The organism is Curtobacterium sp. VKM Ac-1376, from assembly GCF_015351025.1.
GTDB lineage: Bacteria > Actinomycetota > Actinomycetes > Actinomycetales > Microbacteriaceae > Curtobacterium.
Genome location: NZ_JADKRV010000003.1, coordinates 1 through 55,926 on the forward strand (window position 1 = coordinate 1; position 55,926 = coordinate 55,926).

58 protein-coding genes are annotated in these 55,926 nt (G+C 71.0%); 45 read left to right on the plus strand and 13 right to left on the minus strand.

Going from position 1 to position 55,926, the window contains the following annotated elements; all coding sequences use genetic code 11:
* Positions 1-127 precede the first annotated feature (127 nt).
* The 8 genes from ITJ56_RS04815 (at position 128) to ITJ56_RS04850 (ending at position 6,705) form a co-directional block, all read left to right on the plus strand.
* Positions 128-1,225 (plus strand): type I restriction endonuclease, encoded by a 1,098-nt coding sequence (locus ITJ56_RS04815; protein ID WP_194628211.1) that lies wholly within the window; start codon positions 128-130, stop codon positions 1,223-1,225.
* Positions 1,226-1,345: 120 nt separating this feature from the next.
* On the plus strand, positions 1,346-2,149 hold the full coding sequence (locus ITJ56_RS04820) for a sulfite exporter TauE/SafE family protein (protein ID WP_194628213.1): 804 nt from the start codon (positions 1,346-1,348) through the stop codon (positions 2,147-2,149).
* Positions 2,146-2,781: a DNA alkylation repair protein gene (locus tag ITJ56_RS04825; protein ID WP_194628215.1), complete on the plus strand. Its 636-nt coding sequence runs from the start codon at positions 2,146-2,148 to the stop codon at positions 2,779-2,781. The genes ITJ56_RS04820 and ITJ56_RS04825 overlap by 4 nt, the downstream gene beginning before the upstream one ends.
* Before the next feature lie 140 nt (positions 2,782-2,921).
* On the plus strand, positions 2,922-4,115 hold the full coding sequence (locus tag ITJ56_RS04830; RefSeq protein WP_194628217.1) for a zinc-dependent alcohol dehydrogenase: 1,194 nt from the start codon (positions 2,922-2,924) through the stop codon (positions 4,113-4,115).
* Positions 4,115-5,221 carry an NAD-dependent epimerase/dehydratase family protein gene (locus ITJ56_RS04835; RefSeq protein WP_194628220.1) on the plus strand — a complete coding sequence of 369 codons (1,107 nt, stop codon included), beginning with the start codon at positions 4,115-4,117 and terminating at the stop codon, positions 5,219-5,221. The genes ITJ56_RS04830 and ITJ56_RS04835 overlap by 1 nt, the downstream gene beginning before the upstream one ends.
* A gap of 184 nt (positions 5,222-5,405) precedes the next feature.
* Positions 5,406-5,564, plus strand: coding sequence for an SHOCT domain-containing protein (locus ITJ56_RS04840; protein WP_194628222.1), 159 nt, complete (start codon positions 5,406-5,408; stop codon positions 5,562-5,564).
* A 9-nt stretch (positions 5,565-5,573) separates the two neighbouring features.
* Complete coding sequence (locus ITJ56_RS04845; protein ID WP_194628224.1) at positions 5,574-6,005, plus strand: DUF6314 family protein; 432 nt, start codon at positions 5,574-5,576, stop codon at positions 6,003-6,005.
* 34 nt (positions 6,006-6,039) lie between these two features.
* Positions 6,040-6,705 carry a pentapeptide repeat-containing protein gene (locus ITJ56_RS04850; RefSeq protein WP_194628226.1) on the plus strand — a complete coding sequence of 222 codons (666 nt, stop codon included), beginning with the start codon at positions 6,040-6,042 and terminating at the stop codon, positions 6,703-6,705.
* A gap of 143 nt (positions 6,706-6,848) precedes the next feature.
* On the opposite strand, the gene ITJ56_RS04855 is transcribed toward ITJ56_RS04850, so the two are convergent.
* Complete coding sequence (locus ITJ56_RS04855) at positions 6,849-7,826, minus strand: NAD(P)/FAD-dependent oxidoreductase (RefSeq protein ID WP_194628228.1); 978 nt, start codon at positions 7,824-7,826, stop codon at positions 6,849-6,851.
* 67 nt (positions 7,827-7,893) lie between these two features.
* Here ITJ56_RS04855 and ITJ56_RS04860 point away from each other — a divergent pair, with 67 nt between their 5' ends.
* The gene (locus ITJ56_RS04860) at positions 7,894-8,502 is read left to right on the plus strand and encodes a helix-turn-helix domain-containing protein (protein ID WP_194628230.1); all 609 of its coding nucleotides are present in this window, start codon (positions 7,894-7,896) and stop codon (positions 8,500-8,502) included.
* 20 nt (positions 8,503-8,522) lie between these two features.
* On the opposite strand, the gene ITJ56_RS04865 is transcribed toward ITJ56_RS04860, so the two are convergent.
* On the minus strand, positions 8,523-9,278 hold the full coding sequence (locus tag ITJ56_RS04865; RefSeq protein WP_194628232.1) for a glycosyltransferase family 2 protein: 756 nt from the start codon (positions 9,276-9,278) through the stop codon (positions 8,523-8,525).
* A gap of 146 nt (positions 9,279-9,424) precedes the next feature.
* Here ITJ56_RS04865 and ITJ56_RS04870 point away from each other — a divergent pair, with 146 nt between their 5' ends.
* The 9 genes from ITJ56_RS04870 to ITJ56_RS04910 all read left to right on the plus strand — a co-directional run bounded on the left by ITJ56_RS04870 (position 9,425) and on the right by ITJ56_RS04910 (position 16,152).
* Positions 9,425-10,255 carry a hypothetical protein gene (locus tag ITJ56_RS04870; protein WP_194628234.1) on the plus strand — a complete coding sequence of 277 codons (831 nt, stop codon included), beginning with the start codon at positions 9,425-9,427 and terminating at the stop codon, positions 10,253-10,255.
* On the plus strand, positions 10,252-10,695 hold the full coding sequence (locus ITJ56_RS04875; protein WP_051597109.1) for a phage holin family protein: 444 nt from the start codon (positions 10,252-10,254) through the stop codon (positions 10,693-10,695). The genes ITJ56_RS04870 and ITJ56_RS04875 overlap by 4 nt, the downstream gene beginning before the upstream one ends.
* The gene (locus ITJ56_RS04880; RefSeq protein WP_194628236.1) at positions 10,692-11,264 is read left to right on the plus strand and encodes a DUF3618 domain-containing protein; all 573 of its coding nucleotides are present in this window, start codon (positions 10,692-10,694) and stop codon (positions 11,262-11,264) included. Before ITJ56_RS04875 ends, ITJ56_RS04880 begins: the two co-directional genes overlap by 4 nt.
* Positions 11,265-11,342: 78 nt before the next feature.
* A complete protein-coding gene (locus ITJ56_RS04885) occupies positions 11,343-11,768 on the plus strand; it encodes a MarR family winged helix-turn-helix transcriptional regulator (RefSeq protein WP_194628238.1) in 426 nt (141 codons plus the stop codon).
* Positions 11,769-11,825: 57 nt separating this feature from the next.
* Complete coding sequence (locus ITJ56_RS04890; RefSeq protein WP_194628241.1) at positions 11,826-12,467, plus strand: MBL fold metallo-hydrolase; 642 nt, start codon at positions 11,826-11,828, stop codon at positions 12,465-12,467.
* Positions 12,468-12,522: 55 nt separating this feature from the next.
* Entirely contained in the window at positions 12,523-13,209 is a 687-nt protein-coding gene (locus ITJ56_RS04895) for an HAD family hydrolase (protein WP_194628243.1), read from the plus strand.
* Positions 13,210-13,329: 120 nt separating this feature from the next.
* Positions 13,330-13,812, plus strand: a complete 483-nt coding sequence (locus ITJ56_RS04900; RefSeq protein ID WP_323749722.1) for a GNAT family N-acetyltransferase — start codon at positions 13,330-13,332, stop codon at positions 13,810-13,812.
* Positions 13,813-13,861: 49 nt separating this feature from the next.
* On the plus strand, positions 13,862-14,482 hold the full coding sequence (locus ITJ56_RS04905) for a TetR/AcrR family transcriptional regulator (RefSeq protein ID WP_323749723.1): 621 nt from the start codon (positions 13,862-13,864) through the stop codon (positions 14,480-14,482).
* Entirely contained in the window at positions 14,479-16,152 is a 1,674-nt protein-coding gene (locus tag ITJ56_RS04910; RefSeq protein ID WP_194628245.1) for an MDR family MFS transporter, read from the plus strand. The genes ITJ56_RS04905 and ITJ56_RS04910 overlap by 4 nt, the downstream gene beginning before the upstream one ends.
* Before the next feature lie 30 nt (positions 16,153-16,182).
* On the opposite strand, the gene ITJ56_RS04915 is transcribed toward ITJ56_RS04910, so the two are convergent.
* On the minus strand, positions 16,183-17,181 hold the full coding sequence (locus tag ITJ56_RS04915; protein ID WP_323749724.1) for a LacI family DNA-binding transcriptional regulator: 999 nt from the start codon (positions 17,179-17,181) through the stop codon (positions 16,183-16,185).
* A 233-nt stretch (positions 17,182-17,414) separates the two neighbouring features.
* Between ITJ56_RS04915 and ITJ56_RS04920 the strand changes: the two genes are divergently transcribed.
* The 17 genes from ITJ56_RS04920 (at position 17,415) to ITJ56_RS05000 (ending at position 35,722) form a co-directional block, all read left to right on the plus strand.
* Positions 17,415-18,374, plus strand: a complete 960-nt coding sequence (locus ITJ56_RS04920; RefSeq protein WP_416354751.1) for a nucleoside hydrolase — start codon at positions 17,415-17,417, stop codon at positions 18,372-18,374.
* A gap of 5 nt (positions 18,375-18,379) precedes the next feature.
* Positions 18,380-19,810 (plus strand): MFS transporter, encoded by a 1,431-nt coding sequence (locus tag ITJ56_RS04925; protein ID WP_194628249.1) that lies wholly within the window; start codon positions 18,380-18,382, stop codon positions 19,808-19,810.
* Positions 19,807-20,688 (plus strand): ribokinase, encoded by an 882-nt coding sequence (locus tag ITJ56_RS04930; RefSeq protein ID WP_194628251.1) that lies wholly within the window; start codon positions 19,807-19,809, stop codon positions 20,686-20,688. Before ITJ56_RS04925 ends, ITJ56_RS04930 begins: the two co-directional genes overlap by 4 nt.
* A gap of 10 nt (positions 20,689-20,698) precedes the next feature.
* Complete coding sequence (locus tag ITJ56_RS04935) at positions 20,699-21,634, plus strand: Ppx/GppA phosphatase family protein (protein WP_194628253.1); 936 nt, start codon at positions 20,699-20,701, stop codon at positions 21,632-21,634.
* 173 nt (positions 21,635-21,807) lie between these two features.
* Positions 21,808-21,984, plus strand: coding sequence for a thiazolylpeptide-type bacteriocin (locus tag ITJ56_RS19100; RefSeq protein WP_123701219.1), 177 nt, complete (start codon positions 21,808-21,810; stop codon positions 21,982-21,984).
* Positions 21,985-22,067: 83 nt separating this feature from the next.
* Positions 22,068-22,973 carry an ABC transporter ATP-binding protein gene (locus tag ITJ56_RS04945; protein WP_194628255.1) on the plus strand — a complete coding sequence of 302 codons (906 nt, stop codon included), beginning with the start codon at positions 22,068-22,070 and terminating at the stop codon, positions 22,971-22,973.
* Positions 22,974-23,023: 50 nt separating this feature from the next.
* Positions 23,024-23,809, plus strand: coding sequence for an ABC transporter permease (locus ITJ56_RS04950; protein ID WP_228517217.1), 786 nt, complete (start codon positions 23,024-23,026; stop codon positions 23,807-23,809).
* 159 nt (positions 23,810-23,968) lie between these two features.
* A complete protein-coding gene (locus ITJ56_RS04955) occupies positions 23,969-26,326 on the plus strand; it encodes a lantibiotic dehydratase (protein WP_194628259.1) in 2,358 nt (785 codons plus the stop codon).
* Positions 26,323-27,453: a hypothetical protein gene (locus tag ITJ56_RS04960; protein ID WP_194628261.1), complete on the plus strand. Its 1,131-nt coding sequence runs from the start codon at positions 26,323-26,325 to the stop codon at positions 27,451-27,453. The genes ITJ56_RS04955 and ITJ56_RS04960 overlap by 4 nt, the downstream gene beginning before the upstream one ends.
* A 25-nt stretch (positions 27,454-27,478) precedes the next feature.
* Entirely contained in the window at positions 27,479-29,050 is a 1,572-nt protein-coding gene (locus ITJ56_RS04965) for a hypothetical protein (RefSeq protein ID WP_194628263.1), read from the plus strand.
* A 404-nt stretch (positions 29,051-29,454) separates the two neighbouring features.
* The gene (locus tag ITJ56_RS04970) at positions 29,455-30,756 is read left to right on the plus strand and encodes a YcaO-like family protein (protein ID WP_194628265.1); all 1,302 of its coding nucleotides are present in this window, start codon (positions 29,455-29,457) and stop codon (positions 30,754-30,756) included.
* A 146-nt stretch (positions 30,757-30,902) separates the two neighbouring features.
* Entirely contained in the window at positions 30,903-31,991 is a 1,089-nt protein-coding gene (locus ITJ56_RS18860; RefSeq protein WP_323749725.1) for a hypothetical protein, read from the plus strand.
* Positions 31,988-33,694, plus strand: a complete 1,707-nt coding sequence (locus tag ITJ56_RS04980; RefSeq protein ID WP_194628269.1) for a thiopeptide-type bacteriocin biosynthesis protein — start codon at positions 31,988-31,990, stop codon at positions 33,692-33,694. Before ITJ56_RS18860 ends, ITJ56_RS04980 begins: the two co-directional genes overlap by 4 nt.
* Positions 33,687-33,866 (plus strand): hypothetical protein, encoded by a 180-nt coding sequence (locus ITJ56_RS04985; protein WP_194628271.1) that lies wholly within the window; start codon positions 33,687-33,689, stop codon positions 33,864-33,866. The genes ITJ56_RS04980 and ITJ56_RS04985 overlap by 8 nt, the downstream gene beginning before the upstream one ends.
* Positions 33,863-35,089: a M20/M25/M40 family metallo-hydrolase gene (locus tag ITJ56_RS04990; RefSeq protein ID WP_194628273.1), complete on the plus strand. Its 1,227-nt coding sequence runs from the start codon at positions 33,863-33,865 to the stop codon at positions 35,087-35,089. Before ITJ56_RS04985 ends, ITJ56_RS04990 begins: the two co-directional genes overlap by 4 nt.
* Positions 35,090-35,097: 8 nt before the next feature.
* Complete coding sequence (locus ITJ56_RS19105) at positions 35,098-35,259, plus strand: thiazolylpeptide-type bacteriocin (RefSeq protein WP_416354752.1); 162 nt, start codon at positions 35,098-35,100, stop codon at positions 35,257-35,259.
* Positions 35,260-35,497: 238 nt separating this feature from the next.
* Positions 35,498-35,722: a hypothetical protein gene (locus tag ITJ56_RS05000; RefSeq protein WP_228517218.1), complete on the plus strand. Its 225-nt coding sequence runs from the start codon at positions 35,498-35,500 to the stop codon at positions 35,720-35,722.
* 8 nt (positions 35,723-35,730) lie between these two features.
* Here the strand turns inward: ITJ56_RS05000 and ITJ56_RS05005 are convergent, their stop codons facing one another.
* Entirely contained in the window at positions 35,731-36,372 is a 642-nt protein-coding gene (locus tag ITJ56_RS05005; protein WP_194628279.1) for an antibiotic biosynthesis monooxygenase, read from the minus strand.
* 81 nt (positions 36,373-36,453) lie between these two features.
* On the opposite strand from ITJ56_RS05005, the gene ITJ56_RS05010 reads away from it, so the two are divergent.
* Positions 36,454-36,963, plus strand: coding sequence for a DUF6328 family protein (locus tag ITJ56_RS05010; RefSeq protein ID WP_194628281.1), 510 nt, complete (start codon positions 36,454-36,456; stop codon positions 36,961-36,963).
* Between the two features lie 57 nt (positions 36,964-37,020).
* Entirely contained in the window at positions 37,021-37,506 is a 486-nt protein-coding gene (locus tag ITJ56_RS05015) for a hypothetical protein (RefSeq protein ID WP_194628283.1), read from the plus strand.
* A 14-nt stretch (positions 37,507-37,520) separates the two neighbouring features.
* Here ITJ56_RS05015 and ITJ56_RS05020 read toward each other — a convergent pair whose 3' ends face one another.
* Positions 37,521-38,531, minus strand: coding sequence for a Ku protein (locus ITJ56_RS05020; protein WP_194628291.1), 1,011 nt, complete (start codon positions 38,529-38,531; stop codon positions 37,521-37,523).
* 135 nt (positions 38,532-38,666) lie between these two features.
* Between ITJ56_RS05020 and ITJ56_RS05025 the strand changes: the two genes are divergently transcribed.
* The 3 genes from ITJ56_RS05025 to ITJ56_RS05035 all read left to right on the plus strand — a co-directional run bounded on the left by ITJ56_RS05025 (position 38,667) and on the right by ITJ56_RS05035 (position 42,408).
* A complete protein-coding gene (locus tag ITJ56_RS05025) occupies positions 38,667-39,557 on the plus strand; it encodes an SDR family oxidoreductase (protein ID WP_194628293.1) in 891 nt (296 codons plus the stop codon).
* Positions 39,554-42,079 carry an ATP-dependent DNA ligase gene (locus tag ITJ56_RS05030; RefSeq protein WP_194628295.1) on the plus strand — a complete coding sequence of 842 codons (2,526 nt, stop codon included), beginning with the start codon at positions 39,554-39,556 and terminating at the stop codon, positions 42,077-42,079. Before ITJ56_RS05025 ends, ITJ56_RS05030 begins: the two co-directional genes overlap by 4 nt.
* A gap of 149 nt (positions 42,080-42,228) precedes the next feature.
* Positions 42,229-42,408, plus strand: a complete 180-nt coding sequence (locus tag ITJ56_RS05035) for a hypothetical protein (RefSeq protein ID WP_194628297.1) — start codon at positions 42,229-42,231, stop codon at positions 42,406-42,408.
* Between the two features lie 248 nt (positions 42,409-42,656).
* Here ITJ56_RS05035 and ITJ56_RS05040 read toward each other — a convergent pair whose 3' ends face one another.
* From ITJ56_RS05040 to ITJ56_RS05065, 6 genes are all read right to left on the minus strand, one after another.
* Positions 42,657-42,833, minus strand: coding sequence for a hypothetical protein (locus tag ITJ56_RS05040; RefSeq protein ID WP_194628299.1), 177 nt, complete (start codon positions 42,831-42,833; stop codon positions 42,657-42,659).
* Positions 42,834-42,843: 10 nt separating this feature from the next.
* Positions 42,844-43,794 (minus strand): sugar phosphate isomerase/epimerase family protein, encoded by a 951-nt coding sequence (locus ITJ56_RS05045; RefSeq protein ID WP_194628302.1) that lies wholly within the window; start codon positions 43,792-43,794, stop codon positions 42,844-42,846.
* A gap of 149 nt (positions 43,795-43,943) precedes the next feature.
* Positions 43,944-44,627 (minus strand): fumarylacetoacetate hydrolase family protein, encoded by a 684-nt coding sequence (locus ITJ56_RS05050; RefSeq protein ID WP_194628304.1) that lies wholly within the window; start codon positions 44,625-44,627, stop codon positions 43,944-43,946.
* Positions 44,628-44,660: 33 nt separating this feature from the next.
* Complete coding sequence (locus ITJ56_RS05055; protein ID WP_194628306.1) at positions 44,661-44,876, minus strand: hypothetical protein; 216 nt, start codon at positions 44,874-44,876, stop codon at positions 44,661-44,663.
* On the minus strand, positions 44,876-45,205 hold the full coding sequence (locus tag ITJ56_RS05060; protein ID WP_194628308.1) for a hypothetical protein: 330 nt from the start codon (positions 45,203-45,205) through the stop codon (positions 44,876-44,878). The genes ITJ56_RS05055 and ITJ56_RS05060 overlap by 1 nt, the downstream gene beginning before the upstream one ends.
* Positions 45,206-45,298: 93 nt before the next feature.
* Positions 45,299-47,755 (minus strand): phosphoketolase, encoded by a 2,457-nt coding sequence (locus ITJ56_RS05065; RefSeq protein ID WP_194628310.1) that lies wholly within the window; start codon positions 47,753-47,755, stop codon positions 45,299-45,301.
* Between the two features lie 212 nt (positions 47,756-47,967).
* Here ITJ56_RS05065 and ITJ56_RS05070 point away from each other — a divergent pair, with 212 nt between their 5' ends.
* Positions 47,968-48,645, plus strand: a complete 678-nt coding sequence (locus ITJ56_RS05070; protein ID WP_194628312.1) for a hypothetical protein — start codon at positions 47,968-47,970, stop codon at positions 48,643-48,645.
* Positions 48,646-48,702: 57 nt separating this feature from the next.
* On the opposite strand, the gene ITJ56_RS05075 is transcribed toward ITJ56_RS05070, so the two are convergent.
* Both ITJ56_RS05075 and ITJ56_RS05080 read right to left on the minus strand, forming a co-directional pair.
* Positions 48,703-49,302 carry a DUF1992 domain-containing protein gene (locus ITJ56_RS05075; protein ID WP_194628314.1) on the minus strand — a complete coding sequence of 200 codons (600 nt, stop codon included), beginning with the start codon at positions 49,300-49,302 and terminating at the stop codon, positions 48,703-48,705.
* Between the two features lie 74 nt (positions 49,303-49,376).
* The gene (locus ITJ56_RS05080; RefSeq protein WP_194628316.1) at positions 49,377-51,197 is read right to left on the minus strand and encodes a glycoside hydrolase family 15 protein; all 1,821 of its coding nucleotides are present in this window, start codon (positions 51,195-51,197) and stop codon (positions 49,377-49,379) included.
* A 441-nt stretch (positions 51,198-51,638) separates the two neighbouring features.
* On the opposite strand from ITJ56_RS05080, the gene ITJ56_RS05085 reads away from it, so the two are divergent.
* The 4 genes from ITJ56_RS05085 (at position 51,639) to ITJ56_RS05100 (ending at position 55,836) form a co-directional block, all read left to right on the plus strand.
* On the plus strand, positions 51,639-52,805 hold the full coding sequence (locus ITJ56_RS05085; RefSeq protein WP_194628318.1) for an RtcB family protein: 1,167 nt from the start codon (positions 51,639-51,641) through the stop codon (positions 52,803-52,805).
* Positions 52,806-52,932: 127 nt separating this feature from the next.
* The gene (locus ITJ56_RS05090) at positions 52,933-53,766 is read left to right on the plus strand and encodes a DUF1206 domain-containing protein (RefSeq protein ID WP_194628320.1); all 834 of its coding nucleotides are present in this window, start codon (positions 52,933-52,935) and stop codon (positions 53,764-53,766) included.
* Between the two features lie 41 nt (positions 53,767-53,807).
* Positions 53,808-54,695, plus strand: coding sequence for an SMP-30/gluconolactonase/LRE family protein (locus ITJ56_RS05095; RefSeq protein WP_194628322.1), 888 nt, complete (start codon positions 53,808-53,810; stop codon positions 54,693-54,695).
* 70 nt (positions 54,696-54,765) lie between these two features.
* Positions 54,766-55,836 (plus strand): alpha/beta fold hydrolase, encoded by a 1,071-nt coding sequence (locus ITJ56_RS05100; RefSeq protein ID WP_194628323.1) that lies wholly within the window; start codon positions 54,766-54,768, stop codon positions 55,834-55,836.
* Positions 55,837-55,926 lie beyond the last annotated feature (90 nt).

A 55,926-nucleotide genomic window follows, 5' to 3' on the forward strand; every position in this document is an offset into this window, starting at 1 on the left:
AACTAAGCAGCTCCACTCCACCGCAGGAGGTCCTTCTCACATCCCAACGACTACAGCGAGTCGTCGCAGCTCAACCAACGTCCCTGGGCAGTACAACTAGCGTTGCAGCGATCACAGGGGAGGAACAATGGAGTTCGAAGAGCGTCTCGCTGCGTTGGCGACGAAGGTGCAGAACCAGCGCGAGGCCATCCAGACCGAAGAAGCGACGAAGAACGCGTTCGTCATGCCGTTCATCTCGACGATCCTCGGCTACGACGTGTTCAACCCGCTGGAGGTCGTACCCGAGTTCACGGCCGACGTGGGCGTGAAGCGCGGCGAAAAGGTCGACTACGCGATCATGCGCGACGGCGAGGTGCAGATCCTCATCGAGTGCAAGAAGTCGACTGAACCGCTGAAGATCGAGCACGCGTCGCAGCTGTTCCGGTACTTCTCCGTCACGAACGCCCGCATCGCGGTGCTCACGAACGGCGAGGTCTACAACTTCTACACGGACCTCGACGCGCCGAACAAGATGGACGACCGCCCCTTCCTCGTCCTCGACCTCGCCGACATCGACGAGACCCTGCTGCCGGAGCTCAGCAAGCTGACGAAGGACGTCTTCGACCTGGACTCGGTCATCAGCGCCGCTGAGGAGCTGAAGTACGTCGGGTCCATCAAGCGAGCCATCGCTGCACAGTTCCGGGAGCCGGAAGAAGACTTCGTCCGCCTCTTCACGACTCGCGTCTACGACGGTCGCTTCACCCAGGAGGCCCGCACCCAGTTCACGACGCTGGTCGCGAAGGCGTCGAAGCAGTTCCTGAACGAGCAGGTGAACGATCGCCTGAAGACCGCGCTCGGCGCGTCGTACAGCGCCCCCGTCGCAGCCGACGCCGCGGCGGAGACAGTGACGAGTGCAGCCGTGGCCGAGGACGACCTCGACCGCGACACTCAGATCGAGACGACGCTCGAGGAACTCGAGGGCTACCAGATCGTGAAGGCGATCGCCTGCAGCGAGGTCAAGCCTGACCGGATCGCCCACCGTGACCAGAAGTCGTACTTCGCAGTCCTGCTCGACGACAACAACCGCAAGCCGATCGCGCGCCTCTGGTTCAACGGCAAGAAGCAGAAGTACGTGGGTCTGTTCGACGAGAACAAGGTCGAGACGAAGCACCCGATCGAGAACCTGGATGACATCTACCTGCACGCGGCAGCGATCCGCGAGGCCACTCAGCGATTCGCGAGCTGACGTTCGCTTCGTGAGCAGGAATGGTCGGGTCGCCTGCGGGCACTCGACCATTTCTGCACTCCAAGTGCGGGCGACCTCGCACCGTGCGAGAGCGCGCAACCCGCGGCTAGCCTTGCGGAGATGAGGAAGCGCGGCGGAACGGTGCTCGTGTTGGTGGCGATCGGGGGCCTGGCGGGCGTCCTGTCCGGGCTGTTCGGCGTCGGCGGTGGGGTCATCGTGGTGCCGGCGCTCATGGCCTTCGTGCACATGGACCAGCGTCGGGCCTCGGCCACCTCGCTCGTGGCGATCGCCCCCGCGGCCGTCGTCGGTGCGGTCACGTACGCGGTGCAGGGCGAGGTGCACTGGCTCGCGGCACTGACCCTGGCGGTGGGCAGCGTCGTCGGCGCCCCACTCGGTGCCCGGCTGCTCCGTGCCCTGCCGCTCCGGGTGCTGCCGTGGATCTTCGTCGGGTTCATCGCCGTCGTGCTCGTCTCGCTGTTCACCACGGTGCCGACGCGCGGCGGCGAGGTGCACCTCGGAGTCGTCGAGGTGATCGTCCTGCTGCTGCTCGGACTGCTGTCGGGCGTGCTCTCCGGACTCGTGGGGGTCGGCGGCGGGGTCGTGATCGTGCCGGGGCTCGAGGTCGTCCTCGGCGCCGGGGACCTGCTCGCGAAGGGCACGTCGCTGCTCACCATGGTGCCGACGTCGGTGTCGGGCACGGTCGCGAACCTCCGTCGCCGAGCGGCCGACCTGCGCGTCGGCCTGACGGTCGGCATCACCGCTGCAGTGTGCTCGCCGGGTGGCGCGGCGCTCGCCCGGCTCGTCGACCCACAGGTGGGCACGTGGATGTTCGCGGCGTTCCTGGTGGTCGTCGCGGTCATCGTGCTCGGCCGCGGTCGTCGGACCGCACCCAGGAACGACGCGAGCGACGGGGAGGTCGCGTGACGGGCCTCCAGGCAGGGCATGACGCCGAAGCCGTGCTCGCGGCCTTCGCCCGCACCAGCGGCGACGTCCCGGCGGCCCGTCGGATCGCTCGGCAGTTCCACGACCTCGACGAGGGGGAGCGATCGGCGCTGCTCTGGAGCGAGGACGACGGTGCGAAGCTCATCGCCGTGCTGCTGCTCGTGCAGGCGATGCGCGCGCACCCCGACCCGGAGCTGACCGACGAGTACCTGTCGGCGGCGAAGGCCGAGCGGTTCGAGGACCCGGTGCTCGTCGACCTGGCGGCCGAGGAGCTCGTCGGTGCCCCGCTCGTGGGCGGGTCGACGGGGCCGCTGTTCGCGCTCGTGAAGTCCGACGTGGCGATGGTCCGGCGGATCGCGATCGTGGCGACCCTGGCGTTCGTGAAGCAGGGCGACGCCGAGGTGCCGCTCGGGATCGCGGGACGCCTGGTGCGGGAGCGGAGCGGGACGGTGCAGTCGGCGCTCGGGTGGGTGCTGCGCGAGACGGGGAAGCGGGCGTCCGAGGGGGCGCTCGTGGCGTTCCTCGAGAAGAGCGGGCGCTACCTGACACCGGCGGCTCGGCGGACGGCGACCGAGCACCTGCCAGCGGGCGAGCGCGACCGCCTGCGGGGCTGACCGGCCTCGGCAGCGCAGCGCGCCCGACGCGCTGAGGGGGACGCGGGGCTGGGAGCGTCCACGGGGCGGGCGCGTACCGAGGAGGGGAACGCGAGTCGTGCCTCCAGGCCGGCTCGAAGCGACCACGAGAGGAACGCGACGTGCGCGCACTGACCTGGCAGGGCACCGAGAAGGTGTCCGTCGAGACCGTCCCCGACCCGACCATCCAGGAGCCGACCGACGCGATCGTGCGGATCACCTCCACGGCGATCTGCGGCTCCGACCTGCACCTGTACCGCGTACTCGGCCCGTACATCGACCGCGGCGACGTCCTCGGCCACGAGCCGATGGGCATCGTGGAGGAGGTCGGGTCCGGCGTCACGAACCTGAAGGTCGGCGACCGGGTCGTCATCCCGTTCAACATCTCCTGCGGGCACTGCTGGATGTGCCAGCACGGCCTGCAGTCGCAGTGCGAGACCACCCAGGTGACCGAGTACGGCACCGGTGCGTCCCTGTTCGGCTACACCAAGATGTACGGCCAGGTCCCCGGCGGCCAGGCCGAGTACCTGCGCGTGCCGCACGCCGACTACGGCCCCATCGTCGTGCCGGACGACGGCACCCCCGACGACCGCTGGCTGTTCCTGAGCGACATCCTGCCGACCGCGTGGCAGGCCGTGCAGTACGCCCAGGTGCCCGAGGGCGGCACCCTGGCGGTGCTCGGTCTCGGCCCCGTCGGCCAGTTCGCCGCCCGGATCGGCAAGCACCTCGGGTACCGCGTGCTCGCCGTCGACCCGGAGCAGGTGCGCCGTGACCTCGGCGCGAAGCACGGCGTCGAGGTGTTCGACCTGACGAAGGACCTGGTGCCCGAGCTCGTCGACCTGACCGACGGCCGCGGACCGGACGGAGTCGTCGACGCCGTCGGCATGGAGGCCCACGGCAACCCGATGGCGGGCTTCGCCCAGCGCGCGGCCGGCCTTCTGCCCGACAAGCTCGCGCAGAAGGCGATCGAGACCGCGGGTGTCGACCGGCTCGCCGCCGTGCACGGGGCGATCGACCTGGTCCGCCGCGGTGGCACCGTCTCGCTGAGCGGCGTCTACGGCGGGATGGCCGACCCGATGCCGATGATGACGCTGTTCGACAAGCAGATCACCATCCGCGAGGGCCAGTGCAACGTGAAGCGCTGGATCGACGACATCATGCCGCTCGTCACCGACCCGTCGGACCCGCTCGGCACGCTCGATCTGACGACGCACCGGGTGTCGCTCGAGGACGCCCCGCACATGTACGAGGTGTTCCAGAAGAAGCAGGACGGCTGCGTCAAGGTCGTGCTCGACCCCGCGATGGCCTCGGCCTGATGCGCGTCGTCGTCGTCGGTGCGACCGGCAACGTCGGGACGGCGGTGCTCCGCCGCCTCGTGGCTGCGGCCGGTGGCGGCGGCGAGCACGTCGCGCCGCGTGCTGGCGGCGACGGCGAGCACGTGGGGGTTGCGGCTGCCGGTGCTCGCGGCACGGTCGAGATCGTCGGCGTTGCCCGCCGGCTGCCGGATCTGCGTGCGGAGCCGTACGCAGCCGCCGTCTGGCACGCCGTCGACGTCGGGGACGCCGACGCCGTCGAGCAGCTCACCGCCGTGTTCCAGGGCGCTGACGCCGTCATCCACCTGGCGTGGGCGCTGCAGCCGACGCACGACATCCCCGCGCAGCACCGGACGAACGTGACGGGGACGGCGAACGTGCTGGAGGCCGTCGCGCGCGCGTCGGTACCGCAGGTCGTGGTGGCGTCCTCGGTGGGGGCGTACCGCGGTGTGGACGTCGACGGCAAGCACACCCCCGTGGACGAGAGTTGGCCGGCCGACGGCATCCCGACGGCGACGTACTCGGTCCACAAGGCCGCGAACGAGGCGGCGATGGACGACTTCGTGGCGCAGCACCCCGGCGTCGTCGTGACCCGGCTGCGCCCCGGGCTGATCTTCCAGCGAGACGCCGCCGCCGAGATCCGTGCCCTGTTCCTCGGCCACCTCGTGCCGATGTCGATCGTGCGGTGGATCCGCTGGCTCGTGCTGCCGCTGCCGTACCCGTTCGTGTTCCAGGCCGTGCACGCCGACGACGTCGCCGACGCCTACTGGCGCGCGGTCGACCGGCGGGCCGGCGGCGCGTTCAACATCGCTGCATCGCCGGTCCTCAACCCGCCGCGACTGGCGCGGGCCTTCGGCATGCTCGGTGCGGTGCGCATCCCCCTGCGGTTGCTCCGGGGCATCGTGACGCTGACGTGGCGGCTGCGGTTGCAGCCGACGGACGCCGGGTGGATCGACATCGCGGCCGGGGTGCCGATCATGCGGACCGACCGTGCCCGGTCGGTGCTCGGATGGGAGGCCCGGCACACCTCCGAAGACGCGTTGCGCGCCCTGGTGGCCGGGTTCGCAGACGGTGCGAACGTGCCAGCGTCGGGGCCGCTCCGCGGCTGAGCGGGCGGGCTGGCTGGGGGCGGACTCGTTGCTGCCTGGTCGTCTCGGGCGTACAGGGTGCTTTCGGGCGTACCGGGTCGGAAGTTCCGACCGGGTACGCCCGAATCCGCTTTCCATCGCGGGCGTTCTGGGAAGGAACGCGCCGGGGAAGCGGACGGACGACCGCGGTCAGAACCCGCTCACCATGCAGGAGGACATCGCGCACCGGGCGCTGCAGAGCCGGACGCTCGCGCCGGACAGGCCGCTCGAACAGCGGCTCGCCGAACTCGACGACCTGCACGCCCGCGGGGTGATCTCCGACGAGGAGCACCGCGCCGCCCGAGCCGCGGCCCTGGGCGGCTAGCCTGGGCGGGTGCTGCTGCCGACGGACCTGCTCGGGGCGTGGGACCTGCACCGCACCGTGCACGACCACCGCGCCGGGGTCGAGGGCGTCGTCACCGGGACCACCACGCTGACCGAGGTGACCCAGGACGAGGTGCGCTGGGACGAGTCCGGCGTGATGACCTTCGACGGGCGCACGACCACGGTGTCACGGACCCTCGTCCTGCGGCGGACGAGCATCGGCGCCGAGGACCGCGCCGGCGGCGGCTGGACCGTGCACTTCTCCGACGGGCGGGTGTTCCACGACTGGGTGTGGGGCACGAGCGTCGCCCACGCCTGCGCGCCGGACGACTACACCGGTGCCTTCGACGGCGACCAGGACCGCTGGACGGTGCGGTGGAAGGCCCGTGGCCCGGCCAAGGACTACCGGCTCGACAGCGTCCTCACCCGACCCCGGCCGTGACCGGAGGGTCGGCGGTCGCCGCCAGACTGGGGGTATGGCACGCTCCTCCGGCACAGACGCCCCGCGCATCACCCTGACCGAACCCCGGGACCTCGAGGACTGGGAACCCGCCCCCGGCGACGTCCTGACCGGGGACCGGATCGAGGGCAAGCGCATCGACGTCCTCGACCTGGCCGGCCAGCGGCTGCCCGACCTCGAGATCGAGGAGTCCGTGATCGACACACTCCGGGGCGGTGCTGCGGACTTCCGCGGGCTCCGGGTCCGCGACTCGCTCATCGACGCGCTCGACGCCCCGGTGTTGCGGGCGTCGAGCAGCTCGTGGCGCGAGGTCCGGATCTCCGGCGGTCGGGTCGGCTCCGCAGAGCTGTACGACTCCGGGCTGAACGGGGTCGAGTTCATCGGGATGAAGTTCGGCTTCGTGAACCTGCGCGGGTCGACGATCACCGACGTGGTGTTCCGCGACTGCGTGATCGACGAGCTCGACATCGCCGACGCGAAGCTGCTGCGGGTGTCGTTCGACGGCAGCAGCATCCGCGCCGCCGAGGGCTCGAACACCCGCATCGACCACGTGGACCTGCGGGGCGCCGACCTCGATCGGGTCGAGCGGCTCGAGGGGTTCCGCGGTGCGACGATCGGCGCCGACCAGCTGTACACGCTCGCGCCGCTGCTGGCGGCTCAGGCGGGCTACCGCGTCGACTGACCGATGCCCCCCCGCACGGTGCGAGGGGCGCTTCCGAGTCGTGCGAGGTTCCGTACTCGGTGCGACCCCGCGGCCCTCCCACGGAGTACGGAACCTCGCACCGGACGGCAGGCGTCCCGACGACAAGCACCGGACGGCAGGCGTCAGGCGACGCCCGCGCCCACCCCGGTCAGCGCCGCCGCCAAGTCGGCCTGCACCAGGTCGCCGTGCACGGCCGCGCCCGTCTGGGTACCGGCGGCCGCCGACGCGATCACCGTCGCCATCGGGGCGGCCACGTTGCCGGCCGCGTACACGCCGCGCACCGCGGTCTGCCCGCTGGCGTCGACGGTCAACGCCGTCGCGTACCGGTGGTCGCCCATGAGCTGGTCGGTCGCAGCGAGGCCCAGCCTGGACAGGAAGTCCACGCGCGCCTCGGGTCGGCTGGCCGTGGCCAGGGCGTCGAGCTCGACGAACGAACCGGATCCGAGTCGCACCCCGGTCAGGCGGTCGCCCTCCGAGAGGACGGCGGCGACGGGACCCGTCACGACGGCGATGCCGCGTGCCGCCAGACCGGCCAGTTCGGTGTCGTCCATCAGTGCCGTGTCGGTGACGAACGCAGTCACCCGGTCGCTCAGCGCCCGGAACATCATCGCGTGGTGCGCCCCGTTCGGCGTCGTCACGAGCACCCCGATGCGCTGGTCGCGGATCTCCCACCCGTGGCAGAACGGGCAGTGCACGACACCGCGTCCCCACTGCTCGGCGAGCCCGGGGACCTCCGGCAGGACGTCGACGGCGCCGGAGGCGACGACCACCCTGCGGGCCGAGACGACCGCGCCGGAGTCCAGCGTGACCGCGAACCCGATCGGATCGATGCCGTCACCGGACGTGGCGGACGCGGCCACGACCCTCCCGGCCGTCACCTCGACGCCGTAGGCGGCGACCTCGTCGCGACCGATGCGCGACAACTCGGCAGGGGCGATGCCCTCGTGCCCCAGGTAGTTGTGGGCGCCCGCCGCCCGAGCGTTGCGGGGTTCGCCGGAGTCGACGACGAGCACCGAGCGGCGCGAGCGTCCGAGGATGAGGGCGGCTGACAGACCGGCGGCCGAGCCGCCGATGACGATGACGTCGTAGTGATCACGCATGCCCTGATCATGGAGGCCGCGTGCTGCGGTCAGCAACGAACGTTGCCGGTATGGCAACATGGCCGGCATGACAAGCGGCCGGGAGGCACCGATCACCCCGCGCACGACCGCGCAGGTGGTCGACGGGGTCGGTCCCCGTCTGCGCGCCCTGCGCGCGCACCGCGCCGTCACGCTCGCCGCGCTCTCGGAGCAGACCGGCGTCTCGGTGAGCACGTTGTCGCGGCTCGAGTCGGGCCAGCGGAAGCCGACCCTCGAGTTGCTGCTGCCACTGGCCCGCGCCTACCAGGTGCCCCTCGACGACCTCGTGGGCGCTCCCCAGACCGGCGACCCGCGCGTCCACATGAAGCCCGAGGTCCACGGGGGCCGCGTTGTGGTGCCGCTGACGAAGCGCACCGGCGGTGTGCGGTCGTTCAAGCAGCTGTTCCCGCCGAACTCGCCGGGTGGGGAGCCGTCGCTCAAGACGCACGAGGGCTACGAGTGGCTCTACGTGCTGTCCGGTCGGCTGCGCCTGGTGCTCGGCGAACACGACCTCGACCTCGGGCCGGGTGAGGTCGCCGAGTTCGACACCCACACGCCGCACTGGATGGGCAACGTGACGGACTCCGTCACCGAGGTGCTGTGCCTGTACGGGCCGCAGGGCGAGCGAGCGCACGTGCGGTCACGACCGGCTCGGTGACCGGCTGACCGAGGCCGTCGTCAGCGGCTGCGCCACCCCCGCCGCGACCGCGCCTCCGACCGCAGCCGTCGCGCCCACCGGCGCACCGGGTTTGCGCGCCGCCCGTTCACGTGGAACGTGTGGAAGGCGCGTCGCGTCCGCACCCAGGCAGACGGGAGGCCCGACATCGGTCGTGCGGACACCTGCACCGTGAGCACGGGGTCGGCCAGCACCCGCCAGGCCGGGTCGAGCTGCATGCTCAGGTCGACGTCGTCGTGGACCTCGGCGTCCTCGCGGTGTGCCCGCCGGCGCACGGCGGCCCAGGTGGAGCGCCGCATCGCCATCGCGGAACCGAACAGGGGCGGGTGCCCGAGTGCCCCCCGCATGAGCACGAAGTAGGGGCCCATGTAGACGAGGTTCCAGAGCCGCCGGACGAGCGGTCCGCCGTCGTGGGGACGCCCGGGGCCGGTCACCGCCACGACCTCGGGGTCCGCCAGCAGCCGCAGGACGTCGGCGATCCACGTGGGCGGCGGGACGGAGTCGGCGTCGAGCCGGACGATGACGTCGCCGGAAGCCTGGTCGTACCCGCGCGCGGAGGCCCGGGCGATGCCGCGCACCGGCTCCGAGAGCACGACGGCGCCGGCCCCTCGGGCCGTCGCAGCGCTGTCGTCGCTGCTGCCGTTGTCCACCACCACGACCTCGTCCGGCTGCACCGCCTGGGCGTCCAGCGCCGCGAGACAGCGCCGGAGGTGCGCGGCGTCGTCCCGCACGGGGATGACGACGGAGACACGGGGCATCCGTCGATCCAACCGGCCGGTCGCTGGGCGGGTTGTCGGACTGCGTTTCCCGACGTTCCTGGGTGCTGGCTCAGTCGGCAGCGCGCATGTTCGGTGTCGCAACGCCCCGGTGCACGCCGGGGACGACGACAACCGGAAGGCCGACCATGACCACGAACCCACCCGGGAACGACTCCGGGACGCCCATCCACGACCGCACCGCAGCTGCCGACGGGCACGAGGTCACCCCGGGCGTCACCGTGCCGTCGTACGCGAGCGGAACGCCCGCGCCGCGACCCGCCGACCCCGGAGCCGCGCAGACGTACGACCCGTACGGCGACGACGCAGCCGAGGTGCCGTTCAACGCGCCCCTCGACGCCGTGCCCGCGGACGAGCAGCTCCCCGCTGCCCCGACCACGCCGCTCCCCGGAAGCGGGAGCACGTCCGGCAGCACGTCCGGCAGCGACTCCGACTCCAGTGGTGGCTCCGGCAAGGCCGACGCCGCCAAGGGTGCCGCGCAGGACGTCGCCGGCGACGCGAAGGAGAAGGCCGCGAACGTGGCGGGCACCGCGAAGGAGCAGGCGGCCAACGTCGCCTCCGAGGCGACCGACCACGCCAAGCAGCTCTACGCCCAGGCGAGCAGCCAGCTCAAGGACCAGGCGGCCGACCAGCAGCAGCGCGCTGCCGGTGGGCTCCGCACCCTCGGCGAGCAGCTCGGCCGCATGGCCGAGAATGACGACGAGCAGGGCGTCGCGTCGAAGGTCGTCCGCGACCTGTCCGGCCGCGCGAACACCGTCGCCGGGTTCCTCGAGAACCGCGACCCGGGCTCGCTGCTCGACGAGGTGAAGACCTTCGCCGCGAAGCGCCCCGGCACCTTCATCGCGGTCGCCGCGGGCGCTGGCCTGCTGGCCGGCCGCCTGGCGAAGGCGCTCGCGACCGAGGTCAAGCACGAGAAGGAGGCCGGCGACGGCACCACCGGGACCGGGAGCGGCGTATGAGCCAGTCCGTCCCCGGCGCGACACCACTGGGCGAACCGACGCCCGAGGAGCGCGCCGCGACCACGCCGCTCGGTGAGCTGCTGTCCGACGTCTCGCGCGACCTCTCGAGCCTGTTCCGGCAGGAGGTCGCCCTGGCCAAGGCCGAGCTGACCGACTCCGCGAAGAAGGCCGGCAAGGCAGGCGGGATGTTCGGCGGCGCCGGACTCACCGCGGTGTTCGCCCTGCTGTTCCTGTCGATCGCCGCATGGTGGGGCCTCGGCTACCTCATCGGCAACGCCTGGTCCGCACTGATCATCGCCGTCGTGTATGCCATCGTCGCCGCGATCCTCGCCGTTCGCGGGCGCAAGGAGATCAAGGAGATCAAGGGCGCCCCGCAGACGGTCGAGACCGCCAAGGAAGTCCCCGAGACACTCAAGCCCAACACCGGGAGGAAGCCATGAGCACCCCAGACGAGATCCGCGCCGACATCGAGCGCACCCGCGGCGAACTCGGCACCGACGTCGACGCACTCGCCGACAAGGTCAGCCCGTCGTCCATCGCCCACCGTCAGAGCGAGAAGGTGAAGGGCCGGTTCCAGGACGTCCGCGAGTCCGTGATGGGCGCGGCCCAGTCGGCCCACTCGAGCGCCTCCGGATCGGCCTCCGGCGCGTCCGGTCAGGCGAAGGACGTCGCCCAGAAGGGCGTCGAGAAGGCGAAGGGCAACCCCCTCGCCGTCGGCCTCATCGCGTTCGGTGCCGGCTGGCTCGTGTCGTCGCTGATCCCGACCACCGACAAGGAAGAAGAACTCGCCGGTGAGCTGAAGGACAAGGCTGCTCCCCTCGTCGACGGCGTCAAGGAGCAGGCGAAGGACGTCGGGTCGCAGCTCGGCGACGTCGCCAAGGAGCACGCGCAGGACCTCAAGGGGACCGCGCAGGACGCTGCCCAGGCGGTCAAGGGCGAGGCGCAGGGCGCCGCGTCCGACGTCAAGGACAACGCACAGGGTGCTGCGGACGACGTCCGCAGCAGCTGAGGCGACAGAACGATGAACGGGAGGCCCGTGGCGACACCGCCACGGGCCTCCCGTCCGTCAGGCGGTAGCGTTCCGGGCATGGACCCGATCGACGAGCTCGCTGCGGACCTGCGGCAGTCCATCGGGCGGGTGGTCCGCGCCGCGCGGCGCGAGGCCGACGCCCTGGCCGCGACCCACACGGCCACGCTCGGGTTCCTGCACCGCGAGGGTCCCATGACGATCGCGGAACTCGCCCGACGCCGGGGCGTGAAGCACCAGGGGCAGTCCCGGACGGTCGGCGAGCTGGCCGAACTCGGGTACGTCGACCGGTCGGCGTCGGACACCGACCGACGCGCCTCGGTCATCGGCATCACGGACGCTGGCCGGACCGCCCTGCAGCGGGACATGGACGCCCGCACGGACTGGCTGGCGGACGCGATCCGCGAGGAGACCGACGCCGAGGAGCGTGCGCTGCTCCGCCGCCTGCCGGAGCTGTTCGAACGGGTCGCCCGCCGGGCTGACTGAACGACTCCTCACCTCCCGGCCGGTGTTGGTTCTACAACACTGTTGTACAGTTGCTCCATGAAGCTGACGAAGTACAACCACGCCACCGTCGTCCTCGAGCAGGACGGCGCCACCCTGGTCATCGACCCCGGGGTGTTCACGCCCGAGGCCGTCGACCTGGTCCGGGGTGCCACGGGCGTCCTCATCACGCACGACCACCCCGACCACCTCGACGCCGACGCGGTCCGTGCCGGTCTCGCGGCGAACCCCGAGCTCGTCGTCCGCGGGCCGCAGACCGTCGTCGAGCAGCTCGGTGGACACGGCGGCCGGGTCGTGGCGGTCCGTGCCGGCGACAGCGTCGCCGTCGGCCCCTTCTCGGTCCGGGTCTTCGGCGAGCAGCACGCCGTCATCCACCCGGACATCCCGACCACCGCGAACGTCGGGTACCTGGTGGACGACGCGGTGTTCCACCCGGGTGACGCGTACCTGCAGCCGGGGGTCCCGGTGCCGACACTGCTGCTGCCGACCAGTGGGCCGTGGACGAACACCGCCGAGGCCGTCGACTACGTCCGAGCCGTGGCCCCGGAGCGCGCTGTGCAGATCCACGAGGCGATGCTCAGCGACCTCGGGCAGCAGTCCGCCGCACGCTTCCTCGGCCCGGACGGGCTCGGGCCGGTGCCGGTCGTCATCCTGCCAGCGGGGGAGGCGATCACCGTCTGACGGACCGAGCGGTGCTCCTGGGAGCGACCCGTGCCTCCGCGAGCAGCATGGTGTGATGCCCGACGCACCCACGACCGCTGTCCTCTTCGACATCGACGGCACCCTCGCCGACTCGAACTACGCCCACATCGACGCCTGGTGGCGCGCGATCCAGGCGGCGGGTGAGTCCGTCGACGCCTGGCGGATCCACCGCGCGATCGGCATGGACTCCGCGAAGCTGCTCGAGGCGCTGCTCCCGGACGCCTCCGAGGACACCCGCGACACGGTCAAGCAGTTCCACACCGCCTACTACGCCGAGCAGATGCCCCGGCTGCGGCTGCTGCCCGGGGCGCGCGAGCTGCTCAGGGCGGTCGCCGAGGCCGGGCACGCCGTCGTCCTGGCGACCAGCGCGCCCGAGAACGAGCTCGCGCGGTTGCGGGAACTGCTCGACGCAGGCGAGTGGGTCACCGCCGAGACGAGCTCCGAGGACGTCGAGCAGGCCAAGCCCGACCCGGGCATCATCCGGGTGGCGCTCGACAAGGCCGGGGTGGCGGCGGACCACGCCGTGATGGTGGGCGACGCGATGTGGGACGTCGAGTCCGCCGGCAAGGCGGGCGTGGACTGCGTCGGGGTGATGACCGGCGGGATCGGGGGCGACGAGCTCCGCGGTGCCGGCGCCGTCGCCGTGTACGACGACGCTGCGGCCGTGCTCGAGGCGTTCCGCGCGGGCGAGGGGCCGATCGCGGCGCTGGCCCGCGCCTGACACCGCCCGCGCGCCACGCCCGCGCGCCACGCCCGCGCGCCACGCCCGCGCGGGACGCCCGCGCGGCGCCGTCGGCGTCGGTTTCCGCGTCGTCGGTCGGTCGTGCCAGGATCGTCGTTCGTGATCACGATCGAACGCGTCTGCTGGGACGACCCCCGCGCCGTGGTGCTCCGCGCTCGCATGGACGACGAGATGCACGAACGCTACGGCTCGTCGAACGCCGGCGAGGACCCGGCCGTCACCGCCGAGCGGAGCCGCGCGCTGAGCGTCGACCCGGCGACCATCGTCACGTCCCTGCTCGCGATCGACGAGACGGGTGAGGCGGTCGGCCACATCGCGATCCGGCGGCTCGGTGACGAGATCGAGTTGAAGCGGCTGATCGTACTCGCCTCCGCACGGGGCAAGGGCGCGGCCACGGCCCTGCTCGACGCCTGCGAGCAGGTCGGCCGCGAGCTCGGTGTCCCGCGGCTCATCCTGCAGACCGGCGACAAGCAGCCCGACGCCGTCGCGCTCTACCGGAAGACCGGCTGGAACCAGATCGCGGTGTACGAGCCCTACCTCGCCACCATGCCGTGGTCGTTCTGCTTCGAGAAGGCGCTGTAGCAGTTCCGCTCCGATTGCACTCTCGGCCAGATAGTGCAATTCTTGCTCGGTGAGCACCACGGAACGCACTCGCGCGCTGCGCCGACACATGATCGTCGAGGCGCGTCGGGCGACCGTCGAGCACGGGCTGCACGGCTTCACGATCGAGCAGCTCTGCGAGACGGTCGGGGTGTCTCGCCGGACGTTCTTCAACCACTTCGCGTCGAAGGACGACGCCGTGCTCGGCATCGAGATCAACGCCGACGTCGAGGTGATCGACGAGTACGCCGCTGGCGGAGTCGTCCCCGGCGAGCTCGACCCGCTCGACTCGGTCGTCGCGCTGGCCATCGACCAGTTCCACCGCATCGGGATCGCCCGCTCGGACGAGGTCCTGATCCGACAGGTCTTCGAGCGTGAACCGGCGCTCGTCGCCCGGTTCCTCTCGGCGACGGACGTGCAGCTCGCCCGGATCACCGAGAGCGTACGGCGTCGGTTCGCGTGGGACGACCCCACCGACCGCCGGGCGCGTCTGGTCACCGAGGCCGCGGCTGCGCTCCTGAAGGTCACCGCGGAGACGTACTTCGACGACGCGTTCGACGAAGCGACCGGACCGGCGTTCGAGGCGCTGCTCACCGAGAACCTCCGCCTGCTCAGGGCGGTCACCACGACCGAACGGGAATCCACCACATGAGCGCCACCGCGCCGGGCACGACCAAGCGTGCCCGCCCAGGCTCCGACGGACCGCTGCTCCTCACGCAGCGCCGCATCTGGATCATCTTCTCCGCGCTCATCGCGGGGATGCTGCTGTCCAGCCTCGACCAGACCATCGTCTCCACGGCGATGCCGACCATCGTCGGCGAGCTGGGTGGCGTTGCACACCAGGCGTGGTTGACGACCGGGTACCTGCTCGCCTCCACCATCGTGATGCCCGTCTACGGCAAGTTCGGCGACGTCCTCGGGCGCCGCAACCTGTTCCTCATCGCGATCGCCCTGTTCACCATCGCGTCGGCCGGGTGCGCCTTCGCCGGCGACTTCACGCAGCTCGTCGTGTTCCGCGCCATGCAGGGGCTCGGCGGCGGTGGCCTGATGATCCTGTCGCAGGCGATCATCGCCGACATCGTGCCGGCCTCGCAGCGCGGCAAGTACCTCGGCCCGCTCGGCGCGATCTTCGGACTGTCGGCGATCGGCGGTCCGCTGCTCGGCGGGTTCTTCGTCGACCACCTGACCTGGAACTGGGCCTTCTACATCAACATCCCGGTCGGCATCGCAGCGTTCTTCGTGGCGTGGTTCGCACTCACCCTGCCGAACAAGAAGGCGACGAAGCGCATCGACGTGCTCGGGGTGCTCTTCATGTCGGCCGCGACCACCTGCCTGGTGTTCTTCTCGGAGTTCGGCGGCAGCAAGGACCACGGCTGGGACGCCCCCGAGACGTGGGCGTGGTTCGCCGGCCTGGTCGTGTCGGCCGCCCTCCTCGTGCTCGTCGAGTCGCGGGCGCAGGACCCGGTGCTCCCGCTGTCGTTCTTCCGCAACCGGACCTTCCTGCTGGCGACCGGAATCGGCCTCGTGCTCGGCATCGGCATGTTCGCGGCCATCGGGTTCGTCCCCACCTTCCTGCAGATGGCCTCCGGCACCTCGGCCGCGGTCTCCGGCCTGCTCATGCTGCCGATGATGGCCGGCCTGATCGGCACGTCGATCGCCTCGGGCGTCCTGATCACCAAGACCGGTCGCTACCGGATGTTCCCGATCGTCGGCACGGTGCTGGTGGCCATCGCGATGCTCGCGATGACCCAGCTGGCGGCGGACACCCCGATCTGGCTGATCTGCGCGTACCTGTTCGTCTTCGGCGCCGGCCTCGGCCTGATCATGCAGGTGGTCGTCCTCGTCGCGCAGAACGCCGTGCCCGCCGACCAGGTCGGGACCGCCACCTCGACGAACAACTACTTCCGCGAGGTCGGTGCCTCCCTCGGTACCGCCGTCTTCGGTGCGCTCTTCACGGCGCGGCTCACCACGTCGCTGACCGACGTCTTCCGCGGAGCCGGTGGTTCGGCGACCGATGCGGCGTCGTCGGCGGGCAGCATCGACCCGGCAACAGTGGCGAAGCTGCCGCCGGCGGTGCAGGACGGCATCGTGAACGCGTACGCGGACTCGCTCGCACCGGTGTTCTGGTACCTGCTGCCCTTCATCGCGATCGCGTTCCTGCTCGCGCTGTTCCTGCCGCAGATCACGCTGTCGGACACGGCCGGCATGGTCGCCCGCGGCGAGGCCGTCGGCGGTGACGAGGCCGACGCGCTCGAGCGCGCACAGCGCGAGGGTCGCGCGGATCCCGCGCCGGCGGATCCGGTGGACCGCACGCAGCAGTAGACCCGTTCGCGGAAGCGACCCGCCCGGACGCTACGCGCCGGTGCTCGCGCGGCGGACCAGGCGCGTGGGGAGCGCCGCCGGCTCAGCGGCGGTGCCGTCGAGCGTGGCGAGCAGTCGCAGCGCCGCGGCTCGTCCGAGGTCGGCGCCGGGCAGCGCGACGCTGGTCAGGGCCGGCGCCGTGACCGACGACGACGGCAGGTCGTCGAAGCCGGCGACCGCGAGTTGCCCGGGTACGGCGATCCCGAGCGACCCCGCGACCCGCAGCACTCCGTAGGCCAGGGTGTCGGCGGCTGCGACGACGGCGGTGACCTCGTCGTCCTGCCACTGCTCGATGACGTGCTCGGTGGCCGAGGCTGCGGCGTCGACGGTCAGGTCGGCGCGGGCGGTGACCTCGGAGACGGTGATGCTGGCGGCGGCGCAGGCCTGCTCGAACAGCTCACGGCGGACGCCGAACGTCGTCGCCAGCGAGGTGCCGTCGAGGTACCCGACGCGCCGGTGCCCCTGGTCGTGCAGGTGTGCGACGAGGTCGTGCACGCCGGGGGAGAGGTCGTAGTTGACGGCGTCGGGGCCTCCCGGGGCATCGAGCAGCACCACGGGCACGCTCGCGGCCATGGACTCCCCGGCGGCGGGCGCGTCGACCAGGATCCCGGCGGGCCGCAGGCGCTCGAAGCGCCGGACGTCGGCCGCCACGGGCTGCGCGCCCCGCTCGGTGACGGAGAGCACGAGCTGGAACCGGTCGCCGATGGTGTCGCGGACGCCGCGGATCACCTCGGCGAAGAACGGGTTCGACAGGTCGGGAGCGATGAACACGACGAGGTCACCGCTGCCCCGGGCCAGGGAACTCGCAGCGTGGTCGACCACGTAGCCGAGTTCGTCCACGGCGTCTCGCACCCGCGCGGCGATCGGTGTCGAGACGCGCCCGCGGTCCTTGCCGTTGACGACGAGGGAGACCGTGGCGATGCTCGTGCCCGCTCGCTCGGCGACCATCGCAGCGGTCACGCGACGGCTCGGGGTGGCGGGGGAGGGCACCCGTCGATGCTAGCGAGCGCACCGCCCGAACTTGACGTCAAACGCTTGACATGCTTCCATGTCAAACGCTTGACGCGCTGCGGTGCCGGCGTTCTGTCGGTCCGCGGATCCCCACAGCGCCGAGCACACACCCCTCGATTCCCCGAAGAAGTGGAGCGCCCAGCGTGCCCGATGCGACCCAGCCCGCGAAGATCATCCTCGACTGCGATCCCGGCCACGACGACGCCGTCGCCATGCTGCTCGCCCACGGCAACCCGGACATCGAGCTCCTGGCCGTGACCACCGTCGTCGGCAACCAGACGCTGCCGAAGGTCACCCGCAACGCCCTCGCGGTCGCCCGCATCGCCGGGATCACCGGGGTGCCGTTCGCCGCCGGTTCCGCCCGCCCGCTGCTGCGCCAGATCGAGGTCGCACCGGACATCCACGGCGAGAGCGGCCTGGACGGCCCGATGCTCCCCGAGCCGTCGTTCGAGCTCGACGAGCGCCACGCCGTCGACCTGATCATCGACACCGTCATGGCGCACGAGCCGGGCACCGTGACCCTCGTGCCGACCGGTGGTCTGACGAACATCGCCCTCGCCGCCCGCAAGGAGCCCCGCATCGTCGAACGCGTCAAGCAGGTCGTGCTCATGGGCGGCGGCGTGCACGTGGGCAACTGGAGCCCCGTCGCCGAGTTCAACATCGTCATCGACCCCGAGGCGGCGGCCATCGTGTTCGAGGCCGGCTGGGACGTCGTGATGGTCGGCCTCGACCTGACGCACCAGGCCCTCGCCACCCCGGAGGTCGCCGCGCGCATCGCCGCCGTCGGCACCGCTCCCGCCGCGTTCGTCGGGGAGCTGCTCGACTTCTTCGGCCAGACCTACAAGGACGCGCAGGGCTTCGACGCACCGCCGGTCCACGACCCCTGCGCCGTCGCGTACGTCATCGACCCGACGATCGTCCGTGCCGTGAAGGTCCCGATCCACATCGAGACGCAGGGCACCCTGACCCTCGGCATGACCGTCGCCGACTTCCGCGCGCCCGCGCCGGAGGACTGCCGGACGAGCGCCGCGATGGAGCTCGACCACGGCCGGTTCTGGGACCTCGTCGTCGACGCCCTCGAGCGGATCGGCGAGACGGCGGACACCGGTTGGACCCCGCGCGCGGCAGCCGACGCCATCGAAGCCGGCATCACCACGACCCCGGAGATCTGAACACCATGACCACCTCCTCGACGAAGAAGTCGATCGGCGCCCTCACCGCCGCACTCCTCGCCGCGTGCATCGCGTTCCAGCTGAACGCGAGCATGCTCAGCCCCGCGCTCGTCACGATGGCGCGCGAGCTCAACACCGACGACGCCACCATCGGGCTCTCGCAGACCCTGTACTTCACCCTCGCGGCCCTGTTCTCGCTGTTCCTGCCGCGACTGTCCGACATCGTCGGCCGCAAGCGCGTGCTGATCGGCATGCTCGCCGTGATGCTCGTCGGCAGCATCGTCGCCGCGCTCGCGGTGAACGTGCCGATGCTGTTCGCCGGTCGCATCATCCAGGGCGTCACCGGTCCGGTCGTCCCCATCTGCCTGCTCGTCCTGCGCAACGAGATCAGCGACCCGAAGCGCTACGGCGCCGCCCTCGGCCTGCTCACCGCGGTGAACGGCGGCATCGCGGGCGTCGATGCCCTGGCCGGCGGGTGGATCGCGACGAACTTCGGGTTCCGCGGGATCTTCTGGGTCATCGCCGTCGTCACCGTCCTCGCCCTGTTCCTGGTCGCCGTCTGGGGTGTCGAGTCGAAGCCCTCCGCCGGTACCCGGATGGACTGGATCGGCGTCGTCCCGCTCGTGGTCTCCGTCGGTGCCCTGCTCACGGCCTTCAACGAGGCCGGCAAGCTCGGCGCCGCGAACCCGGCCCTGGTGATCGGCGGCATCGTGGTCGCCCTTGCCGCGTTCGCCGTCTTCTGGGCCGTCGAGTCCCGCGTCCGCGAACCCCTGGTCGAGACGCGGTTCCTGAAGCGCCGTGCGACCTGGGCGCTCCTGACTACGACGTTCCTCACGATGACCGGCGTCTTCGCCGTGGTCAACGGCCTGGTCACCTCGCTCGCGCAGAACGGCGACGCCGGCTTCGGCATGGAACCCGACCTCGCGTCGCTCGTGTTCCTGACCCCGTACGCGCTGGTCGGCTGGATCGTCGGACCCTTCGCCGGGCGCCTCGCCCCGACCATCGGGTACCGCGCCGTCCTGCGCGTCGGCCTGATCGGCAGCATCGTTGCGACCGTCCTGATGGCGCTCGTCGGGGTGCACTCGCTGCCCGTGCTGGTCACCGCGACGGTGCTGATCGGCATCACGTACGCCGGCATCGCGAACATCATCCTGAACGGCCTCGGCATCGTGCTCTCGCCGGAGTCGAACCCCGGGTTCCTGCCCGGGCTGAACGCCGGAGCGTTCAACCTCGGTGCCGGGGTCAGCTTCGCCGTCCTGCCGGCGCTGCAGATCGCCCTCGGGGTCGGCGGGTCCGCGGGCACCGCCGGCTACTCCGGTGGCATGCTGCTCGGGGCCGCGATCACGACCGTCGCGCTCGCGATCTCGTTCCTCATCCCCCGACCTGAGGGCGCCGAGACCACGTCCGTCGCCCCGCAGAAGGAGACCTTCCGTTGACCGAGAGCATCGTCGTCGTCGGGTCGCTGAACGCGGACCTGGTGGTCCGCACCGAGCGCTTCCCCCAGCCCGGTGAGACCTTGCACGGGTCCGACCTGGCGATCCTGCCCGGCGGCAAGTCCGCCAACCAGGCGGTGGCTGCCGGGAGGCTCGGGGGCACGGTCCGCATGATCGGTGCGGTCGGCGACGACGGGAACGGTGCGCTGCTCCGCGACTCCGTCGCGGCTGCGGGTGTCGACACGACACACGTCGCCGTCCGGGAGGGCGTGGCCACCGGCACCGCCGTCATCACGGTCGACGCCGCCGGGGAGAACACCATCGTGATCTCCGCCGGGGCGAACGGCACGCTGACGCCGGACGATGTGCCGACCGACGCCTTCGCCGGCGCCGCGGTGCTGGGCCTCTGCCTGGAGGTCTCGATCGACGTCGTCCTCGCCGCCGCCCGTGCCGCGCACGCCGCCGGGGTCACGGTGCTCACGAACCTGTCGCCGTTCGGTGCCGTGCCCGCCGAGCTCCTCGAACTGACCGACGTGCTGCTGGTGAACGAGCACGAGGCCGCGGCGCTCGGTGACCACGGCGTCGCACGGTCGATCGTCACCCGTGGCGGTGCCGGCTGCGTCGTGCACGACGGGGATGCCGAGCCGGTGTCGATCGACGCCGTGCGGGTCGAGCCGGTGGACACCACGGGCTGCGGCGACGCCTTCATGGGTGCGGTCTCGCTGCGTCTGGCCGCGGGGGACACCCTCGTCGACGCCGCTCGGTTCGCGGTGGGGGTCGGGGCGTACGCCGCGACCAGGCCGGGCGCACAGGCCTCGTACCCGACCACCGCCGAGTTGGAGGCGTTCCTGCGGGCGGAGGACGGGCCTCCAGGCAGCTAGCGTTGTCCCCATGCGCGTGGGAGTCCTCGACATCGGGTCCAACACCGGCCACCTGCTCGTGGTGGACGCCCACGGCGGCGCCGCGCCGCTGCCGGCGTCCTCGTTCAAGCAGCCGCTGCGGCTGGCCGAGCACCTGGACGCCTCGGGCGCGGTGACGCAGCAGGGGATCGACGCCCTGACCACCTTCGTCGCCGACGCCGTCCGCGTCGCCGAGGAGCGCGGCTGCGAGGACATGCTCGCGTTCGCCACCTCGGCGGTGCGCGACGCCGGCAACTCCGAGGCCGTGCTCGCCCACGTCGAGGCCTCCACCGGGGTCGAACTGGCCGTCCTGTCCGGCTCCGACGAGGCCCGGTTGACGTTCCTGGCCGTGCGCCGGTGGTTCGGCTGGTCCGCCGGTCGCCTGGCGGTCTTCGACATCGGCGGTGGCTCGCTCGAGATCGCCGGCGGTGCCGACGAGGCACCGGACGTCGCGTGGTCGATGCCGATCGGCGCCGCACGCCTCGCGCGCTCGTACTTCTCCGCAGGCACCCCGACCGAGGACGACGTCCGCCGCATCCGGCACGAGATCCGCGTCGAGATCGCCCGGGACGCCGGACGGCTGCTCCGCTCGGGCCGCCCGGACCGGGCCGTGGCGACGTCGAAGACGTTCCGGTCGATCGCCCGGATCTGCGGTGCCGCGCCGTCCGCAGCCGGACCGCTCGTGCCCCGTGCCCTCGACGGCGACGTGCTGCGGCAGCGCCTGCCGGAGCTGCTCACGATGTCGGTCGAGGAACTCGCGGCGCTGCCGGGCGTCTCGGCGAGCCGCGCACACCAGGTGGTGCCCGGGGCGCTCGTCGCAGAGGCGTGCCTGGACATCTTCGACCTGCCGGCGCTCGAGATCTGCCCGTGGGCGCTGCGCGAGGGCGTCATCCTCGAGCGGCTCGACCAGTTGTCGGTCTTGGTCTGACACGACGCAGCGCCGAACCCCGACGCTGGCAGCGCAGCGGAGCCGCCTCGTCGTGACCGAGAACCCGATGCCGTTCCCAGACCTCGAGCCCCTGGTTGACGCCGAGTAACAACGGCAATATGTTAACGGCTAGGGACCGGATTCGCTGGTTCCGTGGCTAAGGGGATTCCATCATGGAGCGAAACTCGATCATCGATCTGCCCGATCTCGACTTCAGTGGTCTCGAGGTTCTGTCGGTCCGCGAAGCGGTCGCCGTTCCGGAGACCGGGGCGACGAGCGGGAGCAGCAGCTGCACCTCGACGTCCTGCTGTGGCAGCAGCTCGTGCTGCTCGTCGGGGTCCTGCGGCTGATCCGACGTGCGGGGCTGTCAGACGTGTGGGAGCCCCGCCCTGATCCGATCACCGACGATCAAGCAACCAGACGGGACCCACCCATGGCCGCCATAACAGCCGACGGGCTGACCAAGAGCTACCGCGGAGTCACCGTGCTCAGCGATGTCGACGTCGTCATCGAAGACGGCAGCGTCGCTGCCTTCCTCGGGCCGAACGGCGCCGGCAAGACCACGCTCGTCGAGATCCTTGAGGGGCATCGCGGTCGGGACTCCGGCAGCCTCTCGGTCCTCGGCTACGACCCCGGGCACGTCGTGGACTTTCGTCGCCTCAGGACCATCATCGGTGTCGTCATGCAGCAGACGCTCCTCGAGCCCGCGCTGACGCCCCGCGACCTCCTCCTCCGACAGGCCAGCTACTACGCGGACCCCGTGCCGCTCATCGAATCGGTGAGCCGGTTCGGCCTCGACGAGTTCGCCCGCAAGCCGGTCCGCTCGCTGTCCGGCGGCATGCGTCGTCGTCTCGACCTCGCGCTGGCGTTCGTCGGTCGTCCCCGGATCCTGTTCCTCGACGAGCCGTCGACCGGCCTGGATCCGATCTCCCGACACGCGATCCGCGAGGTCATCGCCGCGTCGAACCGTGCGGGCGTGACGGTGGTGCTCACCTCGCACGACCTCGACGAGGTCCAGCAGCTTGCCGACGCAGTGCACATCCTCAGCGACGGTCGCTTCGCCGCGAGCGGCAGTCCGCGCGACATCGTGAAGCTCTCGGCAGCCCCTGGACGGGTCGAGTTCGACCTCCCCATCGGCGAACACGACTTGCTCCCCGCCGGCGCCGTCCGCGTCGGCGAACGTCTCCGGTACTCCACACCGTCGCACGGCGAACTCCTCGAACAGCTGCGATCGTGGGAAGCGTCGACGGGGCACAACCTCGGTGACCTGACGATCGCCGCACCCACCCTCGACGACGCGTACGTCAAGCTCGTCGGCGAACCGGAGGTCTCCGCGTGACGATCGACTCGGCGGCTGTACAGCGGCACAACTTCACCAAGAGTTTTCTCTTGCACACGCGGTCAGAATTCGTCGACTTCTGGTTGTCGATCATTTCTCTTGCATTCATCGTGCTCATGCCCGTGATGTTCTACGTCGTGTTCGGTGTTGCCTTCCTCAGCGCTGCGGACAGCATTCGATCCGTGAACGGCGCGCAGATCCGACAGGCGAACCTCAGTTACGCGGGGGTCCTCACCTTCGCCTTGATGTCGGTCACCTTCGCCAACGTCGCGATCGGTCTGGCGATCCGTCGCGAACACGGACTGTTCCGTCGGTTCCGGACGACACCGGTCCCGCCCTGGGCCGTCATGGGGGCGTTCCTCGTGAACATCTTCGTCACGCTCGTGATCGTGCTCTCCGTGGTGTCCGCGATCGGCTTCCTCGGTCTCAAGGTCACCATGGATCCCGACCGGGTCGTGCCGCTCGTCGTGACGGCAGTGCTCGGGTTCATCGCACTCGCTCCCATCGGTGTGGCGCTCTCGCTGCTCCCGCCGAACGCCGATGCCGCCGTCCCGATCGTCAACGGCATCTTCTTCCCGCTCGCGTTCCTGTCCGGGGCGTTCATCACCGTGCCGCTCGGACCGGTCGTCGACGCGATCACGCCCTACCTCCCCGGGGCGCCGGTCTTCCACTTGTTCGCCGCCGTTTTCTCCGAGGGTGCGTTCGTCTGGGAAGCACAACAGGTGCTGATCCTCCTCGGCTGGGCCGTGGTCGGGATGGTGCTGTCCGCCGTCTTCTTCCGATGGGCGTCCGAGCGCGAGCCGCGAGGCTTCACACGCAGGAAGTCAGCCGAGTAAGCCATGCTCTCAGAGGGACAGACGGTGCGGGTCGATCTCGCACCGCGGTGGATGGTGCGCGAAAACACCTATCGGTACCGAACACTTCGGCATGACGGGGGCGCGGAACTCGACCGCCTGCTCGCCGGGATCCACGACGGAACCGTCCGTCGCTCGACGATGCGCGACGCGACGGTCAACGAACTCGAAGCGCTCATCCCGCGACTCGACGGGGTGAGCCGACGACAGGCACTCGCAGCGAAGCGTGCCGTCCACAACGCAGCGAGGACGTTCCCCCCGCTCGGCCCGGAACTGTGCGCTGTGGCGCCGCTCACCGTCGCGTGGTCGAATCACACGCAACGACTGGCAGCGGTAGCGCACGCGGTGGACGAGCTCGAGGGCCGCGACCTGGTGTCCGAGCGCGCGGTCCTCTCGGCGTGGGCCGGCGACGATCGAGTCCAGCAGAGCGTCGCGATGACCAGCACCGTGCTTCTCCACGCCCTGCGTGGGAGTGCTCGCGGAGGTCACCCGGACAAGCGAGGGCGGAAGTCCGAACCGGCGCTGGTCCAGTACTTCTCGCGATCGACGCTCCGAGTGAGTCCGTTCTCGCGCTACACGGCGGTCGACGTCCGCGTCCTCGGTGACCGACCCTCCGCCGACGATCCCAGGCTCCGCAGTACCGTCGCCGTGAAGCGGCTGCTGACGCGGCACGCGGTGCGTCGAGCGATGTCCGACCCGGCCAACGTCGACCACGTCGTCTGGAGCGCTCCACCGGGTGCTGAACTGGTGGGCGACGCGCTGGTGTTCCGCCGCCGCCGCTGGGTCGCGCCTGGGCCGGGTGCTCGCCTCGACGCGTTCCGCGAGGTCGACGTCTCGTGGCCGGTACCCGAAGCCTGGCGGTCGGCCGTCGCTGCACTCCTGGTGGCTCGACCAGCTTCCCTGCGTGACCTGGCCGCCGGGATCACGAGTGAGGCCACCCACCGTTTCGACGCCGTGCACGCCGGCCTCGTGCAGTTCGCCTCCCGAGGGCTCCTCGTGCCGGTCGCACCGGTCTCGGAGCAGCACCCGGACTTCGAGGTCGCACTGCTCGACGCGCTGCGGGCCTGGCCAGGCGACAGCGCGCAGGACCTCGTCGCGGCATTGCAGTCGACACATCATCTGACTGCGGGGTTCGGGGAGCTCGGGGGAGCCGAACGGACAGCGCGCCTCGACACCCTCGAGCACGTCTGGTCAGCTGCGGTCGGTGCTGCGGTCACGGCACCGATCGTCGAGGACTCGTACGTCAGCACGTCGGCGTCGGTCCCGTCTCCGGTCGGGTGGCGTGCGCCAATCCGCGCCCTCGCCCCGTTGCTCACCGCGCTCGATGACCAGCGCCTGTTGTCGACGGCGCTCGAGGCCACCTTCGTCGCCGAGTTCGGCGTCGGTGGTGTCTGCACCGACATCAGGCGCTTCGCGACGAAGACCGCTGGAGCATTCCCGCTGGCGCAACGGCTCCTGTCCGGTGACGTCGACAGTGCTCCCTCGCCTGCGGCCCGACGGCTGCTCGACGCGAGAGCGATGGCCGTCCAACACCTGAACGAGCTGTCACGGGTCGATGCGACCGAGGTCGCGGTCGAGCAGGCGGTCCTCGACACGTTGGCGAGCACCCTCCCGGACGCGGAACTCGCGCGCCGCCGCACCGTGGCGGTGTTCGGCCAGGTCGCGGACGACCGCTTCGTGGTCAACCACCTCTACGGCGGGCGACTGCGGTACTTCAGCCGGTACCTGCGCCACCTCAACCCCGAGCACACCGAGGCACTCAGGGGTCACCTCCGCTCCCAGACCGACGGGGCGCTCACGGTGCAGCTGCGCCCCACCCTCGGGTTCAACGCCAACCTCTCGCCGTTGCTCACCGACACTGAACTCGTCCTCGATGACGACGTGCCCCACTCCCCGGACACGCGACGCATCGACGACCTCGCGATCGTGCACGGGCCGCTGGGGCTCGCCGTGATCGAGCGCGTGTCGGGGCGCCCGGTCGAGATGGTCTACACCGGGTTCCTCGTGCCGCACGCGCTCCCGGCGACGGAGATGCTGCTCGCGATGATCGCGGAGGCTCCCTTCTACGGCTTTGGTGACGTCAGCATGGACCTGCACCGTCGCGGGCCGACCGCTCGGGCTCCTCGGATCGTCCACGAGGACCTCGTGCTGTTCCGCCGCCGGTGGGCAATCGACCCGACCCCACTCCCCAAGGGCGCGAACGAGTCGTCTGCCGAGCACTTCCGGCGACTCGATGCCGACAGGCGGGCCGCGCGGATGCCGTCACAGGTGTTCCTCCGCGCACTCCGCGGTGGCCACGCCACGCCGATGGAGCGGGCCATGAGTCCCAAGCCGCAGCACCACGACTTCCTCAGCAGGCTCCACGCCTCGACCATCCGGCGTCGCCTCGCGGACCTCGGACCGATGGTGATGGCAGAGGAACTCCTGCCCGAACCGACGGCGGGCGCTGCTGCATCCGAGACCTTCTTCGAAGCCACGATCACCGGGGACCGACCATGACGACCTCCACCATCCGGGTCGACCACCGCGCCGACCCGTCGCGCTTGATCAGCGCGGGCATCCTCGCCTTCCTGCCCCAGCTGCGGGACGTCGACGTCTGGCTGCAGGTGCACTGGCTCTTCGGCCCGCACGTCCTCGTCAACGTCACCGGCGACCGACCGGCCGTGGACGAGGCGCAGACCCGGTTAGTCGATCACGTCTCCGCGTGGCTGGCTGAGACACCGTCCTCGGCGGACTTCGACGAGGTGGCGTGGGTCGACCGATCGGTCGAACTCGGGCGCCTCGAGCTCGTGCCGGGCCCCCACGAGCCGATCCGGCCGGACAACCGGGTCGAGGTGGTCGACCGTCGGCTCGACACCTTCATCCGTGACGAAGCCGTCTTCGAGGCGAAGGGGCGGGTCCTGGCACGGGCCATGCGCGACCCGCGCTTCGTTCGGATGACCGAGCGGTCCCCCGCCGAGAACGCAGACTCCGTCTACACGGCGATGTGCGTCATCGCGACCTCGTACCCGAAGTGGGGACTCGTGTCGGGGTACCAGGCGTTCCTGTCCCACTGGAAGGAGCAGCTGCACTGGTCGGATCCGAGCGGGCGCGCCGAGTCGGTCCTGTGCGCGTCGTTCCACCGGCAGAAGGAGGACCTCGTCCGACGGCTCGAGGCGCTCCACGGTGGGGCGCGACCGACGAGCGACGACGGTGCCTTCTGGGTCGAGTGGCGTGCCGCTGCGAGCGACGAAGCGGACCGGTTGGCGGCCCGCGAGCAGGTCCTCCCGTACCCGCTGCCCGAGCGGCACGAACGCGCAGTGTCGATCGACGACGATACCGGCCGCCGGTGGTCCGGGTCGGATGAGCGCGCGTACAGCGACTTCCACGCGCAGTTCCGGCGACTCGACTTCACGAAGCTGGGCAACGGTACGGACTTCGCCGCCTACCGCTACCTGATCAACTGCTTCTTCGACCTCCTGCCACTGCTGGGCGTGACGCCGGCCCAGCGCTACACACTCGCCTTCTACCTGACGGAGGCCGCGCAGATCGTGGTCGGCGAGACCTGGCGGGAGACGATCGAACGGGCCGTCACCAGGCAGCAAGGCCTGGCGGACGCGACGCCGACCCTGCCGTGGAAGGGCTGACGACATGGACGGACAACGGGGAACGATGACCACGACCAACGTGCGGCTGCGCGCCACGACGTCCAGCCGCGACATGGAAGGGCTTGGAGTGGCGATCAGCGCCGGCGGTTCCGCGGTGGTCATCAACGGCGTGCACGGCGTGACGCTGTGGCGTGCCGTGGAGCCACACCTCCGGCGAGGCGTCGACCCGGCGGGCTTCGTCGCGACGCTCCCCGCCAGCGCACGCTCGACGGTGCGATCGTTGATGGGGGAGCTCGAAGATCACGGGCTGCTGGTGCGGGACGAGCTCGAGGACGACGCCGCCGCCGCACACCCGGCGATCGAGTACCTCCGTCGGGTCTCGCGCGCGCCCCTCGCCGCTGCGCGTCGGACTGCGTCGACGTCGCTCACGATCAGCGGTGCGACGGGCGATCTGGCGGACGCGCTCCGCGTGCAGCTCGCGGTCTGCGGCTTCGCGAGCGTCGCGTTCGAACCAGGTGCGGACGCCCTCGGGCAGCGCCCGATCGTGATCCGCGCGTCTGAGGGGCTCGGGCAGCGCACGATGGTCCTGATCGGCGCACGTGGGGGATTCTGCGCCGTCGGTCCCATCGGGGCGGGAGCCGATCACGCGGAAGCGGCGTTCCGACGCTGGGCGGTCGACGCCCTGTCCTCGATCGAGCCGAACTGGGCGGCGCTGGTCGCCGGTCAGGCCGCGCTCGCAGCGCTGCGGGCGATGGACACCACGTCCGATGCGTCTCCGGCGACGCCGGGGAACACGTACGTCACCTCGACGGCAGAGCTCATCGCGGAGCCCCGGCACTTCACTGCGTTCTCCGACCACGCCGAACCCGAGACGCTCAGCGTCGACGACCTGGCTGTCGTGGCGGGACCCAAGACGTCCGTCCCCGACACGCTGGCATCGATGGAGGCACTGTGGGACCCCGTGTTCGGCGTCGTCTCCGGTGTGGTGCCGGGCACGCTGCCGCAACAGCCCGTCGGTCTCGCCCGCTCCGAGGACGGCAGGGTGATCGGCGTCGGTGTGTCGACCGCCGAGGCTCGGCTCGCGGCCGTGTCCGAGGAACTGACCGGAGCGTGGCGCTCCTTTGTGCGGACACCGGGTCCCATCGGCGAGCTCGGGGTCGGACCGACGACGACCGATGCCGCCGCAGCTGCGTTCGTCGCGCTGCTCGAAGCAGACGAGCCTGCCCGGGCGGACGCGGGCGCCACGGCCGGAACGGTCGCCATCACGAGCACCGCCCGCTGGCTCGCATTAGCGGCGGTCCTGATCCTGGGTCGCGAGGTCTCCGTCGAGTCGACCTGGCTAGGAGGGCGTTGGTCGGGGATCGTGCGTGTCACGGCGGACCTCGGCAACGGGGCGTGCGGAGTCGCGTACGGACTGAGCGAGCAGGATGCCGCTGAGGGGGCGCTGCTGCGGGCAGTCGGGCGAGCGCAGTGCGGTGACACCGCGAGGTCCGCACCGCTCGACACCCACTCGGTGCGCAACCGGGCGTTGCTCCGGTGGCCCGGGCTCGAAGGCGCCGTGCGGTTCACACGGCTGCACGCAGACGGCTGGGACGAGCACGGTGCGCTGGCCGTGTCCGCCGAGGTGACCTCGTGAGCGCGCGGGTGGTCGGCGGCACCGGCGCGCCGCCGGTGCGCCGGGTCGCCGACCTGCTCGTCATAGGTCCGGACCCCGCGCCGGACGAACCGGGCTGTGGCGAGTGCGCCGAACGGTGGGCTCTCGACGTCCACCCGCAGACTGTGCCCGCGTCCGGGGCGAGGACCTCCACGCTCCTCGAGCGGTTGGCAGATCGCCTGGGCCGCCTGCCGCAACCGCCCGGCCGCGCCGTGGTCCTCGACACGTCGAACGGCTCGTCGTCCGTGCACTCCATCGCACCGCACAGCGCGTGCTCGCGGTGTGCACCCCTCATCAGTGCATCGAAACCGGCGCAGTGGGACCTCAGCTCGCCGCAGCCGCCGCTCCCCGGAGGCCTTCGGACGCGTGAGCTGGACGGACAGGCGTTGCGAGACGAGCTCGTCGACTGGCGGTTCGGGCCGATCGCCCACGTGTACCGCGACGAGGAGTCGCCGTTCCCGTTGGTGACCGCCGAGGCCATCGCTCCGGGCCATACGCACCGAGAAGGTGGGTACGGACGAGCGAGCAGCTTCGCGGCGAGTGAGGTACCGGCGCTGCTCGAAGGTGTGGAACGTGTCCTCGGGGGACATCGACAGCCCTCGGCCCAGGTGGTTAGGTCGTCCTACGAAGCGCTCGGCGACCGGGCGCTGGACCCGCGGTCGCTCGCCGGCCACGTTCCGGAGGCGTACGACCGAGCAGACTCCCCGTTCCGGCGGTTCGATCCGGCCGCGGAGATGGACTGGGTCGAGGGCTGGTGGCTGTCGCACGATCGACCGGTTCTGGTGCCCGCGCAGGTCGTCTACTGGCACGAGAACGCGGGCGACGACGCGCTGCTGTACGAATCCTCGAACGGCTGCGCAGTCGGTGGTTCGATCGAGGAAGCCGCCCTGCACGGGTACTTCGAGGTCGTGGAGCGAGATGCCTTCCTGCTCACTTGGTACGGGCGCCTGCGTCTACGGGAGATCGACATCAGCGGTGAGCACTCGTTCGCGGAAACCCTCCTTCGCGTCGAGCGCGACGGACTCCGGCTCCGTGTGCTCGACGCGACGAGCGACCTCGGGGTTCCGACGGCGATCGCGATCGTCACGGCACCGGACGAGCTCGTCCGTGCTGGGCGTGCTCCGGCGTTCGCGCTCGCCGCCGGAGCCCATCCGTCCGGCATCCGCGCCATCGCCGCGGCGATCGAGGAGTGCGTGACGAACGCGCTCATGTACCCGAAGTGGGTCTCGATGCGTGAGTCCGTCCGGGTGGACCATTACCGTCCGATGCTCGACGACCACGAGCTCGTACGCGTCCTCGACGACCACACCGGGATGCACGGCCTGCCGGAGGCCCGTGGGCTTTGGGGCTTCCTCGATGATCCGAGCGGTCGGGTGTCCCTCGACGAGTTCACCGCGCGCGGGCGGCTCGCGCCGGAGGACGTCACTGCAGAACTGCGGCACCACGTCGATGTCGCGTCACGCGCCGACGTCACCGTCCTCGCGGTTGACCAGAGCGCACCGCACCTCCGCGGGATCGGGGTGTTCGCGGTCAAGGTGATCGCGCCCGGCACCCTGCCGATGACCTTCGGGCACCTGAACCGTCGTGTCGAGAACGTGCCACGGCTATCGCGCGCAGCGTCCATCATCCACGGAGCGGTCACGGCAGGATCATGGGGGGATGCTCCGCCCCCTCACCCGTTCCCGTGACCCCGCAGGGATGGGGCCGAGCCGGCCAGGCGCTCTGGGACGCCGGACCCGGTCGCGACGTCGGGACGGTCCGGACGCTGTTCGAGGCTGACCGTCGCGTGGTCGCACCCTCGGTGGAAGGAGGCCGACGCGGAACGCGCGTTGGCGTGGTCGAGCGGCTCCAGTGCGCGACAGAGCCGCTGCGCGAGCACGGTGACGACTGGCGGGACTCCGTTCTGGCGGCCGTCTGGGAAGCGCACCGGACACGACGGGTCGCGCCGGACGACCGGTACGTCGCACACCGTGCGTACCCTGCGCCCCGTGGGATCTTCGCTGCGGACGCTGTGCTCGAGGTGCAGGACGCCGACGGCCCACACCAGCTCCGGTTCGCCCCGCTTCGCGCCGAGCAGCCGACGCTGCCCGAGCGTCCATGGGTCTCCGCGACACTCGGCTTCGACGTTGACCCCGATCGCTACCCCACCCCGTACGGTCGGCTCCGGGCGACCCTCGCCGACCTCGAGTCCGGACACCTCGCAGCGACGGTAGCCCTCTGCGCGCACCGTGCCGGCATCCCCACGGTGCTCAGGCTGCGTACGGACGGCGAGGCACACGCACGGTTCCGACTCCACTTCCGTCCGGAGGACACGGCGGACCCTCTGCTCGACGAGTGTGTCGACGCGGCTGCGGCAGGCACCGCGAGCGACTTGCGCGGGTGGCTGGACCGACGCTCGAGCGGGCGGTCGAACGAGAACCTGGTCACGAGCGGCGCCGTCACGGAGGTCGATGCCGACGTCGTGCACCGAGCACTGCTGGCGGGACTCGAACTGCTCGGGGAGTACGTGCCCAACGGTGCGATCCGCCTCCTCGCCCACAGCGCTGACACCGGATCGATCGACGCGGTACGGGTCGCCGACCTGCACGAGCCGGGCAACGGTCGGGCGCTTCGTGGTCGACCTCGCATGACGTCGTCCAGCGGAATCACGTTCGTCGTCGAGCCCCGGCTCCTCGCGGGTCTGCACGGGTCCCAGACACACCGCACCGTGCCCTTCCTGCTCGGCTGGATCGCGCAGTGGGGATGCCTGGCCGCGGCTGCGATCGGCATCGCAGCACGGCCGGCCCGGAACCACGACGAGGTCGAGTGGGCGGATGCGCTCGGCGTCGACCCGAACCAGGTGGTCGGCTACCAGCTCTGGCTACGAGCGATGCAGGTCGAGGCCCAGGACGTGCCGTGGTCGACGAGGGGGATCAGACTGTGAACACCACGTGGCGCACTGCGCACATCTACCTGCACAACTCCACGTCGACGCTGTCGGCGTTCATCTCCGACACCGTCGCGCCGTCGGTCCGTGCCTGCGCTCCCACCGACTGGCATTTCGTTCGGTACTGGTGGGGAGGCCCGCACCTACGCGTCAGGATGCGTGGGGTCGGGGCAGCGGCGCACGCCGACTGGGTCCGCTCGCTGCGGGACGCCCTGCCAAGCGCAGAGCTGCGCCTCGACGAGGCCTCGTTCAGCCGCGAGTTCACGAGCACGTCACCCGTCGACTGGCACGAGCACGGTCAGATCGAGGTCGACGTTCCGTACGAGGCGGAACTTGCCCGCTACGGCGGGGCGGCAGCGATGGCGTCCTCGGAGCGAGCGTTCACGCAGGCGAGTCAGATCGCCGGAGCGATACTCGGTGACCGCCCGGACAGCGCGATGCTCCGGCTGGTCGCCAGTGACGCGATGACCCTCGCCCTGCACGCGCTCGGGCTCGACGAGCACAGCGGCGCACGCTCAGCACACCGGTACTTCGGCTCCTGGGACTTCGTGGGGGAACAGCAGACCAGCGGCCCAGAAGCCCGACGCGCGGCCGAGGCGACCTTCGAGGTCGACCCGGACCGATGGCTGCGGCGGAAGGACGCCGTCATCCAGTCCGCCAGCGACGGGTCCGACAGCTGGCGAGCATCACTGTTCCGACTCTTCTCCGAACTCCTCGCAGACCTCGAGGCGTTCCGTGCCCGTGGCGAGCTGGAGAACAGCATCGCGGGTGTGATCTGGAGCCAGGTGCACATGTTCTGCAACCGCCTCGGGGTGTCGGTCTCCGACGAACGCATCGCCGCGTGGCTCACTGCCCTGCAGTGGCGGGGACTGATCGACCGGCGGTTCTTCAACGACGACCCGGCCGCACCGGACCGGCACTACCTCCGAGCGAGCGGCTACAGACGCGCGCGGATGGGCGCGGACCAGATGCCGCGCTTCGACGTCCGCCCCAGCGCGCCCGACCTCGGCCCCAGACAGATCGTCCCACTCCCGGAGGTCGGAGGAGATCCCGGGCTCGACGCGGTGCTCACCCGCCGGCGGAGCACGTACGGGGCGTACGGGACGACGCTGTCGGCCACGGACCTCGGCGCACTCCTGCGATCCGCGGTCGGCGAGGTGCCGGCCGGACCGGCGGTGCCGGTACGACCGCAGACGGCAAGGCGCGCCTACCCGAGTCCGAGTGCGGCCTACACGGTCGACGCGTTCGTGATCGTCCGCGACGTCGAGGGGACGGAGCCGGGATGTTATCGGTACGACGCTCCACGGCACATCCTCGAGCGGTGGACCGACGCCCCGGCCGATGGGGAACTGGCGCGGTGGTCGCCGTCGTTCAGTGACGTCGCCGGCACACCGCTCGCGGTCGAGCACGAGACCGTTCCGGTGATCGTCGTCCTGGCGCCGCGGCTCGACGAGCTGCGCGTGAAGTACGGGCAGCGAGCACTGCGGCTGACGCTGCTCGAAGCGGGCCACATGAGCCAGAACCTCATCCTGGCATCGACCGCACTCGGCATGCCGAGCGTCCCGTTGTCCGCGTACGACGACGACGCCGTGAACGAATGCTTGCACCTCGACGGTGCCGGCACGTTCACCGCCGCGATCATCCCGATCGGGGCGCCGAAGAAGACCACTGCCATCGAAGGGGACACGGCACATGCATGACGACGAGAAGAACCTGCAGTACGTCAGCATCGGTATCGCCTCGGCAGGCTTCGCCGTTGCGGGCCTGGCACTCGGGATGATCCTTCGGCGACCGGGGATCGGTGCCGTGGTGGGGACCGCGGTCGGACTGTTCTGGCGATCCCGGGCGATCACTTCCGGGATTCACTCGTGAAGCCCGTTCCACGTGGATTGAATGTCGCCCGCGAGGCCTTCACTCGACTGCACGCCTGTCCGGAACCAGCTGGGCACGAGACGGTCTCGAGCGCCGTCGTCGCCGACCTCTGTCAGGGCATCGGGGCGACGGTGACGACCGGCGTCGGCGGCCACGGGGTGATCGCCCGCATCGGGAGCGGCGAACCGGTCGTCGCCTTCCGCGCGGAACTGGACGCGCTGGCGACGAGCAACGGCGCCGAGCACCTGTGCGGGCATGACCTGCACGCCGCGGCGCTGGTCGGCGCGCTCGCCGCCCTGCAAGCCGGCGAGGCGCCGTGGACGGGCACCGTCCTCGCGATCTTCCAGCCTGCCGAGGAGACGGGGACCGGGGCTGCTGCGATGGTGGCCTCCGGGATCGACCGACTCGTCCCGACACCCACGGTCCTGCTCGCTCAGCACTCCTCGCCGCTTCCGTACGACGTGGTGGCGTTCCGCCCTGGGCCGGTCACATCCTGGAGCGAGACGGCGTCCATCGAACTGACTGCTCCCGGAGGGCATCCGGGGCTCGCGGGGAGCGAGCGGCATGCGCTGACCGTCGCCTTCAGCCGACTGGTGTACGGCGTCGCCCCGACGATCGGCCAGGTGACCCAGGCCCGGCTCGGTGGGGCGGCCTGGAACGCGCTCCCGAACAGCGCCGCCGTGACGGTCGACCTCCGTGCGCCGGACGAGGCCTCGCTCAGCGCCCGCCGACAGGCGCTCGGGCGGGTGCTCGACCAGGTCGGCGTGGACGGTGTTGAACTGTCCAGGGCGGCGACTCGAGCCTTCGCCGGGGTCAGCAACGATCCGGACGCCGCCGCCCTGCTGTACCGAACATTCGCGCAGCGTGGTCGCACTGCGGTCCTGATGCCCGGGCCGTCGGGCACGTCAGACGATGTCGGGGGGCTGGCGGCCGCCTTCAGCGCCCCGTTGGTCTACTGGTTCTGGGGTACGTCGGGCAGCTCGCAGATGCCAGCGAGCGACCACGCCGCGCTCGCCGCCGGGCGAGCGCCGGTCACCGTGCCCGCGAACCACTCTCCGCTCTTCTCGGCGTCCGCCCGGTCGCTCGAGAGCGGACTGCTGAACCTGCTGATCGCGCTTTCGGCATGGAGCTCGCCACGGAGCACCTGGAGCGAGCGGCAAATCGAAGGGCCGGCGCGAGCGCGTTCCTCGCCGGTCCCAACCACCGAAGGGGAACGACTATGACCGGATCGATGCTTGAACTGCCAGAGCTCGACTTCGACGGGCTTGAGACCTTCTCGGTGCGTGAGGCGGTCACGGTGCCTGAGACCGGCGCGACGAGCGGGAGCAGCAGTTGCACCTCGACGTCGTGCTGCGGCAGCAGCTCGTGCTGCTCAGCGGGGTCCTGCGGCTGAGGTGAGACGACCGAGGCGGGGAGTACGCGCTCCCCGCCTCGATCGGATCCAGCCAGAGGGAGGTGGAATTACTGCTCGCGCGTCTCCAAACCCTGGCGAGTGCGCGGACGGGCGGGCGTACCGCTACTTCACGCTCGCTGAATTCGAGGTCCGGGTCGACTACTCGGTCGTGGCATCAACGTCATCGGGCGGTTTGCAAGCGGGCATGGACCGACCGATTGAGGAGTACGGGGAAATGATGACGGATTGGACTGGGATGCTCTGGGTACTGGTGCCGGTGACGGCGATCGTCTGTGGAGTGGTGTACTCGATCGCGCGTCTCCGGTGGGGCGCTGACCGCGGGCAAGTCGACCGGGCGGCCGCTGAGAAGACCGCGGCCACGCAGCGCGAACTGGCAAGCACGCTCGCGAGCATCGAACGACGCCTCGACGGCATCGAACGGGTGTTGCGGCAGGTGGACTGAGGAACGCGTCAGCGCCGGGCGCCAATGGCGCTCGCCGGCCGTCCGCTGGGCGAGGGCGGTGGTGCGAGGAGCCACGGGCGGATCATCCGGGTGACGAACGGCAGCACCCAGAACGTCATGATCGGCGTGAGCACGACGGTCGTGATGAGCACCCGGGGCAGGATCGCGACGTGCGCGAACGCGGGGACGAGCCAGGCCATCAGGTACGTGAACGCGAGGTTCACCGGGAAGAAGCCGAGCCAGATGCTCACGGACTGCTTCCACCGCGGGGGAGCGCTCGAGGCCGGGGCGTCCTGCGGGACGTCGAACCAGCCCTCGATGCCGGTGCGCTTCTCGACGCGGGACTCCACCACCAGGTCACGGCCCAGGTCGAGCCAGCGCAGCCGGTCGTCGGAGTTCTCCCACGTGGCCAGGGAGTCGTGGTCGGCGAACCGGTAGAGCATGTGCCACTCGCGGGACTGCGCGGTGGAACGCACCCACCCGGAGCCGAGGAAGCCCGGGTAGCGGTTCGCCAGGTTCACGCCCGACTGTACCCAGCGGGTGACCTCGGGGATGCGCTCGGGTTCGACCAGGCGGGTGGTGGAGACGGTGACGGGCGGGCCATCAGTCGCGGGTGACGACTGCAGGCTCCCAGGCTCTTGTGGAGTCATTCGACCAGTCTCCCCGATCGGTGTTACCGGCTCGTGTCACAGCTCGTCGGTCGTCAACGCACTCGTGGGTAGGTTCGCGGTATGAGCGAGACCGAGCGCGGCCGGCACGAGACGCCGACGGAACGGTGGGACCGGAACTGGGTCGACATCCAGCAGGAGCTCCGGATCGTGCAGACCGGGACACAGATCCTCGCCGGGTTCCTGCTGACGTTGCCGTTCCAGCAGCGCTTCACCAGCCTGTCCGACCGGCAGGAGACGGTCTACCTCGTCCTCGTCGTCCTTGCTGTCGTCGTGACCGTCGTCGCGCTGTCCGCCGTGGCGACGCACCGGCTGGTCTTCCGGCAGCGACAGAAGCACGACCTGGTCCGTGCCGGCAACGTCATCCTGCTCGCCGCACTCATCGCGAGCGCGTTGCTCTTCTCGGGGACGGTCTACTTCGTCTTCGACGTGGTGCTCGGTGGCGCAGGAGGTGTGATCGGTGGGGTCGCGGTCTTCGTGGGGACCGCGGCACTGTGGACCGCCCTGCCCTTCGGCCTGCGGCGGAGGGAGCGTGACGCCGACCGGTCGGACGAGGACCGGGCGGCCGGATGAACGAGTCCTCCGGCGGAGCGCACCGCTTCTCCAGCTCGATGGTCGACGGTGTCGGTGATGTCCATCAACACCGCCGCCGCCACCGCCGTCTCGGTCCCGCTGGGTCCGCCGATCGCCGCGCACGCCCTGCGCTACACCGCGATGTACGCCCCGAAGCCCTTCGCCGAGGCCCTGCTCGTCTACCGGGACAACGGCACGTACACGATCCTGTCCCCGGGCGAGGACCACCACGGCTGCTACGTCTCGGCGACCGATCCCGCACAGGGGCTGCGGCACGTCGCGTTCATGTCGTGGCCGTCCGCGGACTGGGGCCGGAACGTCGCGTCGCACACCCTGACCTTCGAGGCGGCGAGCGGCGCGTTCACCCAGGAGCTCCGGCTGCCCGGCGACCCGGTCCCACGGGCACAGCACGGGTACGCACTGCCCGTCGAGCACCCGGAGCGGATCGACGCCGGCGCCGGGTGGACCGCCCTGCGCCAGGAGCACGCCGAGGCGTTCACCACGCTGGAGCGGCTGGCGGGCAGCGGCTCGACCTCGGCCTGACCCCCCGCAAGCGGTCAGCTCGCCTGCTTCTTGGCTGCGGGCTTCTTCGCCGGCGCCTTCTTGGCAGGGGCCTTCTTCGGCGCCGACTTCGCGGGGGCCTTCTCGGCCGTGCTCTCCGCGGCCTTCTTCGCGGGCGCCTTCTTCGCCGGCGCCTTCCTGCCGGAGCCGGACGTGCCCGAGTCGGAGCCCGACGACGAGCGCGAGGTCGACGACGAACGCGACCCCGAGCCTCCCGTCCGCTTCTTGTCGACGGACGCACGCAGGGCGGCCATCAGGTCGAGCACGTCACCGCCCTCGTCGTCGTCGTCCTCGTCGGCCTGCTCACCGAAGGTCTTCTCGGTGTCGTTGTCGTCGCCCGCCTCGAGCTTGGCGTCGATCAGCTGCTGCAGTTCCTCCTGGTACGAGTCCGTGTAGCGGTCGGGATCGAAGTCGGTCGACATGCTCTCGACGAGCGAGGACGACATCTTCAGCTCGTTGGCGCTGACCTTCACCGAGGTGTCGAGTGACTTGAAGTCCGCCGCGCGGACCTCGTCGCCCCAGAGCAGCCCCTGCAGCAGGATCACGTCGTCGTGGACGCGGAGCACCCCGAGCCGGGTCTTCTGTCGCAGCGTGAACTGCACGATCGCGAGCCGGTCGGTCTTCGCCAGGGTCTCGCGCAGCAGCACGTACGCCTTCGGCGAGCGCGAGTCAGGCTCGAGGTAGTAGGTCTTCTCGAACATCATCGGGTCGACCTGCTCGACGGGCACGAACTCGAGCACCTCGACCTCGTGCGACTGCTCCTCCGGCAGCTGCTTGAAGTCGTCCGCAGTCAGCACCACGGTCTTCTCACCGTCGTCGTAGGCGCGCTGGATGTCGGCGTACTCGACCTCGTGCCCGAACTCGCACACGCGCTTGTACCGAATGCGGCCCTTGTCGTCGTCGTGGACCTGGTGCAGGGACACGTCGTGGGTCTCGGTGGCCGCGTACACCTTGATCGGCACGTTCACGAGCCCGAACGCGATGGAGCCCTTCCAGATCGACCTCATGGGGACATGATGCCCGTGTCCGAGCGTGAGCGCCCGGGGCAGACGGCTCCTCCACAGGTGGGATCGTCCGGGGATCGTTCCACGGATGTCCGGTTCGCTGGACCGCCACGAGGTCGGCGCGAGCACGATGGGCGCATGAGCCAGCTCGACAAGCAGGACCCGCGCGACCAGTTCCCCCGTCCGCCGTTCCCCGCGCAGACGCAGCAGGGATCCGGGCTGGCCAGCGCGATGGACCCCGCGCCCGACCACGGTGAGACGAGCTACCTGGGGACCGGCCGGATGCGTGGGTACCGCGTGCTCGTCACCGGGGCGGACTCCGGGATCGGCCGAGCCGCGGCGATCGCGATGGCGAAGGAGGGCGCTGACGTCGCACTGAACGCCCTGCCCGAAGAGCGCGAGGACCTCGAGCAGGTCCGTGACGTCATCGGCGACCTTGGCCGCAAGGCGGTGCTGCTGCCCGGTGACCTGACCGACGAGGCGTTCTGCGAGGTGCTGGTACAGGACGCGGTCAGCCAGCTCGGCGGCCTCGACGCGCTCGTGCTCGTCGCGGGGCACCAGCAGGTGCACGAGGACATCACCCGGCAGAGCACCGAGGACTTCGACCGCACGATGAAGGTCAACGTGTACTCGCTGTTCTGGCTCGTGCGGTCGGCCGTCCCGCACATGGCGCCGGGGAGCTCGATCGTCACGACCAGCTCGGTGTCCGCGTACCAGCCGCAGGACCGCATGATCGACTACGCCGCCACGAAGGCCGCCATCATCACGTACACGAACGGGCTCGCCCGGCAGCTCGCCACGAAGGGCATCCGTGCGAACACCGTCGTGCCCGGGCCGGTGTGGACGCCGCTCCAGCCGATCAGCTACCCGGGTGACGAGATCGCGGCGTACGGCCAGGACACCCCGTTCGGCCGTCCCGCCCAGCCCGTCGAGCTCGGCAGCGCCTACGTCTACTTGGCCGGGCCCGAGTCGTCGTACACGTCCGGCACGACCCTGACGGTGGCGGGAGCGACCGGGGTGGCGCTGTGAGTCCGGTCTCGCGCAAGACCGTCGTCCTGGTCGGCGACCGGCGGCTCGCGCTGACGAACACCGACAAGGTGCTCTACCCGGAGACCGGCACCACGAAGGGCCGGGTGATCGAGTACTACGAGCGGGTCGCTCCGTGGATGATCCCGCACGTCAAGGACCGCCCGGTGACCCGGAAGCGCTGGGCCAACGGTGTCGAGGGCAAGGTCTTCTTCGAGAAGAACCTGCCCGACTCGGCACCCGACTGGGTGCGGCACCACACCATCCACCACTCGGAACACGACAACGAGTACCCGATCGTCGACGACCTGCCGACCCTGGTGTGGATGGCGCAGCAGGCCGCGCTCGAACTGCACGTCCCGCAGTGGCGGTTCGGCCCACGTGGCGCGCAGCAGAACCCGGACCGGCTCGTCCTCGACCTCGACCCCGGCGAGGGCGTCGGGCTGCCCGAGTGCGTCGAGGTCGCCCTGGCCGCCCGCGAGATCCTGCACGGGATGGGCCTCGATCCGTACCCGGTGACGTCCGGCTCGAAGGGCATCCACCTCTACGCGGCGCTCGACGGGAAGGCGACGACGGCGCAGGTCTCCGACGTCGCCCACGAGCTGGCGAAGGCCCTCGAGATGGACATGCCCGACCTGGTCCTGTCGTCGATGAGCCGCGCCGAGCGGAAGGGCAAGGTCTTCGTCGACTGGTCGCAGAACAACGGCAACAAGACGACCATCGCCCCGTACTCGCTGCGCGGCCGAGAGCGGCCGACGGTCGCGGCCCCCCGCACGTGGAAGGAACTCGAGGAGCGCGGACTCGCGCAGCTCACGTTGGACGAGGTCCTCGAACGCCTGGAGGCCCGTGGGGACTTCCTGCACCCGGTCGCGTCCGCCTCGCTGGCCGTCGGGCGCGACGACCACGGTCACTGGGACAGCGACCGGACCGAGCGCGTGAACGACGCCGAGCAGCCGGCGCGCGACCGGCTGGCCGCCTACCGGGCGAAGCGCGACGCGTCGAAGACTCCGGAACCCGTCCCCGAGGGGGCTCCCACGGTGCGGAAGGACGGCACGCCCACCTTCGTGATCCAGGAGCACCACGCCACCCGCGACCACTACGACTTCCGGCTCGAACACGACGGGGTACTGGTGAGCTGGGCCCTGCCGAAGGGCGAACCGAGCGACCCCGGCAAGAACCACCTGGCGGTGCAGACCGAGGACCACCCGCTGGAGTACGGCTCGTTCGAGGGCACGATCCCCAAGGACGAGTACGGCGGGGGCACCGTCACGATCTGGGACGACGGCACGTACGAGCTCGAGAAGTGGCGCGAGGGGCAGGAGGTCATCGTCACGCTGCACGGCCGGGCCGGTGGCGCTCGCCGGCTCGCGCTCCTGCACACCCGTGGCCGAGGCGGTGGGGACGAGAAGAACTGGCTCATCCACCGCACCAAGGAGCAGCCCGAGCGCCTGGCGGACGGGGGTGGCACGGCGGACGCGGGGCGGGCCTCCCGATCGGCCGACGGGCACAGCGGCGACCGGCGTGACGCGCACCGCCGGATCACCGGAGCGGCCGCTGCCGCGACCCCACCGTCGGACCGCCGGACGATGCAGGCGACGCTCGCGAAGGACGCACCCCGGCTCGACCCGGCGGACTGGGCGTTCGAGATGAAATGGGACGGCGTCCGGGCGCTCGCGACCGTCCGCGACGGATCGGTGACCCTGCGCAGCCGGAACGACAACGACCTGACTGCGCAGTACCCCGAGCTGCAGGAGCTCGCCGACCGGGCCGGGGTCGACGGGGTCTTCGACGGCGAGATCGTGGCGGTCGACGACCGTGGGCGGCCGTCGTTCCAGCTGCTGCAGAACCGGATGGGGCTGACGAAGCCCCGCGAGGTCCGGAGCGCACAGGAGACCACGCCGGTCCGGTTCCTGCTGTTCGACGTGCTCGAGGCCGACGGGCACGAGCTCACCCGCCTGGGGTACGACGCCCGGCGCCAGGCGCTCGAGACCGTCGTCGAGCCGGGTGGCGCCATCGACGTGCCGCCGGCGGTGCAGGGCGACCTCGAGGCCGTCATGGCGGCCTCGAAGGACCAGGGACTCGAGGGGGTCGTCGTGAAGAAGCGCTCTTCGAAGTACGCCGAGGGGCGCCGGTCCGAGGCCTGGCTGAAACTGAAGCACCATGCCACGCAAGAGGTCGTGGTCGGTGGATGGAAGCCAGGCAGCGGTCGTCGTGCCGGCGGGATCGGGTCGCTGCTGCTCGGGGTGCCCGGCCCCGACGGGCTGGAGTACGTCGGCAAGGTCGGCACCGGGTTCCGTGATCGTGACCTCGACGAGATCGCGGCACTGCTCCGGCCGCTCGACCGGAAGACATCCCCCTTCACCGACGTCCCGCGGCCCGATGCCCGCGATGCCCACTGGGTGACGCCGAAGCGCGTGGGGGAGGTCGAGTTCGCCGAGTGGACCGGTGACGGTCGGCTCCGGCAGCCGTCCTGGCGCGGTTGGCGGGTCGACAAGGCCCCGGCTGACGTGGTCCGGGAGTTCTGACCAGACGCCCGATCGCCCTCCCCCCCATTGCTGATGCGTGCGCATGGGGTCCGCCCCTGGCGAAATTCCGTCCCCCGCGCTGTGCGCGAGCGGGGGACGATTTCGGCATCCCTGGCCGGAATCGGCCGGCGGCTGTTACGTTCGCCCCGATGAAGGGGGCACTGAAGATGAGTTCGAGCAAGTACCTGCCGCCGTACACGGCAGCGGAGCGCGTGGCGATCACGGGGGACGATCTGCCGCCGCGCTCGCCGGTGGACGCGGGGACCGGCAGCGCCGAGACGGAGGTTCGGTACGCCGACTTCCTCGCCGGCGACGACGGCGACGACTGAGCGGGATCGCGCACGACCGGCCGTCCCGGGAGATCGGCCGGGCCGGACGGACGGACGGCCCGTACGCCGGATCAGGGAGCGCACGGGCCGCCGCCTTCTGTGAGACGGAGCAAGCGGCGCATTCGTCACGTCCGATGCGAGATCGGCACGAAGAACCCGCCGAGTGATCCGCCGAGTGATCGCGATCGCGATCGCGTCAGTCGGCGGGTCCGACGGGGTCCGTGCCCCGGGTCAGTCGCAGTCGTGGGTCACGCGGCAGGTGCCGGTCCGTCCGCCGGCGCAGCGTGGTCCGCCACCGGGATGTCCTCGTCGATGAGTTCGTCCTCTTCCGGCTCGGACACCTCGGCCGCGGCGGCCTTCGCCTCGTCGATGGACTCCTGTGAGCGGCGGAGCAGGTCGTCGTCGTGTGCTGCCTGATCGGTCATGCCCTGCAAGTTACGCGGGCGTTCCTGTGTCGGCGTCCCAACGGCGGGCGGGGTGCGGCGGCTCGAAGTCGACCGCGGACCTCGGCCCCGGGGTCGACGGCATGGCCGGTGCGGCCGGAGCACCGAACGCGTCGGCTGCGTCGAGCACGGCCCGGGTCGCGGCGGCAGCGGTCCGCAGCGCACCGCCGATCGGCATCGCACGGTAGGCCGGTGTCCGGACCTCGACGCCCCACGGCTCGTCGAACCCGAGCTCGCGGATCGTGCGCACGAAGCCGGGGAGGTCCCACGCGCCGGCTCCGGGCAGGTGTCGGGCGACACGGGACTCCTCGGACAGGGTCATGCCGCTCGGGGTGTGCAGCAGGCCGTCACTCAGCTCCACCGCCGCGAGGGTCGCGGGTGCCACACCCGCACGGAGGGAAGCAAGGGTCGAGCCGCCGCGCAGTGCGTGCATCGCGTCGACGAGCAGCCCGCCGTTCGGGTGCCCCGCGGCAGCGACGAACCGCGACGCTCGCTCGATGGTCGGCAGGTTCGACCACGGTTCCGGCTCCAGGACGAGCTGCGCCCCCACGCTCTCGGCCTGATCGGCGAGCACGACCCAGTCCCCGGCCATGGTCGTGGGGGAAGCCCCCGGCAACGAGGTGTCGGCACGCGCCACCACCTGCCAGGCGCTCAGCGTCGCGGCCGCCTCGAGCACGACCCCGCGGTCCGCGTCCTCGTCGTCGGAGCGGCTCGTGCACGTCCACCACCGATCGAGGGGGCCGAGCTGGACCCAGACGATGCCGGCGCCGTCGAGCATGCGTCGGAGTTCGGCGAAGCCGGTCGTCGCGCGGACCTCGTGCAGGTCGTCGAGGGACAGCGAGAGTCCGGCGAACCCGGCGGCCCCCACGGCGCGCACACGCTCGCCGAGGCTCTCGTCGCCCGCCCACGTCCAGGACGTCGCGAGCAGATCGTGTTCCAGCACGGTGGTACCTCCGGCAGTCCCGGGGTGTCCGCGTCGCCTCGTCGCGATGCGCCGCCCCGTGTCCGCCGCGGGCCCCACCCGCGACGACGTCCAAGACTTACCCGTGCTGGCTGCGAATGCTCCCAGCCCGGCGACACATCGCCGACACGTCAGACGATCCGGGTCCGGACCTCGCCGACACCGGCGATCGTGCCGACGAGGACGGAGCCGCGCTCGAGTACACCGACGCCCTCGGGTGTGCCGGTCATGAGCAGGTCACCAGGGGCGAGTGCGACGGACCGCGACAGCGCTGCGATCGTCTCGGCGACGGACCAGATCTGGTCGGCCAGGTCACCCGACTGCCGGAGTTCTCCGTCCACCGTCAGCTGGATCGCGCCGTGGGTCGCGTCGACCTCGGCCGCCGGGGTGAGCGCCCCGATCGGTGCTGAGGCGTCGAAGCCCTTGGCCGTGTCCCACGGGCGTCCGAGTCGCTTCGCCTCGGCCTGCAGGTCTCGGCGGGTGAGGTCGATCCCGACGGCGTAGCCCCAGACGTGTGCGAGCGCGTCGGTGACGGCGATGTCCGTGCCGCCGGTGCCGATCGCGACGACGAGCTCGACCTCGTGCTCCAGTTGCTGCGTCAGCGGCGGGTACGGGGTGTCGGCGCCGTCGACCACGACCGCGTCGGCCGGTTTGGTGAAGAAGAACGGCGGCTCGCGGTCCGGGTCGTGGCCCATCTCGCGGGCGTGTGCCGCGTAGTTCCGGCCGACGCAGAACACACGGCGGAGGGGGAAACGCGCGCCCGTCGTCGTGGGCACGGTCGGGAGGCTCGGGGCCGGGATCACGAGTTCGGTCACGGTCCCAGCGTTGCAGGCCCGCACGGCGTCGGTTCAGCCCTCACCGAAGGACGCCTCGTACTTGAGCTTCCGCGCCCGGGCGCGCTCCTGGCGTTCACGCCACTCGATGCGCATCTGCGCGAGTTCCGCTTCGGCGCCCTTCGCACGCATGAGCGGACCGTAGTGGGGGCTCGCGAGGAGCCGTGGTGTCGTCATCTCGCGGTTGTCGAGCAGTCGCTTGAAGGCCTCGTCGGTCAGCGTCGAGATCATCAGCGTTCTCCTTCCTGCTGTTCGTGGGCTCCCGGACGCGTTGCCTCGTACTCAGCGAGTGCCTGAGATGTCCAGGTGTCGTCGTCGGACGTCCAACTGCGGGTCACCAGCGCAGCGGACATCACACCGGCAGCCGCGCGCTTTCCTTCGTCGTCCGAGGTCGCCCGGTCGGCGACCCAAGACCAACGCTGCCACCACAGGTCGCGGTGCACCGAGAACTCTGCATTTCGCCGTCCTGCGCGCCCGTCGAGCACCGACGCGACGAGCGCACCCACCGCGACGGACGCGCTCGTGACCGACACGAGCGCACTGATCCAGCCGATGTCCATGCCGGAACCCTGACGGCACGGAACCGGCCACGCGGCGGGCGTGACCGGTCCTGTGGAGGGTGATCCGGGCCTCCAGGCCTGTGGAGGAGCGCCTCAGTTGCCGGGTGCGGCCGCCTCGGTCTCGCCCGCACCGGGGTCGCCACCGGTCCCACCCGTGGCCGGCTCGTCCTGCGGCCAGCCCGCGAACTCCCAGCCGGCGAGCGACGGGTGGTCCTCGCCCTTCGTGTAGGCGAACGTCCGTGCGGCGTCACGTGCTTCGGACAGCTTCGCGAGCAGGTCGGCGTGCGCCTCGGCGTCCACCCGCGTCAGCGCGTCGTGCGCGAGCGCGAAGCGGTCCATGTCGTTGCGCATGAGCATGTCGAACGGCGAGGTCGTCGTCCCCTGCTCGAGGAACCCGTGGACGTGCAGGTCGTCGTGCCCGTTCCGGCGGTACGTCAGCTGGTGGACGAGCGCCGGGTACCCGTGGAACGCGAACACGGTGGGCGTCCCCGGCAGGAAGAGGGCGTCGTACTGCTCGTCCGGGATCGGGTGCTCGTGCTTGCGCGGATCGCCGAGCGCCAGCAGGTCGACGACGTTCAGGACCCGGACGCCGACGTCGGGGGCGTGCTTCCGGATGATGTCCGTCGCGGCGATCGCCTCGACGGTGGGGACGTCGCCAGCACAGGCCAGCAGGACGTCGACGCGTCCGACGGCCTGCTCGGTGCCGGCGAAGTCCCACACGCCGAGTCCGGCCGCGGCGTGCGCCACCGCGTCGTCGAGGGACAGGAAGACCGGTTCCGGGTGCTTGCCGGCGACGATCACCTCGATGCGGTCGGTGGTCTCCATGGCGTGCGCGGCGACGGCGAGCAGGGTGTTCGCATCAGCGGGGAGCTTGATGCGGACGAGGTCCTGCTGCTTCGAGGCGACGATGTCGAGGAACCCGGGGTCCTGGTGCGAGAACCCGTTGTGGTCCTGCCGCCAGACGTGCGACGACAGCAGGAGCGACAGGTTCGACACCGGGACGCGCCAGTCGATGTCCGTGGACGACTCGAGCCACTTCGCGTACTGCCCGACCATCGAGTCGATGATGTGGGCGAACGCCTCGTAGGTGTTGAGCATCCCGTGGCGGCCGGTCAGCACGTAGCCCTCGAGCATGCCCTCGAGCAGGTGCTCCGACAGGACCTCGGTGACCCGCCCGCGGGCCGCGAGGTGCTCGTCACCCGGTGCCCGCTTGGCCCGCCAGACACGGTCGGTGACGTCGAAGACGGCGTCGAGCTTGTTCGAGATCGTCTCGTCCGGCCCGAACAGCCGGAAGGTCGACGGGTTCTTCTCGATGAGTGCGGCCAGCCACGGACCGAGGGTCCCGGTGGCGGACGCGGTGGAGCCGGCCTCGACCCCGTAGGGCTCGAGTGGCGGACGGTTGAGCGCGGTCCGGAGACGCCCGCCGTTGCCGTGCGGGGTGGCGCTCATCCGCTCGTCGCCGGTCGGCCGGATCGTCGTCATGATGCCGATCGGGTGGCCGTCCTCGTCGAAGAGCTCCTCGGGGCGGTACGAGCGCATCCACTCCTCGAGCTGGGCGCGGTGCCCGTCGTCCTCGCGCACCGCGGGCAGCGGCACCTGGTGCGCGCGGAACGTGCCCTCGACCTGCTCACCGTCGACCTCCTTCGGGCCGGTCCAGCCCTTCGGGGTGCGCAGGACGATCATCGGCCACCGGGGACGGAGTGCGGCGGCCCCGGCGGGCTGACCCGCGGCAGCGCGGGCGGCCTGCGCCCGTGCGGCGGCCTGGATGTCGTCGATCGCCGCGAGGGCACGTCTGAGGGCGCCGTCGAACAGGGCGTGCACCGCGTACGGGTCGTCGTCGACGCGGCGGGAGTCGACGACGATCGGGTCGTAGCCGAGCCCGCGGAAGTACGCGGTGAGGTCCTCGTCGGGGATGCGGGCCAGGACGGTCGGGTTCGCGATCTTCCAGCCGTTGAGGTTGAGGATCGGCAGCACGGCACCGTCGGACACCGGGTCGAGGAACGTGTGCGCCTGCCACGAGCCGGACAGCGGCCCGGTCTCGGCCTCGCCGTCACCGATCACGCACGCGACGACGAGGTCCGGGTTGTCGAGCGCCGCGCCGTACGCGTGCGACAGCGAGTAGCCGAGCTCACCGCCCTCGTTGATCGACCCGGGGGTCTCCGGGGCGGCGTGCGAGGGGATGCCGCCGGGGAACGAGAACTGGCGGAAGAACCGCTGCAGGTCGTCGTCCTGGTACAGCTCGCCCCACGTGCCGTCGAGCCAGGCGTTCGCGTTCATCGCCGGGCCGCCGTGCCCGGGGCCGCACACGTAGAGGAACTCGCGACCGGTCTCCGCGATCAGGGCGCTGCAGTGTGCGTAGACGAGGTTCAGAGCGGGCGACGTGCCCCAGTGTCCGAGCAGCCGGGGCTTCACGTCGTCGGGTTCGATCGGGCGCGTGAGCAACGGGTTGTCCAGCAGGTAGATCTGCCCGACCGTCAGGTAGTTGGCGGCGCGCCACCAGGCGTCGACCGCCCGGAGCCGGTCGGTGGTGGAGATGTGTGCTGGAGCCATGGGTACACGGTACGAAACGACAGGCCGCCGTGCCTCAGGAAACTCGTCCCAAACCGATCGGGCCCGGGTGCCGAATGACTTGCACAGGGCAAACGCCCAGGGCGCTCTCCGGTCACATCTGGCCGGGCTGCAGCTTGCTCACAGCAAGTGTTGCCACAGCGTGCACGTTCGGCCACCGGCCGGAGCGCCTCCAGAGCAAAGGACTGATCACGATGCGCAAGAGCCTCAAGACCTCCATCACCCTCGCCACGACCGGCGCCCTCGTCCTCGGCGGCGCCGCGTTCGGGATCTCCTCCGCCCAGGCCGCCACCCCGAACGTGCACACGGTGTCGTCGTCGTCGGACATCCCCGCACCCGTCGCCTCGGTCCCCGAGGTCCTCGGCGGCTCCACCGCCGTGCAGCTCGACTCCGGCTTCACCGACGCCCTCACCGCCCTGAAGCTCACCCCCGGCGTCTCCGGCGACGCGACCCTGGAAGACGGGTCGGTGACGTTCCCGATCACCGCCGGGTCGGTCACCTACTGGTCGCCCGACGGCGACTACCGCCCCTACGTGCAGGGGCTGCTGAACCACGACGACTCGGGTCTGACCCTCAAGGCCGGCGACACCACCGTCACGTTGGAGAACTTCGTCGTGAACCCGGGCTCGTCGAAGCTGTACGGCGACGTCCTCGTCAACGGCAAGGTCGCCGCGGCCAACGCGTTCCTGTTCGAGCTGCACGGTGGCTCCCTCAAGCCCCTCCAGCTCGAGGGCGACAACGCGATCCTGACCGGCACCACCGTCCACATCAGCGAGGACGCAGCCGGCCTGCTGAACAAGACCTTCGGCACCGACGCCGTCAAGCGCGGCCTCCTCGTCGGCACCGCCACCATCACCGCACAGATCAAGTAACACCCGCCGCACTCGGAAGAGCCGCCCCGACGGGGCGGCTCTTCTGCGTTCGACGAGTCAGCTGCCTCGTCGTCGCCACCACCGACGGGGGCGGGCGTCGAGTCGCGCCTGTTCCGCAGCCCGCGCTGCGGACGCCATCCGCGTTTCCCGTCGCTCCTGCCAGGCCTGCACCTCGGACTCGACGTCGCGCATCGGTGTGACGACCGGGGGGCCGCCGAGCAACTGGCGTCGGGCTTCCTTGACCCGCGCGTTGAAGTCGACCAGGACGTCGCGCACGTCGGACTCGAGGGACAGGGCGTCGAGGGCACCGTCGAGCTCCGCGTCCTCGGTGCGGAGCGACAGGGCGGGCGGCGCGATGCCCCGGATGTCCTCGCGCTCGATCTTCGACTTGATCCACCAGTCCGGATCGTGCTGGCCGTCGAGCCCCGGCAGTGGCTTGCCGTGGTACGGATTGCCCTCGAAGACCCCGCGGCGCTCGGCCTCCTCGATCTGCGCCCGGGCATGGGCCGCGACGTCGGCAGCCTTCAGCAGCCGACGTTCCTCGCGCACCTCGTCCGGGTCGAGCGACCCGCGCTCGATCTCGCTCTCCACGAGCTGCTGGTAGCGGTAGCGGGCGGCCCTCCGGAGCCGGTCCATCCGTGCGTCGACGTCGTTCATCGTCAGACCATGATGCCTCCGGCCGCCGACGAGGCCGCTCAGCCCGGGTGCTCCGTGCAGCCCGTTCAGCCCGTTCAGCCCTGCTGCGAGATCTGCTCGATCGTCAGCGCCGCCTGGATGAGCGCCAGGTGCGACAACCCCTGCGGGATGTTGCCCATGAAGTCCCCGTCCACCGCGCTGAGCATCTCGCTGAACAGTCCGACGTCGTTCGCCTGCGCGACCATGTCGTCCATCAGGTGTTCCGCGTCGTCGACCCGTCCGACGCACGCCAGGGCGGCGGCGAGCCAGAACGAGCACGCCACGAAGGGTGATTCCTCGTCCTCGATGCCCGAGTACCGGTAGACGAGCGGCCCCTGCTGCAGCTGCTCCTCGATCGCCCGGATCGTCGACTCCATCCGTGGCCCGCGGTCGAACGCCGACATCGCGTGCAGCAGGATCGAGCAGTCGAGGGCGTCGGTCCCCGGGTACATGACGTAGTGGCCGAGCTCCTCGTTCCACCCGTGCTCAGCGACCCAGTCCTCGATGAGTTCTCGGTTCTTGACCCACTCGTCGCGCGGGCCGTCGATCATCCCGGCGTCGTGGAGTTCCACCGCCGCGTCGAGCGCCTGCCAGCAGCCGATCTTGCTCGTCGTGTAGTGCTGCGCCTCCGGCAACTCCCACATGCCGGAGTCGCGTTCGACCCACCGGTGGCACGCATCGTCGGCCAGGTCCTGGAGCACCGCGGCCGTCTTCCGGTCGAGGACGTTGCCAGCGCGGACGTACTGGCGCATGATCTCGAACACGTCGCCCCAGACGCCGAGCTGCAGCTGGTCGCCGGCGCGGTTGCCGACCGTGACCGGGCCGATCCCGTTCCAGCCGGGCACGTCGCGCTCCTCGACGCTGTCGGTCTTCGACCCGTCGAGCCCGTAGAAGATCGGCATCGTCTCGTCGTGCTCGGCGATGGTGCGTATCACCCAGGACACCGCGGCGTGCGTCTCCTCGCGCAGGCCGAACCTGGTCAGCGCGTGCACCGTGTAGGCGAGGTCGCGCACCCAGGCGAACCGGTAGTCCCAGTTCTTCCCACCGGTGCGGTCCTCGGGCAGGCTCGTCGTCGGTGCTGCGGCGATCGCACCCGTCGGAGCGAAGATCAGGAGCTTCAGGGCAAGGGCGCTGCGCTGGACGGCGTCCGACCACGGACCGTCGTAGCTGAACTCCGTCGACCAGGTCGACCAGTTCTCGATCGTGCGGTCGATGCCCTCGAGCGTGCGCTCCGGCTCCGGCAGGAACACCGGCTCGTCGTGCGTGCCGACGATGGTCAGGATCGACTTCGACCCCGCACTCGTCGAGAAGCGTCCGGAGAACCGCGGTCCGTCGTCGTGGACGGGCTCGAACCCCTGCTCGACGATGCCGATGGTGATGCCGTCGACACCGATGACGGTCCCGTTGGCGGTGTCCAGCCGCCGGGGCTCGGCGGTGTTCAGGATGGTCCCGGGCACGACGGCCCACTCCATCTCGACCGTGCCGTCGACCCCCTGCACGCAGCGGCCGATCTCGGCCCACGGCAACCGTCCGGCCACGCCGGTGACCATGGCGTCGGTCACGGTGGCGCGACCGGACGGCGTCGTCCACGTCGTCACGAGCACGTTCGTGCCGGGCAGGTACGCGCGGGACACCTGCGCCTGGTCGTCCACCGGCCGCAGGGCGACGTGTCCGCCGTGCTCGGCGTCGACGATGCTGGCGAACACCGGCGGGGAGTCCATCGACGGGATCGGCAGCCAGTCGATCCGGCCGTCGAGCGCGATGAGCGCGACCGTCCGCCCGTCGCCGATCGCGCCGTAGGAGCGGAGCGGGACGTAGCCGTTCGTCCGTTCCTCGTTCTCGGTCGCGTCGGGGGTGTCTCGCGTGCGCTCGGTCATGCGTCCAGCCTGCCCCGGCGGTGGTGGTGACCATCAGGAGGACGTACCCCTCGTGGCGAACGCACCCCGGGCCTCCAGACCGACACACCAACGCGAGTTGCGCATCCCGGGCGTGTCGCACTCGCGTCGTGTTCCTGCCGATCGGCAGACCGCCCGCCCCGGGCACATCGGAAGGACCGCGCATGCGCGCCGTGCAGCACAACGAGGAACGCGTCGAGCTCCAGCTCGACACGATCGCCGTGCTGCCCGAACAGCAGCAGCAGTGGTCCCTCCGCTGTCCCGCGTAGGCACGCGACGTCCTCCGACGCCCCGTGCCCACCCGGCCCGGGGCGTTCGTCATCTCCGCCTCCTTCCGTCCGCCACGTCCGGCGACGACCAGGAGGCCCGGCGTACGACCGTCTCGGACCGTCACCTCGACCGTCACGAAAGCGAGACGACCCCATGAAGAAGATCAACGACCGACTGCTCAGCTGGGCTTCGATGCTCGAGGAGAACACCGAGCAGCAGGCGCGCACGACCGCGCGCATGCCGTTCGTGTTCCCGCACCTGGCCCTGATGCCCGACGCGCACCTCGGCCTCGGCGCCACCGTGGGGTCCGTCATCCCGACCCTCGGTGCCGTCATGCCGGCGGCCGTCGGCGTGGACATCGGCTGCGGGATGATCGCGGTCCGGACGCAGTTCACCGCGGCCGACCTTCCCGCGGACCTGCAGGGGCTGCGCGAGCAGATCGAGCGGGCGGTCCCGCTGTCCGCCGGTGCCGCGAACCGGAAGATCGTCACGACGGCCGCGCCACGCATCGCGGAGCTCGAGGCTATGGCCGACGCCGCCGGGTTCGACCCGGCAGGTGTGCACGGCGGGTGGCGGAACCAGCTCGGCACGCTCGGGTCCGGCAACCACTTCATCGAGGTCTCCCTCGACGAGGAGGACCGGGTATGGCTGTTCCTGCACTCCGGCTCGCGCGGTGTCGGCAACAAGATCGCCCAGCGGCACATCACGGTCGCCAAACGGATGATGGAGCGCTGGTGGATCACACTGCCGGACCCGGATCTGGCCTACCTGGTCGAGGGCACCCCGGAGTTCGACCGGTACATCGCCGAGCTGCGGTGGGCCCAGCACTTCGCCCTGCTCAACCGCGAGGAGATGATGGACCGCGTCGTCCGGCAGCTGTCCGAGGCGGTCGGCACCCCGGTCGACGAGCGTGAGCGCATCAACTGCCACCACAACTTCACCCAGCGCGAGACGCACTGGGGCAAGTCCGTGTGGGTGTCGCGGAAGGGTGCGATCCAGGCGAAGGCCGGCCAGCCCGGCCTGATCCCGGGGTCGATGGGGACCGCGTCGTACGTCGTCGAGGGGCTCGGCAACAAACCGTCGCTCGAGTCGTCGCCGCACGGCGCCGGTCGGCTGTTCTCGCGGAGCGCGGCACGTCGGACCTTCACGCACGAGCAACTGCGCGAGGCGATGGTCGGCATCGAGTACCGCGACACCGACGCGTTCCTCGACGAGATCCCGGCGGCGTACAAGCCGATCGACCAGGTCATGGCGGACGCCGCGGACCTCGTGTCGATCCGGCACACGCTGCGGCAGGTCGTCAACGTGAAGGGTGACTGAGACGCACCCACCGACGGACGGGAGGCCCGTGGCGGCATCGCCACGGGCCTCCCGTCCGCCCGATGGCGGACCGCAGGGCCCGGCGCGCCCCGGACAGGACCGCGCGCGTCGGGCACGCTTGAGCGTGATGAGCGACACGGCGGAGCACGCAGCACGGGAGACCGGACGACAGGTCCGGCGAGCGGCGGACAGCCGGTGGTTCGAGGTCACGGCGCGCGCCGGGTTCGTCGGCAGTGGCATCGTCCACCTGCTGATCGGGTACCTGGCGATCCTGCTCGCCGTCGGCAACGCGTCCTCGGGCGGTGAGACGGACCAGTCCGGGGCACTGCAGCAGATCGCCGCCGTGCCCGGTGGGGTGTTCCTGCTCTGGCTGATCGCCGTCGGCACCGGCGCGCTCACCGTGCGCCTGGTGGTCGAGGCGATCGTCGGCGGCCGCTCGGACACCGCCCGCGGCTGGCTCGCCCGTCTCAAGAACGTCGCGAAGGCCGTCGTGTACGGCGTCATCGCGTACTCGGCTGCCTCGTACGCGCTCGGTGCCGGGTCGAGCTCCAGCAGTTCGTCACAGAGCGCCGCGGCGAAGACCCTGGCGACGCCGGGCGGTGTGTTCGTCCTGCTGCTCGCCGGCGCGATCGCGGTGGCGGTCGGTATCGGACTCGTGGTGATCGGGTGCCGCCGGTCGTTCCGCAAGCAGATCACGCGACCGACGGGCCAGCTCGACCGCGTGGTCACCGTGCTCGGGGTCGTCGGCTACGTCGGCAAGGGCATCGCCGTGGTCATCGTGGGCGTGCTCATCGGCGTGGCCGGACTGCGGAGCGACCCGGACCAGGCGACGGGCCTCGACGCGGCCTTCGACGCTGTCCGGAGCATGCCCGGGGGCGTGTTCGTCCTCGTCGCGATCGGCATCGGGTTCCTGGCCTTCGGCGTCTACAGCTTCTTCCGCGCCCGCTTCGCCCGCCTGTGACGCTGAGCGGGCGCGGACCGGCCACGCGGTAGACGGGGTCGATGACCACCGAAGCCAGCACCACCGCCACGACCGGCCCCGCCACCGTCTTCGCCGACGCCCGCGCGGTCCTCGCCGAGAGCATCGTCTGGGACCCGTCCGACCAGCTCCTCCGCTGGACCGACATCACGCTCGGCACGCTCAACACGGCGACGGCCGACGGCACCGTGGTGTCGAACGTCCCGCTGCCGCCCCCGCTGGCCAGCTTCCAGCCGCGGGCCTCCGGCGGCTTCGTGGCGGCCCTCGGCGACACCGTCGTGGTGACCGACGAGCAGGGCGCCGTGGAGCGGGAGATCGCCCGCGTCACGCACACCACCTCGGGCAACCGCTTCAACGAGGGCAAGTGCGACCCCTTCGGCCGGTTCCTCGTCGGCAGCATGAACGTGACCACGGGGGAGCCGGACGCGGCGCTCTACTCGGTCGGACCCGACGGCACCACCCGGCTGCTCCGCGGGGGTTTCGGCGTGACGAACGGCATGGAGTGGTCGGACGACGGCAGCACCATGTACGTCACCGACACGAGCGTGTCGACGATCTTCCGGGCGCCGTACGGCCCGGACGGCGAGCTCGGGGAACTCGAGCCGTTCATCGTCGGCCAGGCGCACGACGGCCTGGTCCGCGACGACGAGGGCTGTTTCTGGACGGCGATCTACGGCGGCGGCCGGGTCGAGCGCTACGGGCCGGACGGCTCGCACCTGGAGACGGTGGAGCTGCCGGCGGCGAACCCGACGTCGGTGGCCTTCGGTGGGCCGGACATGTCGACGCTGTTCGTCGGGACGGCCCGTGAGAACCTCTCCGAGCAGGACCTCGAGCAGGCCCCGCGCTCCGGTGCGGTCTTCGCGGTGCCCACGCGGGTGCACGGCTTCCCCGCGAACACGTTCAGCGGCTGAGCACGGCGTCGCCGTTCCCGGGGACGGCGGCCGGGTATCCTGGGCGACCGCCCGACCCGAGGAGACCCACGTGGACGACGAACGCCCGGCAGCCCGGCCCGACCCGGCGCGCGAGCTCGCCCAGGCGGAGGACGCCGACGTCACCGTCCAGGTCGACCGGGTGGTGGTGGACGGCACGTACGTCCGCGTGAGCTCGATCGGCGAACCCGGTGCGCGCGCGTTCGTGCTCGTCGCCGGCCTCGGTATCGCCTCGACCTACTACGAGCGGCTCGCCCCGCACCTCAACGAGAACGGGCCGGTGCACGCGCTCGACCTGCCGGGCTTCGCGGGCGTCCCGCGGTTCCGGGGGACCGTGTCGATCGAGCGCTACGCCGATGCCGTCGAGCGGGTCCTCGACGAGCTCCGGCTCGACGACCCGGTGCTCGTCGGGCACTCGATGGGCACCCAGGTCGTCACCGAGGTCGCCGCCCGCCGGCCGGAGATCTCGGACCTCGTGCTCATCAGCCCCGTCGTCGACTCGTCCGCGCGCACGGTGCGGCAGTCGGCGTTCCGGTTCCTCCGGTCGACCCTGCACGAGCCCGCCGCGGTCCGCTGGCACGGCGTCACGGCCTACGCGCTGTGCGGCTGGCACTGGTTCCGCAAGGTCCTGCCGCGGATGATCGCGTTCCCGATCGAGGAGCGTGCGGCCCACGTGCAGGCTCGCACCCTGATCGTCCGCGGTGAGCACGACGCGATGGTCCCGCGCGACTGGGTGCGTCGCCTCGCGCGCGTGTTCCCCTACGCGGTCCTCCGCGAGGTCGTCGACGGCGCCCACTCGGTCATGCACGCGCAGGCCGACGCGGTCGCCCGCCTCACCGTCGCGCACGTCGAGCAACGGCTGCCGGACCGCGGGGTGTCGTCGCTGCAGCGGGTGCGCGACCACTCGACGGCGTCGGACCTCGCGCGGCTCAGCCCCCGGGAGGCGTGGCTGCTGGTGAAGTCGCGGTTCATCGAGCTGTCCGGCATGGCCCGGAACGACGACGAGACGCTCGAGGCCGCGAAGTCCGCGCACGCCGTCGCGATGGCCGACGGCGACGACCTGCCGGTCGACCCGGCGGACCGACGTGCGGTGGTCGACGAGATCGCGCCGGAGACGAAGTAGACGAGCGCAGCCGTGCTCGGACAGAGGAGACGCAACGGCCTGGAGGCCCGGTGCCGGTCCGAGGGACCGGCCCCGGGCCTCCAGGCCGTC

Coding starts and splice junctions, on each gene's coding strand:
- ITJ56_RS04815 (WP_194628211.1), top strand. CDS start 128: ATGGAGTTCGAAGAGCGTCTCGCTGCGTTGGCGACGAAGGTGCAGAAC.
- ITJ56_RS04820 (WP_194628213.1), top strand. CDS start 1,346: ATGAGGAAGCGCGGCGGAACGGTGCTCGTGTTGGTGGCGATCGGGGGC.
- ITJ56_RS04835 (WP_194628220.1), top strand. CDS start 4,115: ATGCGCGTCGTCGTCGTCGGTGCGACCGGCAACGTCGGGACGGCGGTG.
- ITJ56_RS04840 (WP_194628222.1), top strand. CDS start 5,406: ATGCAGGAGGACATCGCGCACCGGGCGCTGCAGAGCCGGACGCTCGCG.
- ITJ56_RS04850 (WP_194628226.1), top strand. CDS start 6,040: ATGGCACGCTCCTCCGGCACAGACGCCCCGCGCATCACCCTGACCGAA.
- ITJ56_RS04855 (WP_194628228.1), bottom strand. CDS start 7,826: ATGCGTGATCACTACGACGTCATCGTCATCGGCGGCTCGGCCGCCGGT.
- ITJ56_RS04860 (WP_194628230.1), top strand. CDS start 7,894: ATGACAAGCGGCCGGGAGGCACCGATCACCCCGCGCACGACCGCGCAG.
- ITJ56_RS04865 (WP_194628232.1), bottom strand. CDS start 9,278: ATGCCCCGTGTCTCCGTCGTCATCCCCGTGCGGGACGACGCCGCGCAC.
- ITJ56_RS04870 (WP_194628234.1), top strand. CDS start 9,425: ATGACCACGAACCCACCCGGGAACGACTCCGGGACGCCCATCCACGAC.
- ITJ56_RS04875 (WP_051597109.1), top strand. CDS start 10,252: ATGAGCCAGTCCGTCCCCGGCGCGACACCACTGGGCGAACCGACGCCC.
- ITJ56_RS04880 (WP_194628236.1), top strand. CDS start 10,692: ATGAGCACCCCAGACGAGATCCGCGCCGACATCGAGCGCACCCGCGGC.
- ITJ56_RS04885 (WP_194628238.1), top strand. CDS start 11,343: ATGGACCCGATCGACGAGCTCGCTGCGGACCTGCGGCAGTCCATCGGG.
- ITJ56_RS04890 (WP_194628241.1), top strand. CDS start 11,826: ATGAAGCTGACGAAGTACAACCACGCCACCGTCGTCCTCGAGCAGGAC.
- ITJ56_RS04895 (WP_194628243.1), top strand. CDS start 12,523: ATGCCCGACGCACCCACGACCGCTGTCCTCTTCGACATCGACGGCACC.
- ITJ56_RS04910 (WP_194628245.1), top strand. CDS start 14,479: ATGAGCGCCACCGCGCCGGGCACGACCAAGCGTGCCCGCCCAGGCTCC.
- ITJ56_RS04920 (WP_416354751.1), top strand. CDS start 17,415: ATGCTGCTCGCCCACGGCAACCCGGACATCGAGCTCCTGGCCGTGACC.
- ITJ56_RS04925 (WP_194628249.1), top strand. CDS start 18,380: ATGACCACCTCCTCGACGAAGAAGTCGATCGGCGCCCTCACCGCCGCA.
- ITJ56_RS04935 (WP_194628253.1), top strand. CDS start 20,699: ATGCGCGTGGGAGTCCTCGACATCGGGTCCAACACCGGCCACCTGCTC.
- ITJ56_RS19100 (WP_123701219.1), top strand. CDS start 21,808: ATGGAGCGAAACTCGATCATCGATCTGCCCGATCTCGACTTCAGTGGT.
- ITJ56_RS04945 (WP_194628255.1), top strand. CDS start 22,068: ATGGCCGCCATAACAGCCGACGGGCTGACCAAGAGCTACCGCGGAGTC.
- ITJ56_RS04955 (WP_194628259.1), top strand. CDS start 23,969: ATGCGCGACGCGACGGTCAACGAACTCGAAGCGCTCATCCCGCGACTC.
- ITJ56_RS04960 (WP_194628261.1), top strand. CDS start 26,323: ATGACGACCTCCACCATCCGGGTCGACCACCGCGCCGACCCGTCGCGC.
- ITJ56_RS04965 (WP_194628263.1), top strand. CDS start 27,479: ATGACCACGACCAACGTGCGGCTGCGCGCCACGACGTCCAGCCGCGAC.
- ITJ56_RS04985 (WP_194628271.1), top strand. CDS start 33,687: ATGCATGACGACGAGAAGAACCTGCAGTACGTCAGCATCGGTATCGCC.
- ITJ56_RS19105 (WP_416354752.1), top strand. CDS start 35,098: ATGCTTGAACTGCCAGAGCTCGACTTCGACGGGCTTGAGACCTTCTCG.
- ITJ56_RS05000 (WP_228517218.1), top strand. CDS start 35,498: ATGACGGATTGGACTGGGATGCTCTGGGTACTGGTGCCGGTGACGGCG.
- ITJ56_RS05005 (WP_194628279.1), bottom strand. CDS start 36,372: ATGACTCCACAAGAGCCTGGGAGCCTGCAGTCGTCACCCGCGACTGAT.
- ITJ56_RS05010 (WP_194628281.1), top strand. CDS start 36,454: ATGAGCGAGACCGAGCGCGGCCGGCACGAGACGCCGACGGAACGGTGG.
- ITJ56_RS05015 (WP_194628283.1), top strand. CDS start 37,021: ATGTCCATCAACACCGCCGCCGCCACCGCCGTCTCGGTCCCGCTGGGT.
- ITJ56_RS05020 (WP_194628291.1), bottom strand. CDS start 38,531: ATGAGGTCGATCTGGAAGGGCTCCATCGCGTTCGGGCTCGTGAACGTG.
- ITJ56_RS05025 (WP_194628293.1), top strand. CDS start 38,667: ATGAGCCAGCTCGACAAGCAGGACCCGCGCGACCAGTTCCCCCGTCCG.
- ITJ56_RS05035 (WP_194628297.1), top strand. CDS start 42,229: ATGAAGGGGGCACTGAAGATGAGTTCGAGCAAGTACCTGCCGCCGTAC.
- ITJ56_RS05040 (WP_194628299.1), bottom strand. CDS start 42,833: ATGACCGATCAGGCAGCACACGACGACGACCTGCTCCGCCGCTCACAG.
- ITJ56_RS05055 (WP_194628306.1), bottom strand. CDS start 44,876: ATGATCTCGACGCTGACCGACGAGGCCTTCAAGCGACTGCTCGACAAC.
- ITJ56_RS05060 (WP_194628308.1), bottom strand. CDS start 45,205: ATGGACATCGGCTGGATCAGTGCGCTCGTGTCGGTCACGAGCGCGTCC.
- ITJ56_RS05065 (WP_194628310.1), bottom strand. CDS start 47,755: ATGGCTCCAGCACACATCTCCACCACCGACCGGCTCCGGGCGGTCGAC.
- ITJ56_RS05070 (WP_194628312.1), top strand. CDS start 47,968: ATGCGCAAGAGCCTCAAGACCTCCATCACCCTCGCCACGACCGGCGCC.
- ITJ56_RS05075 (WP_194628314.1), bottom strand. CDS start 49,302: ATGAACGACGTCGACGCACGGATGGACCGGCTCCGGAGGGCCGCCCGC.
- ITJ56_RS05080 (WP_194628316.1), bottom strand. CDS start 51,197: ATGACCGAGCGCACGCGAGACACCCCCGACGCGACCGAGAACGAGGAA.
- ITJ56_RS05085 (WP_194628318.1), top strand. CDS start 51,639: ATGAAGAAGATCAACGACCGACTGCTCAGCTGGGCTTCGATGCTCGAG.
- ITJ56_RS05090 (WP_194628320.1), top strand. CDS start 52,933: ATGAGCGACACGGCGGAGCACGCAGCACGGGAGACCGGACGACAGGTC.
- ITJ56_RS05095 (WP_194628322.1), top strand. CDS start 53,808: ATGACCACCGAAGCCAGCACCACCGCCACGACCGGCCCCGCCACCGTC.